The organism is Ochrobactrum sp. WV_118_8 (assembly GCF_039631535.1).
GTDB classification, from domain to species: Bacteria; Pseudomonadota; Alphaproteobacteria; order Rhizobiales; family Rhizobiaceae; genus Brucella; species Brucella anthropi.
Genome location: NZ_JBDIUZ010000001.1, coordinates 969,300 through 1,025,246 on the forward strand (window position 1 = coordinate 969,300; position 55,947 = coordinate 1,025,246).

Here is a 55,947-nt window from a genome sequence, read left to right on the forward strand (position 1 = left end):
GGCATCCCGGCGGGCCCGAACAGACCGTATGAAGCGGGAATGGCGATTGGATAACCCCGCTCTGCAAAACTGACGATGCCTTTCGGGCTCGCTTGCGGGTTCGGACTGGTTTCAGCCAGCAAACGTACAGATCCCGCCGCCAGATGCGGTCCGAAATCTGACGACACAACCATATCGATGTGCCCGCCAAGGAGTGCGGTTACAGCATCGGCGCCTCCGCGAAAGGGAACGAATGTCGCTTTCGCTTTCTCCTTGCGGAACGCGGCGTCTGTCGCGATATGGGCAAGTCCCCGCGGTGCGGCGGTGGCCCACTTCAACTTCGATGGGTTGTTACGGCAAAAATCCAGCAATTGATCCCAGGTCTGATGCGGACTGTCTTTTCGCACAAAACAGGGAACGGAAATCCCAGCATAGCTCGCAATATAGGTGAAGTCCTTTGTCGCGTCGTACGGAACTTTCTGCAGGTGGGGTGCGACCAATACCGGGCTGACTGAATATAACGACAGGACGGAGCCATCCGGCGATGCTCTTCGCACCTGGTCGGTTGCGATTGTTCCGCCTGCGCCGGGCCGAAAGTCCGGTGTCGCAACGAGACCGCGCTCCCGCTTCACATAACTGGTCACGACACGAGATGCGATATCGCCCGCGCCACCGGCTGCGAAGCCGACGATCAGCATCGGATTGTCCGCGGGATAAGGTTTGGTAGCCGACCATGCCAAACGATGGCCGGCTCCGATAAAGAAGGCTGTTGCAGCCAGAAATTCCCGTCGTCTCATTTTCCTTCCCCTTCAATTTGATTAGTGGAATTGCGGGCGTATCGGTATTTCTTTGCTAGATGTCGCAATGCCTGAGGGCGTCTTCGATATTGCTGAAGCGCGGGAGAGGCTTTTCCGAAATGGATTTGTCGATGTCCTTCAGACCAGAAGCCGTGACAACCGCGACAGCGCTTTCATCTCCGCGGATTATGTTTCGACGTCGTGCTGTCGCGATAGCAGCGAGCGGCATCACGGAAGAAAGCTCCAAAAATACGCCTTCGCTCGCGGCAATTCGCTCTTGAAAGGCGACCAGACCGTCATTGGCGACGGGAATGGCGGTGCCGTTGGAAGCGCGTAGCGCCTTGAGGGCCTGGTATGTGCTTCTTGTCGCTCCAACCGAAACGGCGAGCGCATTGAACGAAGCGGCCATGTCGGGTATCTGGTCGCTTCGAGTCTCAAGCGCTGTGGCGAGAGAGCCATGCGCTTCCGCCGCAAGCAGGCGCGGCATCCGGGCGATCAATCCGTCTACCATCAACTCGTGAAATCCGAGCCAGGCGCCCGCGATCGCGTCGCCATAGCAGACCGGAAACGCGCACCAGTCCGGCACTTTCCCATTGAACTGTTCGATTATTTCGTAGGCGAGGGTTTTGTACCCCTCGATGCCGATCGGATGGCTGCCGACAACTGGATGTCTGTAAGGCGACGTTGCAAACCAACCATAGCGTTCGACACCCTTGGCGAGAAACGGCCAGCGCTCCTGCTTGTTTTCGAAGGGTACGATTTTGGCGCCATATTTCTGGATTTGCGAGAGCATGGGCCCCGCAGAACCCGCAATGGTCGCAACGATGCACTCAAGTCCCGCGCGCGCTGCATAAGCGGCGAGCGATGCACCAGCGTTTCCGCTTGAACTCGTTGCGACGACTGATGCACCTGCCTCTACCGCGGCCGTTACCGCGACGGTTGAGAACCGATCCTTATGTGACCAAGTTGGATTGTAGCCCTCGTTCTTGATGAAAAGATTTGGCACGCCGATCACTGCACCGATCCGTTCCGATCGAAGGAGTGGTGTCAGACCTTCGCCCAGAGAGACAGCGGAGCTCTCATCAAAAGGGAGCCTTTCAGCATAACGCCAGAGCGAAGGCAGCCGGGCTATTCCCTTAACGGTCGAGGTTGCAGGAGTGGGAGCACGATAAAGCACTTTCAGATTTGAAGGAGCGATTTCCAGACATGACGGGCAACCGCGTGAATCGATCGGCATGTCGATCGGAAATTCGTTACCGCATCGATAGCAGGAATATGCTGCGATCCTGTTCATCATCACAGCACCATCAGGCTGTCGCCATTGTTGGTCAGCAATTCCGCGCCGCCCGAACGGACGACAAGCATATCCTCGACCTGAAGGCCAATATGTCCCAGTTCGTAATACGGCGTCTCGATACAGAGAACCATTCCCTCCTCAAGGATATCGGAGCTGCCTGCGGCAAGAAGCGGAAGATCATATCCATCCAGACCGATGCCATGGCCAACATGACTGCGTTGGTAATGAGGGATGCCCTCTGCGCGTACCGTATCGACAACGATTTCAAAGATCTTCGATACGGAAACGCCTGGGCGGATTTGCTCAATGCCTCGCTGAACGCCTCTGTTCAGCGCATTGTACTTGGTCCGAACTTCCTGCGATGGCTCTCCAAAGCTGACATTTCGCGCAATATCCGCACGATAGTGCCTGAAGTGGCCGCCGACATCGAAACGGATCATATCGCCAGCCTTGAGTGCACGATCTGAAGGCTGGACATTCATCAATGCGCTACGCTCGCCAAAACCGATACAACCCAAAACCGGAAAGCCATCTTCCTCGACCGTCTGGCCGTGAAATACTCTGGCGAGATCATGTTCTGTCGCGCCGACGGTCGCAACTTTAAGCGCAGAAGCAATGGATCTCTCGGTAATCGCGCCGACGGTCGTGAGTCTTTCAATCTCTTCAGAAGTCTTGACCGCCCGAACCCATCGGAACAGCGCAGCGGCGTTAATCCAGTTGACGTCGGGGAGCTCGCTACGCAGCTTCTCGATATCGCCAGGCAATAATCCGCTTTCATCAAGGCCAATGCGGGCCTTCAACAGCCTTTGTAAGCGGATTTCTGTTATAAGGGCATCAATTGCATTGCTGTCGTCAGGCAGATTGAAGAGTTCTTTCTGTCTAAAACTTACCGCGTCGAGTTCCGTTGAAGAGGCAGTATCGACAGTGAAGGAGCCGAATCTACGGACTTTCGTATCAACGTTTTGATCGGCGAGGAGATCGAGTGTGGAAGTTCCAGTGATGACAACCGAGGATTGAATGTCCGTTTTCGCTTGACGTAACACGAAGGCCTGCGGTCCGCGCCTGATCCATTGTGGCAGACACCAGAAACCACTTGTGTAAAGGACATTTTCTGGTGACGTAGCCACTATTGCCGCTAGATCATGTTTGATCATTGCTGTTTGAAGACGTTCTTCGTGTAGTAACATTGGCTATCCTTTCCTCCTCAAAATTTACGTTTCTTCAAAACCCAATCCTTTCGAGATACGATCCGCAGCCGTAACTATCTTATCCGCTACGTCGCTGATCTTGACCTTTGGGTAGACCGCACGCGGAAATGCGATACTTATTGCGGCTGCTACCGAGCCCGCCGCGTCATAAATTGGAGCTCCAACCGAAATGACTCCCTCTAGATTCTCCGACATGGCCGTGGCGTACCCGAGCGAGCGTCCAAGACGTAGTTGCTCAACCAATTTGTCTACTTCCACGACTGTTCGTTCTGTAAGGCGCCGGAGCGGTTCATGGCCAAGCAGATCTGCAATCAACCTATCGCTCATACCGAATAGCAAAGCCTTGCCGAGAGCGGTTGAGTGAAGCGCCATCGACTCACCAGGATGGGCGCGAATGACGACAGGACTGTCGGATTGTACGGCGAGTACATAAACGCCAGCAGATCCGCGTCTAACGCCAAGGAAGCCGTTGAAACATCCGCCAGCCGCCAGCTGTTTGAGTTCTATTTCCGCAAGTTTCAGAAGTCTGCTGCGTTGAAAAACATGCTGCGCAAGCCCAAGCACAGCGTAACCAATTTGGTAGCGGCGATTGTTTTCTTGTTCCACGTGACCTTGCGCGGCCAATGTATTCAGCAGCCTTTGGGCAACTGAGGGTGTCAATTCGAGCCGTCGTGCAATTTCCCGCACACCTAAGGGTTCACGTGCGTCTTTGAGCAAATTGAGGATCAGAAGGCCTTTTTCAAGCGAGAGATTGCTACTCATATTTTGTTCCGATTATAAGAACATTGTTCCATATAATGTACATTAAAGTCCTTACGTCGACTGCGTGTCAAGCGGAATGTTCATTATAGTGTGTCGTCATATAGTGTACGCCACTGCAACCGTCGTCAGATGGACATACGCTCGGTTGTTGGTCTCAATGTTCAGAGAATTCGGCGAGAACGCCGCCTGTCGCAGGAAGAATTGAGCTTCCGTGCGGCGAAGACACGTGCCTATATTAGTGGGCTGGAAGCGGGGAAGCGCAATCCGACCATTTTAACGCTCGCGATGCTGGCCGATGCCCTTGCGGTCGAGCCGAACGATCTACTCCGCCGACAGCAGAAGGTTGATAAATAAGGAAATAGCGGCCCAATCACCTTTATTTTTGTGGCGTTAGGAAGGGGCGCTCAATGAGGCGTTCCGCATTAATTTGCAGGGCAAGAGACAATGCCTCAATGGTCTCCAAGGTGGGAGAGCATTCTTCTCGTTCGAGTTTGCCAATGAAGTTTCGATCAAGGCCAGCGAACTCGGCCAAGCGTTCTTGAGTAAGGCCAGATTCTTGACGACAAAGCCGCAAATTTCTCGCAAAGATAGCTGTGAGTCTCATGCAATCTAGCAATCCAAATTTTCACGATCAAAGCCACCTACTATAATAATCAAACGCATGTGGTCGGTCTTGCGGCACCGTAGCTTAGAGCGATATTTCTTTGAACGAATTTAGCTGGCAGTGGATTTGTAGTTCAAAAGGATTTCTGCAGTCTTTTTCCTGGAAGATATGAGAGAATATTCAATGATCTCTAGGTCACGGGCTTCTGTTTCGCTCGACAGTTAGAGGTAAAACAGTTGCAAAAAGATGGGGTATTCAAGAAATCCAATCGGAAGCTGCTGACCTCACAGGAGAGAATTGTGTTGTATTGGACCGCGGAGGGAAAAACACGATGGGAAATCTCTATTATTCTGGGGGTTGCGGAAACCACAGTCGTAACTCATCTGCGAAATTCACGTATCAAGCTAGGTGCGACGAATAAAACGCATGCGGTTGTTGAAGCAATTCGTCACTCCGAAATATCGGTATTCAACAAGTCGCATGGGTTTGCGCCACAGGGCAGTGGGCCATTTCCATTAGCGACAAAACACGGAGCCAATACGAACGGTGGATCGCGCGCACCGCTTTTTAATGCCGCCCGTTTTCATAGGCTCAGCGAGTCGATTGCGAATGCGCAGTCTCCTGAACAATTTTTTGGGGCGATTGACAAGAGTTGTGCCGTCTTAGGTTTTGATGCTGTCATTCTTTCCTGCCACAAATCAACCAAGGAATCGCTGTTGCTCGACCCAACATACTGTACCATTCCGTTGGATGTCATGCGTGAATATAAGCGTCTGAACTGGATTGAGAGTGATGTCCTGCTTGCACAATTAATTGGTGGTAATCGCGCTTTCGTCTGGGATAGCACCTACGACCGCTACAGGGATATTCGAAGCCAGAGCTTTCTTAATTTTCTAAAGCGATTCCGTTTGGTGACTGGGATCTTGGTGCCTCTTGAAGATGAAGAAGGTTTCAGAAGTTTTGTGGCGTTTCACGCCTACCTCGAGCGCGACTTCGATATAAATACCGTTAAGGTAGTGCGCGAATTCGGAATGAAGGCGAAAAAGAAGGCAGCAGAACTCGGATTATAGTCGGCTTTGAAGCGCGATCCAGAATATGGAAAGGGTTTGCAATGCACGAATTGAGTATTGAGGGTTTCATTCGTTCGGTAGATGCTGTTGGTGTGTCGAGGGTAATAACAGACAAGATTAAACCATTTTGTCTCTCGGTATCGACTGAACGACACTCGACTTCATTTGTGTTTTCAAATGGAAAGGCCGTAATGAAGTATGAGAAAAATGGAATTTCTATTTTCATTTCGGCCAATGGCGTTGTTGAGTTTTATGGAATTCGATCAATTATCTATTGTTATATATTATCGTTAATTAAAGAAAATAGTATATACTGGTTTCCGTCCAGAAAAAATATTTAGAAGAGAATGAAATTCCGTTATGTGCAGGCTGACTTCAATTTTGAAGCTAGGTGTCGATAATATTAAACAAAAGTGCGTGTCAGTGGTGATCACAAATCAACCGTCGTTAAACTCACCGAACCGACCAAAATATTCAGCAGTTGTGTAAATGGAAGCTGTCGTGAATGCTGGTCAGTTCGACTTCCGTACCGTTTTTTCTATATTAATTTTATCAGTAAAAATGAGGGAGCCTAACCAACAGAACGAATTTGCGCAAAAACCTCAGGCGCAAACTCGAACTGTCGTGCTGTGCCTCTACCCATGGAATTCTTGCCCATTGTTTCGGTCAGAATGCCGCGTTGCACAAGGGATTCCATCGTTTCAATGACGCCGCCACGGGTCATTCCTGTAAAAACCATAACATTTGCAAGGGTTAAAGGCTCGTGAGCCTGATGCATCATGTAGAGAATGTTTACCATTCCAATCTGTTTGATGCGGGATTGAGGTGATTCATCCGCGAGCGGTTTTTCGAGAATTTCACGAACCGCGAAGACCGCCAATGCCTGACTTTGCCATCGATCACTTAAAAAGCTTGCCATTCTTTTAACTATGCATTATTTGATTAGTATGAGTGCTGGTGACCTTACTTCATCATAACGTCGAAAGACGGTCGATAACGGAGTTATGAGCATGAGAAGCTTTCTCTTAAAACTTGCGATAGGGGTTATGGGTTGCGGTTCACTATACCTCATTCAAGCTCCCGACGCTCGCGCCGAAAGCTGGGGATGCCAAGTTATCCTGTGTTTATCCAATCCTGGCGGCCCAATGCAATATTCCGAATGTCGACCGCCTATCCAGAAACTTTGGAGTTGGCTGGCCAGAGGCCATTCATTTCCCACTTGCAATGGTATTGGTTTCAAAAGCTCGCGGCCGCGCTATGAGCCGTATTATTGTCAATCCGGATATCGTCTATTTGCCGGACAAAGTGCAGGCGGACGTGCGGCGACATGTATCTCAACATCTCTTCAGGCTGTGGATGGCGCCTTTTGCCGGAACGAAAGAAGCATCGCCTCCACTGAAAAGACGGTCATCTCGCCGCGAATGCAGCGAAACAATAGCCGCAATCAATGCTTGGCATATGTAACCACCCGGCCATTCGTTCGCGAAAAACCGAGTTATATCGATGTGACCATCGACCGCTTAGGTAAACACAGAGTGTGGTACTAAGCCATGCCTGTTTCGTTTCTCGTTCTCGCTCAAACTTGCGCAGCTTTTGTTTCGCCCGAAACGCTTGCCGGTGTCGTCAGCCTGGAAAGTGGTTTTGCCCCTTTTAATATTCGCATTAACAGCGGTTTGCCGCTCAAGCAGCAACCGGCGACCAAAGCCGAAGCGATCGAGGTTGCAACTTCACTTGTCGCCGAGCAGCAGGACATTCAGCTTGGTCTGGGCGGTATCAGCCTTGAGGACTTGAGAAAATCAAATCTATCGATCGCTGACGCATTCGATCCCTGTTTGAATCTCAAAACAACTGCTCATCTTCTCGATGGCTATTATCGCCATGCAGTCGAGGAAAATTTCGACCCGATAAGGGCTGAAAAACGGATGCTGAGATCCTGGTATGGGCGTGGTGACGCCTTGATCGGTGAAATAGTCCGATACGACGAACAGGTCTTCCAGAAAATCAAACAACTGCGGCCAACCATGGCCAAGCTCGTCATCGAAAATGCCGTGGAGCAACGGGGCGGGGTGCATGAAACACCTGTTGGCGCTGTGACAAGCAAAAGCGGGCAGAGTGCGGCCAATAACGCCCCGGAGGAAGCAGCTTCCGTCCCATCTCTATCCTCGTGGGATGTCTTCAGGAGTCCACGCAATTTGTCGGTTCTCGTGTTTCAGAACAACCCAAAGGAGCAAAGCGAATGAATTTCTATTGCCGCCTCCGTCCAATTGTCGCCTCTTGTGTTATGGCTGCTGCCATTGTGCCGATAGTGAGCGAGCCTGCATTAGCACAAGCCGCTGGCATCGAGACCATTCTCCAAAACATCGTTGATCTTCTAACCGGCAACATATTCAGACTGCTGGCGACAATTGCGGTAATCGTGATCGCCATCGCCTGGATGTTTGGTTACATGGATTTGCGTCGGGCAGGGTACTGGATCATCGGGATTGGCATCATTGCTGGCTCATCCGAGCTCGTTGGCACCATCGTCGGAAGCTGAGCGATGACAAGTGTTGAGCCAATCTTGGAGGAAGACACGTTGTTTCTTGCCTGCACCCGACCCGCTATGGTTGCGGGCGTGACGATGGAGGCCATGGGCATCAACGTCATGGCAACGACGATATTCTATCTCCTTTCTGGCTCGATTTCCTATGCTCTTGTCGGCATCGTTTTCCATTTCGTTTTTCGAGCTCTCATCAGACACGACCATAACATGTTTCGCATTGTGCTCGCATGGGTGGATACGCGTGGTCGATCTCGCAATAGCGGATATTGGGGTGGGGCAACGCTATCTCCGCTTTGCCTGATACGTCGATATGATGAAAGGGATCTCAACCTTGCCTGACATCATGAAGCTAAAGGTCCGAGAACTTCGACCGGAAATCTACATTCCTTACGTCCGTCATGTCGATGAGACGACGATTGCTCTTAACGCCGGAACGCTGATGGTGATGATCGCACTGGAAGGAGTGTCATTCGAAACGGCAGATGTGCTCGATTTGAATGGATTACACCGTGACCTCAACACCCTTTATCGCAACATCGCCGATGAGCGGCTTGCCTTATGGACGCATGTTATCAGGCGGCGGAACGACAGTTATCCGGACGGAGAATTTTCGGCAGCGTTTTCGAACGTTCTTAACGAAAAATATCGCCTCAAGATGGCTGGCGAAAACCTTTTTTGTAACGACCTTTATCTCACATTGCTCTGGTCGCCGGCCCGTCACGGGGGAGATAAAACGACCCGATTTTTTTCAAAGCTAAGACGGACGCAAAATGTCGAACTTGAGGAGGAGGCATTAAAAGATCTCCAGGACAAGGTCATTGATGTGACTGCAGGCCTGGAGCGGTTTCAGCCGCGAGTGCTTTCGCTTTATGAGCGAGGCGGGCTTGTGTATTCACAACTGAGCGAAGTTTTGCACCAACTGGTTGGTGGTAGGCGCGAGCCCGTTCCGTTGACGGAGGGGCCGGTTTCTTCCGCAATTTACTCTGATCGCGTTATCATCGGGCGAGAAACTGTCGAGATCCGGCACGAGGCTGAAAATCGCTATGCCGGTATACTGAGTTTCAAAGAATATCCAGCTCGTACCAGAACAGGCATGCTCGATGGAGTGCTCTCGAGCCCATTTGAATTTATCCTCACACAATCCTTCGCATTCATCTCCAAATCAGATGCTCGACTGATCCTGGGCTGTAAGCAAAATCAAATGCTGAGCAGCGGCGACAAGGCAGCATCCCAGATTGGTGACCTCGACCAGGCGATGGACGACCTTGAATCAAACCGATTTGTTCTGGGCGAGCATCATCTTTCGATTGCCGTCTTTGCTTCCTCTCTCAAAAATCTCGCCGATAACCTCGCCAAGGCGCGGGCAAGTCTTACCAGTGGTGGGGCCGTCGTTGCACGAGAAGATCTGGGATTGGATGCCGCCTGGTGGGCGCAGCTTCCCGGAAATTTTCGCTACCGTGCACGGTCAGGGGCGATTACATCGCGCAATTTTGCAGCGCTTTCACCTTATCATTCCTATCCGGCCGGCCAGAAGGACAATAACGAATGGGGGCCAGCTGTCGCGCTGTTGAAGACGGCTTCCGGATCACCGTTCTATTTCAATTTTCATTACGGCGATCTCGGCAATACCTTCATGTGCGGGCCGTCGGGAACCGGCAAGACAGTCATCGTCAACTTCATGCTTTCTCAACTCGAAAAACACGATCCTCACGTTGTGTTCTTCGACAAGGATCGTGGAGCCGACCTTTATGTGCGAGCTGCCGGCGGAACATATCTTCCGCTTAAAAATGGTATTGCGACCGGATGTGCTCCTTTAAAGGCGCTCGAGCTTACACCTGAAAACAAAGTGTTCCTTGCTTTTTGGGTCGGCAAACTTGTTCGTTCCAATGTTCGAGATTTGACCGTAACCGAACTGCGTGACATCGCCGCTGCAATCGATGGCCTATCAGATCTGCCTAGAGAGCGCAGAACGATTGGTGCACTACGCACATTCTTGAACAATACCGATCCTGAAGGGATCGCTGCCAGGCTTCGCCGTTGGGAACGCGAAGGGCCGCTTGGCTGGGTGTTCGACAATGACGATGACGATATTGGCCTCAACGAATTTGCCCCGATGAGGGCAGGAAGAGGTGGGAAGTTCGTCGGCTACGACATGACGGAGTTTCTCGACCATGAAGAAATCCGCACGCCCCTAATGGCCTATCTGTTTCATCGTGTCGAACAGCTGATTGACGGAAGGCGCATACTCATCGTCATCGATGAATTCTGGAAAGCGCTGCAGGACGATGGCTTTCGCGATCTGGCGCAAAACAAGCTCAAAACCATCCGCAAGCAAAATGGTCTGATGCTGTTTGCAACACAAAGCCCGCGGGATGCGATTGTCTCTCCAATTGCTCATACGATCATCGAGCAATGTCCCACGCAGATTTTCCTCCCGAATTCGCGCGGTAATCACGCTGACTATGTCGATGGGTTCAAGCTTACCGAACGTGAATACGAACTGATTGCGCGCGAATTATCAGTCGAAAGCCGGCAATTCTTGTTGAAACAGGGTCACAACAGCGTCGTTGCAGAGCTCGACCTGAACGGCCTTGATGATGAACTGGCTGTTCTTTCCGGCCGTACCGGAAATGTCGAGCTTGTCGATACGATCCGCGCTGAAATCGGAAACGATCCTGCGGACTGGCTTCCAGTTTTCCAGAAGAGAAGGAGTGCAAGTTGATGGCTTCTTATAGATGTTCTTGCGCAATGATGGCTGCAGTGCTGACCTTGTCGACAGGAGCTGCGATGGGGCAGGGCATCCCTGTCATTGATCAAACAGCGATCGCCAAACATATGGAAAGTATCGCGCAGTTGAAATCGCAGCTCAATGCTCTTCATCAGCAGATTGAGAAGGCCGAAGAGCTTTATACCTCTTTCAACAAGCTGACAGATATGGCGGATGTCGCAAAGGTTCTCAATGATCCAGCGATCCGAAAAGCCCTTCCGCCGGAATTTTCTGCCCTGGAAGGATTATTTGAAGGCAATGGCAGTGGGGCGTTGAACGATGCTGCAACAAAATTCCTCAACAAAAATACGACCTACAAAACTTCCGCTGACGATTTTTACGCAAAAGAACTGTCCCGTGTGCAGAACAAAAATGCCGGCCAGATGGGGATCGGCCAGAAAATTTACGACACAGCAACAAAACGCATCGAAGGAATTGATGAACTACGTCAGAAAATTTCCACGGCAAGTGAAGCCAAGGAAATTGCCGATTTGCAAGCAAGGCTTCTGGCCGAGCAAGCCTTTGTGCAAACCGATGTGCTGCGCATGGAAGGCTTGCGCATGGTTCAGCAGGCGCAAACGCAGGTTGATGATCAGCGCAAGGCAGAAGATTGGCGCCGTCGCATGGATGCAATGAAGGGGGCGCTGAAATGAAAAATGTCCTGATCCTGACAGCGTCCGTCCTTCTGTCTGCATGCACAGAGAAAGCTGAAGCGACCTATACGGTCGAAGAATTGTTGACCGATCACGGAATGCTGTCACGCATTCTCGACAAGTGTCGCAATAATCCAGGTGAGTTGCGCAATACGGTTAACTGCATGAATGCCGAAGCGGCCAATAGCAAGTTGCGTTTCCAGAATATGCGCAAGGCGCTTGGAGGCTAGCACCGTGTATCACGTGTTCGAGTTTATTGATGGACAATTCAAGCGGCCGTTGGAGATGTTCATATCCGATGGGACGTCGAACATTGCCGAATGGGTTTCCGGCCCGCTTACTGTTGCCGTGACCCTTTACGTTATCCTGTTTGGTTATCTTATCTTGCGGGGGTCGGTGCATGAACCCATCCTGGATTTTGCTTTTCGCGCGATCAAGCTTGCGATCATCATGACGCTGGTCAAGAACGCCAGCGAATACCAGACCTATGTCACCAATATTTTTTTCGAACAGCTGCCGCGCGAGATTTCGCAAGCTTTAAATTCCGGTGCGGCGCCGAGCGCATCGACCTTCGATAGTCTGCTGGATAAAGGACAGAACTCAGCGACCGACATCTGGTCACGATCCTCCTGGCCCATCGATATTGTAACTGGTGTTGGCGGATTATTGGTAATTGGCGTGAGCTTTCTTGTCGCGGGAATAGGCTATGTCGTTTCACTTTATGCGCGATTGGCACTAGCCATCGTGCTGGCGATCGGCCCAATCTTCATTGCATTTGCCATGTTCCAGTCGACGCGACGCTTCACAGAGGCCTGGATCGGACAAGTGGCAAATTTTGTCATTCTTCAGGTTCTTGTCGTCGCTGTTGGAGCGCTGCTGATTGCATGCCTCGACACAACTTTTACAGCAATCGAGGGCTATTCCGACGTCTTGATGCGTCCCATCGCGCTTTGTGCCATCGGCATTGCCGCTCTTTATGTCTTTTATCAGCTTCCAGGCATCGCTTCGGCTCTAGCTTCCGGCGGCGCGTCTCTGGCTTATGGCTACACAGCTTCACGCGATGCGCATGAAGGATTGCTTGCCAAGGCAACGTCGCGGAGCGCGGGGTTTGTGGCTCGCGGCACACGCATGATGAGAAGAGCATTGTGAGCGAAGGAGACCTGCTTATGACCTCGTCTGCGGCGATGAAAAACAGGTATTTGTCAGTAATCAAACCGACCTTGTTTCTCGGGATCGCGCTCGCACTTGTCAGTTGTGCGTCGCTGACAAATCCCTTGCCGAAATGCGATGGAAATGCGCGAAGACCTCTGAACCGCGCAATGTGGCAATGGGAAAGATCGAGTGCATCGCCGAAGCCCGATGCGCAAGCCATCACGCGCTTTGTCCATGAGAACAAACAATCGAGCGCTTTTGATCATTTCGATATTGATGCCTCTTTCGGCGATTGCGAGGATTGATGGTCACGACAGACAATCTCAAAAGCTATTTCGAAAAAGCGCGTCGCTTTGATCAAGACCGCATGATCGAGGTTGAGCGTTCAAATCGCTTGGCCTGGTCGATCGCAATTGCGGCCGGAATTGTTGCTGGCATATCAATCCTTGCAGTTGCAAGCCTTGCGCCGCTGAAAACTGTCGAACCTTTCGTGGTTCGCGTCGACAATTCCACCGGGATCGTTGATGTCGTTTCCGCGCTGTCGGCGACTGCTGGTACTTACGACGAAGCCGTGACCAAATATTTTGCAGCAAAATATGTTCGTGGACGCGAAGGCTACGTCTGGAGCGAAGCCCAGGAAAATTTTCGAACAATTGCGCTTCTATCCACACAGGCAGAACAGGCGCGGTTTGCGGCCACTTATCGCGGCAGCAACCCGCAATCACCACAAAATGTCTATGGCCGCTCTGCCACGGTGCGGATTAACATCGTCTCCATCGCGCTCATCAATCAAAACGTGGTGTCGGTACGCTACATACGTAGCCTAACGCGCGGTGAAGAAGTCCGGACAACTCATTTTGTTGCGACCCTTACCTATTCCTACGCCAACGCTCCCATGTCATCGACAGACCGACTGGTGAACCCGCTTGGTTTCGCGGTTAGTGAATATCGTGCAGATCCGGAGGCAATCGATTGATGCGTTTTCCAATCATTGTCACATTTTTTCTGGCTTCATCCGCTTCCAGTGTCCTCGCGTTGGAGATACCAACAACAGCATCGCAGGACAGTCGTGTCCGTTTTGTCAGTTATCAGCCCTACAATATCACAAGGATCATCGGATCCTTGCGCTCCTCGGTTCAAGTCGAGTTTGCCCGGGATGAGGAAATTGCACATGTGGCGCTTGGCAACAGCGTCGCCTGGGAAGTCGCACCAGCCGGTAATATCCTGTTTTTAAAACCACGAGAAAACCAGCCGGTTACCAATATCTCCGTTGTAACGACACGTCGGGACGGGTCTACGCGCAGTTACCAGATGGAACTTAAGGTGCGGGAGGGTTCGGTAGAAGTCGGAGAGAATACTTACTTTTACGTGAAATTCCGATATCCACACGACGAAGCTGAACTGCGTCGCCAGCAAGCTGCGGCTCAGGCGCGCACAGCCCAAGCCAGAGATGCTGATAATGTGCTGTCGCTTCACGAGGCATATGGTCCGCGCAATTGGCGCTACTCCGCACAAGGGGCACAGGCACTGGAGCCGCAAAGCGTCTACGACAACGGTAAAATCACAACATTCTCCTTTGCGGGTAATCAGGAAATGCCTGCAATCTATATGGAAAATTCTGACGGTTCGGAGAGCCTCGTGCCCAAAACTGTCGATGGCAATCTGGTCATGGTCCATACGTTAAGCCGCAAATTCATTCTGCGACGGGGCAAAGATGTGCTGTGCGTATTCAATGAAGCCTATGACCGGGTTGGCATCAACCCTGCCACAAACACGACGTCTCCGTCCGTTGAACGCATCGTGAAACCGGTTCTGGCGGGACAGGGGAAGTGAGTAAGATGGCCGAGAATGAGGAAGACAAGATCCCTGGTGAGCGCGCCGAAACGGTTACGGCTACACGCATCGACAATAATCCTGTTCTCAAGCGCGGGGCTGTTGCACTCGCCATTGTGTTGTTCATTGGCTTTGCTCTTTGGTCGACATCTGGAAGCAAAACAAAGGATAACAATAGCCAGACCGAGCGCGTCGTGATCCGCCAAACAACACCCTTTGAGGCGGCAAGAGAAAAGACAGAACCGGTTGAAGAAAAGCCGGAGGTAAAACTGCCAACACCGGTCCTTGAAGAACCTATGCCCGAAGTGGACGAATTGCTTGATGCCGCCCGTCGTGCGCCCGTCATGGCTTATAGCGGAGGGCAGAAAAATTCGCCCTCACGAGGCGGAGGGGGGAACGGTAATAATGCGGTAGAAGATAGGAATTTTATACCGATCGACGGCAATTTTATTGGCCAGAACCAGCAGAATGCCGATGAACAACGGTTCGAAAATCTGCTGCGGCCGACCCGACTTGAGGGTTCGCGCGCCGGTACGCTCGCAAATCGTGATTTCATCATCGCCATGGGGACTTCCATCCCTTGTGTGCTCGAAACGGCACTTGCCTCGGATCAGCCGGGCTTTGCAAGCTGTGTGATCAACCGCGACGTTTTATCCGATAACGGCCGCGTGGTGCTGATGGAAAAAGGAACCCAGTTTGTCGGGGAATATCGTGGTGGTCTCCAACGGGGTCAAAAACGTCTGTTCGTTCTTTGGAACAGGGCGAAAACGCCTCAAGGTGTGATCGTCACGCTTGCCTCGCCAGCAACCGATACGCTTGGCCGCGCTGGCGTTGGTGGGCAGGTCGATACGCATTGGTGGGAGCGCTTTGGTAGTGCGCTTCTCCTTTCCGTCGTCGGCGATGCGACAAGTTACGCGAGCAGTCGTCTGCAAGACGGCAATTTTGATGCACAAAATACCGCGGATGCCGGCAAACAGGCTGCTGCCATTGCAGTAGAGCAATCAATTAATATTGCCCCGACACTCCACAAGCATCAGGGGGAATTGGTCTCCATCTTTGTCGCTCGCGATCTCGATTTTGCAGGCGTTTACCAGCTCCGTGTAACCGAACCTAGAAATCGCATTCTCGATCGGGCAGCTTTGGGTGATTTCCACCCGCCATCGACGCTTGTGACAAAATAGGTAGACAAATGGCTGAAGCCCAGGACAGCGCCGTCGTTCGTGAACTTCTAAAGCCTCTCGCGGTCTTCCTGAATGATTGCTCGTTATATGAGATCATTGTCAATCATCCGGGTCAGGTGCTGACGGAAGGGCCGGGTGGTTGGCAGATACACAATCTTTCTGGGCTTTCCTTTGAAAAACTCATGCGCCTTTCCCGGGCGGTGGCAAGCTTTTCCCATCAAACCATCAATGAAACGCGACCGATACTTTCGGCAACACTTCCAAATGGCGAGCGAATTCAAATTGTCATTCCACCGGCCACCACGAAGGGAACGGTCAGCATCACAATTCGGAAGCCATCATCGCTTGATTTTACGCTTGATGATCTGGACGCCAATGGCTTTTTCTCTCAGACGCAAACAAGCTTCCGTACCCTTTCAAAAGAGCAAGAACGTTTACAAGAACTCTACAAAAAAGGGCAATTCAAGGAGTTTCTTCGTCAAGCTGTTATCGCGCGGAAAAATATTATTATCTCTGGCGCGACGGGATCTGCAAAAACCACTCTTTCAAAAGCTCTTATCAAGCATATTCCACAACACGAGCGTGTCATTTCGATTGAAGACAGCCCGGAACTTATAATTTCCCAACCAAATCAGGTGCGTCTGTTTTATTCGAAGGGTTCGCAGGGACTATCAAATGCAGGTCCGAAGGAATTGCTCGAATCGTGCCTGCGAATGCGTCCCGATCGTATATTGCTGCAGGAACTGAGAGACGGAAGCGCGTTTTATTATATTCGCAATATCAACTCGGGCCATCCAGGATCCATCACAACAGTTCATGCAGATTCTGCCAGACTAGCCTTCGAGCAACTGACTTTGCTGGTCAAGGAATCGGAAGGGGGAAGCGCACTCGAACGCGCTGACATCCGACGTATGCTGGAGATTTCGGTTGATGTTATTGTGCAATGTAAACGATCGAATGGAACGTTCCGCGCTGCTGAAATTTACTTCTCCGGCTGTGCGAACGATTGAGCACAATTGGCGGCGTAATAATGATTTTTCCTACTTTCTCGTCGTCCCAATTGGAACCTTTGCCACGCTGATCTCGCGTTTAATCGATTCTATTGTCGCGGTTGGTTTTTTTGGGTTGGCAGCAGCCTTACCGATCGCATAAGCAACGAGGAGCAGGTTCTAGGAGTGCTTGTAATTGTTGCAAGCCTTTCATGAACCTATTCTGCATCAAGGGAGGCCATGATGGCGAAGTGGGTGTACACGTTCGGCGACGGCAAGGCAGAAGGCGCGGCAAGCGACCGCAATCTTCTCGGTGGCAAGGGAGCGAACCTGGCTGAGATGAGCAGCCTTGGTCTTCCGGTGCCTCCAGGCTTTACCATCACGACCGAAGTCTGCACCTATTATTACGATCATGAGCGTACCTATCCGACTGAACTGAACGATCAGGTTCAGGCGGCTCTGGCCCATATCGCAAAAGTGACGGAGCGTAATTTTGGCGATGCCGAAAAGCCGCTTCTGGTGTCGGTGCGTTCCGGTGCCCGTGCTTCCATGCCGGGCATGATGGATACGGTGCTCAATCTCGGCCTCAATGACGAGACGGTGCAGGCTATCGCCCGCGAAGCGGGTGACGAGCGTTTTGCCTATGACAGCTACCGTCGCTTCATCCAGATGTATTCGGATGTCGTGCTGGGTGTTGATCATGGCTTCTTTGAAGAAATTCTCGAAGACAAGAAGGCCGATCTCGGCATTGAGGTCGATACGGCGCTGACGGCCGAAGACTGGAAGGGGGTCATCGCCTCTTACAAGGCTAAGGTCGAGGAAGAACTCGGCCAGCCTTTCCCGCAAGACCCACGCGAACAGCTCTGGGGCGCTATAGGCGCCGTTTTCTCAAGCTGGATGAATGCGCGCGCCATCACCTATCGTCGTTTGCACAATATCCCGGCGGCCTGGGGCACGGCGGTTAATGTGCAGGCGATGGTGTTCGGCAATATGGGTGAAACCTCTGCGACTGGCGTTGCCTTCACACGCAATCCTTCGACAGGCGAGAAGAGACTTTATGGTGAGTTCCTCGTCAATGCGCAGGGTGAAGATGTCGTTGCCGGTATTCGCACGCCGCAGAACATCACGGAAGAAGCGCGCATTGCGGCCGGTTCCGACAAACCGTCGCTTGAAAAGGTAATGCCGGAAGCATTCGCTGAATTCCTCAAGGTCGCTGACCGGCTGGAACAGCATTATCGCGACATGCAGGACCTCGAATTCACCATCGAACGTGGCAAATTGTGGATGCTCCAGACCCGCTCAGGCAAGCGCACTGCAAAGGCAGCGTTGAAGATGGCCGTCGAAATGGCAGGCGAAGGCCTCATTTCCGAGGAAGAAGCGGTACTGCGCGTCGATCCGGCCGCGCTTGACCAGCTTCTGCACCCGACCATTGACCCGCGTGCGGAGCGTCAGATCATTGGTCAGGGCCTCCCAGCGTCGCCGGGCGCTGCAACGGGCGAAATCGTCTTCTCTTCGGAAGAAGCCGAACAGGCAAAGTCGGAGGGCCGCAAGGTCATTCTCGTTCGCATCGAGACCAGCCCGGAAGATATTCACGGCATGCACGCGGCAGAAGGCATTCTGACGACGCGCGGCGGCATGACCAGTCACGCAGCTGTCGTCGCACGCGGCATGGGCAAGCCATGCGTTTCCGGTGCGGGGTCGCTTCGCGTTGACTATCGCAATGGCGTCATGCTTGCAGCAGGCCAGACTTTCAAGAAGGGCGATGTCGTCACCGTCGATGGTGGCACCGGGCAGGTCCTGAAAGGCGCTGTCGCCATGTTGCAGCCCGAGCTTTCCGGCGATTTCGGCAGGCTGATGGAATGGGCTGACCGGACCCGCCGGATGAAGGTTCGCGCCAATGCAGAAACCCCGGCGGATGCCCGCACGGCGCGTTCGTTTGGTGCGGAAGGCATAGGCCTCTGCCGGACTGAACACATGTTCTTCGATGGAAGCCGCATTGTCGCCATGCGCGAAATGATCCTTTCCGACAATGAAGAAGGCCGCCGCACGGCTCTCGCAAAGCTTTTGCCGATGCAGCGTTCGGATTTCGTCGAACTTTTCGAGATCATGAAGGGGCTCCCGGTTACGATCCGTCTGCTTGATCCGCCATTGCACGAGTTCCTGCCGCATACGGACGAGGAAGTCGCAGAGGTTGCCCGGTCGATGGGTGTCGATGCGACAAAGCTGCGCGAACGCGCGGATGCCCTGCATGAATTCAACCCGATGCTGGGCCATCGCGGCTGCCGTCTGGCTGTATCCTATCCGGAAATTGCGGAAATGCAGGCGCGGGCGATTTTTGAAGCTGCCGTTGAAGCAGGTAAGAAAACCGGCGAGCACGTGGTGCCGGAAGTGATGGTGCCGCTGGTCGGTCTGAAAGCCGAACTCGATTTCGTCAAGGCGCGCATCGATGCCGTTGCCAAGGAAGTCATGGCCGAGGCAGGCGTCAAGATCGACTATATGGTCGGCACGATGATCGAACTGCCGCGTGCGGCCTTGCGCGCTGCGGAAATCGCCGAAACGGCTGAGTTCTTCTCGTTTGGCACCAATGATTTGACGCAAACGACATTCGGCATTTCACGCGACGATGCGTCGTCGTTCCTGACCTCCTATCAGCAGCGTGGCGTGATCGAACAGGACCCGTTCGTGTCGCTCGATCTCGAAGGCGTTGGTGAACTGGTGGAAATTGCCGCTGAACGCGGACGAAAGACCCGCGAAAAACTGAAGCTCGGCATCTGCGGCGAGCATGGTGGTGATCCGGCGTCGATCGCCTTCTGCGAAAAGACAGGTCTCGACTATGTTTCCTGTTCGCCGTTCCGTGTGCCGATTGCCCGTCTTGCCGCTGCGCAGTCGGCCATACGCAAGGTTTGACAGCACGCCACAATTTGGCTTAGCTGCCGGAATAATCTCCGGTGGTTAAGCCATTTTCAGAAGATATTGTCATGCTTCGTTTTATTGCTTCGGCAGGAGCCGTCATTCTCGCCACGACTGGCATTGCCAGCGCATACGATATCTCGCCGCAGGAGCGCGCGGAGAATAAGGCTGCGCACGACACGATCAAAATCGTTGAGCCGCAACTGCGTATCGCGCGCGGTGGCGATACAGCGCCACAGGTAGCGCTGACGCTTGATGCCTGCATGGGCAAGACTGACCATCGCATTCTGGACATTCTGGTGCAGAACCGTATTCCAGCGACGATCTTCGTGACGGGGCGATGGATAAAGCAGAACCTGGCAGCCATGGCGGTTTTGAAGGCCAATTCCGATCTGTTCGATATCGAGAACCATGGCGCAATGCATGTTCCGGCCATTACCAACGAGCCGAAAATGTATGGCATCAAGACAGCAGGATCACTTGAGGCGGTTTATCTGGAAATTGATGCCGGCGCGACGGCGATTACTGATGCCGGAGTGTCGAAGCCTGTCTGGTATCGCGATGCGACTGCCCGTTATTCGACCGATGCCATCAAGCTGGCAACAAGCATGGGCTACAAGATCGGTGGCTATTCGCTGAATGGCGATCAGGGCGCCTCGTTGCTGGCGCCGACGGTTGAGCGCCGCATCGCTGCTGCGCGTGACGGCGACGTCATCATCTCGCATATCAATCAACCAACGCGGTCGGCGGGTGAAGGGGTGGCCAAAGGCGTTCTGGCCTTGAAAGCGAAGGGGATGAAATTCGTGCGACTCAAGGATGTCGAGACGATGATGACACTCAACCCGGTTGCTCCGCACAATCTTCATGCGGGCGTTCCAAAGCCTGTAGCGCCGAAATAACCCCGTTCAGGCGCCGTTGACTTTCTCCTTCGGGGAAAGACTTTTCATGACGGCGGCGTAGTTGCGGCCAAGGCTTTCAAAAACGGCATTTTCGCCCGTGGGCGGTTCAACGGACAACGTCGTGCCGTCGTTGCGCAATGTGACGAAGATAACCTGATCTTCCGGTTGCCCGGCAATGGCAATTGCACCTATGCGTTGTGCTTCGCTGGTGTCGAGAGCAGGCATATTGAACAGAACTTCGCCGCCCACACGTTCTGCGGCCTTGGCGAGCGCGGAATCAAAACCTTCGATAAGGACGTCGATGGCTCCAAGCGCAAACTCCAGTTCGACGGCTTCGAGCGTCATCGCATCCTCGGCGGTTGTGCCGTCCGATGACTGGTTGCCATTTTGAAGGGCACGATCCATTCCGTCCTCTCCGACGATTGCAATATAAGCCCCCACATACGCAATCATGCCTTCTGTTAGCGGTTGCTGCAATGCCTTTTTATTTGATTTACCTAGCTTTTTCTCACTTATTCTTAAAGCTGGTGATCTTTGCAGGCTAAGAACGCATCCCGAAAAGTGCAAAACGGTTTTCGGATCAGATGCGTGCTGAACAAACAATTGGAGCGCCAATCTGCCGTAATCAGATTGAATTGCGCCCCTGGAGGGTGCTGCCTCTAATGCGATTTGCCTAATCTATCAAGCACGCCAAACGTGCATTAGTTATTGCTTTTGTAGATCGCTAAATATTCCCCCGACAGGTTTTGATCGCGGTCAATGCTCTTTCATCCCGAATCTTCGACGTTCTCCTCATCACAAGGGAATTGGTGTCGGAGGGCACATGAAACTGATCTGGAAAGCGGCGGTCGGCGGCGCGGGTGCGCTAGCCGCAGCTTGGCTCTTTGCGCTTTCAACACCCCATTGGCTGACGGCGAAACACGAAGCCGCCGTCGATGTCACCGACAAGGCTTTGATCGAAAAAGGCGAGTATGTCGCCCATGCGGGAGACTGCGCTGCGTGCCATACGGCTCCGGGAGGCAAGGCGTTTGCGGGCGGGCTTGGCATGCAGACGCCGCTTGGCACGATTTATTCCACGAACATCACGCCAGACAGCAAAACCGGTATCGGTGGCTACAGCTATGCCGACTTCGAGCGCGCCGTACGGCAGGGGGTGCGTCAGGATAATGTCCATCTTTATCCGGCAATGCCCTTTGTTTCCTATACGGTCGTGAATGACGAGGAGATGAAGGCGCTTTATGCGTTCTTCATGTCGAAGGTGGAGCCGGTATAACAGGATAACCAGCCCAGCACTTTGCCGTGGCCAACCAACATGCGCTGGCCACTCGCCTACTGGCAGCTTTTCTTTCGAAATTCGCGTTCGTTTGAGATTGCAGCCGACACCGATCCGGTGATCGCACGCGGCGCTTATCTGGTCGAGGGGCTCGGTCATTGCGGCGCGTGCCATACGCCACGTGGTCTCGCCTATGAAGAAAAAGCGGTGAAGAACGATCCGAAGGGCAAGTTCCTGTCCGGTTCGGTTCTGGAAGGCTGGTATGCGAAAAACCTGCGCGATCAGGATACAGGCCTTTCGAGCTGGGCCGAAGACGAGATCGTCACCTTCCTCAAGACCGGGCGTACCGATCGCACAGCGGCGTTCGGCTCGATGGCCGATGTCGTGCAGCATTCGACCCAATATCTTGCGGAAGATGATTTGCGCGCAATTGCCCGTTATTTGAAGTCGCTGCCACCAAGCGAAGGACGCGAACGTGAATGGCAACAGAAGGAAGATGTGACGACGGCGGCCCTCAAGGTGGGAGATTTCAGTGCACCGGGCGCTCTGTCCTATGTCGAGCAATGTTCGGTCTGCCATCGTATGGACGGCAAGGGTGCACCGCGCATCTATCCGGCGCTTGCTGGCAATTCGATTGTCTTTGCCGATGATCCAAGCTCGCTCATTCAGGTCACTCTGACCGGGGGCAGGACGCCTGACACGCCAGCGGACAAGATGGCTTTCACCATGCCGGGCTTTGCCGATCTTCCAAACTGGCAGGTCGCCGAAATCCTGAACTTCATTCGCAACGGCTGGGGCAACCACGGCGCTGCCATAACGGAGCAGGATATCGCGCGTATGCGGCGTGAAATCGCTCACAAGCCCGTCCATTACGTTCCGGAGAACAAGCAATGAAAACCAGTACGATTGTCGTTCTTGGTGGCAGTTTTGCCGTGGCAGTAACGGGCGGCGCATTCCTCTTCAATCACCTGCGGCCTTCGCTGGATGCCCCGGCTCCCAAAGCCTATGCGGTTCTGGACAAGGATAAAAATCAGGTCGGAACCTATGTCATCCCGCCGGACCGTGACATTCTCAAGCAACCGAACGCGCCTGAAATCATGCACGGCAAGCGGTTGCTCAACGAAACCGCGCGGCTTCTGCCCGACAATGTCGGCAACGGTCTGAATTGCAACTCCTGCCACATGGGGCAGGGCAAGATGGATAATGTCGCTTCCTATATCAACAGCAGCAACTTCTATCCCGCCGTCATGCCCCGTGCAGGCAAGGAAGTCGATCTGGTGATGCGCATCAATGGCTGCTTCCAGCGTTCGATGAACGGCAAACCGCTACCGCCTGAGGGGGCCGACATGAAGGCGATGGTCGCCTATATGGACTGGCTTCGGCAGGATGTGAAAAAGGGCACCAAAGTGGCGATCCGCAATGCCGGTCCCATCGATGAAAGCCTTGTTCCCGATCCAGTCAATGGCGCCAGAATCTATGCCGCACAATGCTCGACCAGTCATGGCGCGGGTGGCGAAGGCATGAAGGACCAGGCCGGTGACTATATCTTCCCGCCGCTCTGGGGGGATGAAAGCTTCAACATCGGAGCCGGACTGGCCCGGACTTACAAGGCGGCGCAGTTCGTCAAATATGCGATGCCGCCAGCCCAGAACTACAATCTGCCCATCGGGCAGGGCGATGTCCTGACCGATCAGGAAGCCATTGATGTGTCGGAATATTTCACCCACATGCCGCGTCCCGACTTCGCAGGCAAGGTGAAGGACTGGCCCAACATGAAGAAGCCGAAAGATGCGCGTTACTAGAGCATTTCCAGCAAAAGTGCGAAGCGGTTTTGCGTGGGACAATGCGACGAAACAAATAGTTAGGGCGGTTCCGGCAACTCAGTTTTGACCGGAGCTGCTCTAAATGACATCGCCAGGAAAAGTGCCCCGCCATGTCCAAGCCAGGTGGGGCATTTGAATTTCTACGCCGAAGTTTTGCCGATCGAAAATCTCTCTGCTATTCATACTGTGTGAAAACAGAGAGACAGAGCGGCTCCAATGATTCAGTATAAGCTGGAAATGTTCTCGGAGACTGCATGAGAAAACTTCGCTACCAGCGGCGTCAGTCGCGCTCTGCAGTATGGGCGCTTCGGCTTGGTGTTTTTGCGCTCGTGCTTGTTGCGATGGCGTTTCTTCTGCATCGCTTCTGGACACTGGAGACACCGGATTTGGTGCTGCTTGCCGGATTGAGCACTGGTCTTGCCGCTCTGGCCCTTCTGTGCTCGGCTAAAGGTTTTCGCAATCTCTGGGTCAATGGCGACAAGGGTGGCGCACGCTCCTTCTGGGGCGGCATATTCGCTTTTGCCGTGCTGCTTCCAGTCGGACTGGTCACGGCACTGTGGTATCTCTCTCCACCCCTCTACGACATCTCCACGGATTTCGGGACGCCGCCGCAATTCCCGTCCAATATGCCACCACGCCTGCAATGGATGAATCCGCTGACCGTGGCCGTGAGTGGCGATGCGCTGACCCAGTTCACCGCCTATCCCGATGTGGTCGGACGCCGCTATGAAGCCGCACCGGACCGCGTTGCGCAGGGGGTCGAGACGGTTCTGAGGACTTTCGGGTGGCAGGAGATCGCGCGCAATGTGTCTTCGCCGGAACAGAACGCGACGCGATTTGCCGTGACCGCGCATAGTTTCATACTGGGTCTGAAAAGCGATATCGTCATCCGCCTGCTCGACGAAGGCGAAACTACCTATGTCGATGTGCGCTCGCTGTCACGCTATGGCAAGCGCGATATGGGGCAGAATGCCGGTTTCATTACCGATTTTCTGGGGGCGCTGGAAGGCGAGGTCAACAAGGCTCCAGCCGACGTGGAATAATCAGCCGGGAAGATAGATGCTACCCAGCGACGGATGGCCATCTGTCGTGACTTCCCCACGCCCGACCAGATCTTCCAGATGTGCGAGCACGGACAGCGCTGCCGCACCGTGCAATCGCGGATCAGTCTCGCGATAAATCACTTTCACCATGTCGCCGATTGTCCGGTCCCCCTGTAGAACACGCTCTAAAATGGCACGTTCACGCATCTTGCGATGGGCACGCAGGCCACGAACGAAGGCGGCAGGCTTGGTCACGGCGCCGCCATGCCCCGGCAGATAGACCTTGTCGTCGCGTGCCAGCAGTTTTTCGAGCGAGACCATGTAGTCATTCATCGAGCCGTCCGGCGGTGCGACGATGGACGTCGCCCAGGCCATGACATGGTCTGCGGAGAAAAGAATGCCGGTTCCTTTCAGGCCGAACGCCATGTGATTGGCGGCATGTCCGGGAGTATGAATTCCTTCCAGAGCCCAGCCATCACCTTCGATCGTGCTTCCGTCGGTCAGTGCAATATCCGGAACGAACTCCGTATCGGCGCTTGCCTCAAGCATGTTTGTTTCGCCCGCATAATAGGGGCGGGCAGGGCGATGCGGTCCCTCGGCAACGGTGCGAGCGCCAAGGCCTTCCTTCAGACGCTGGGCCAAAGGTGAATGATCTCGATGGGTGTGGCTGACGAAGATATGGCTGACCGGACGACCGGCAATGGCTGCGATCAAGGCGTTGTAATGCGTCTCATCTTCAGGGCCGGGATCGATGATCGCCAGTGTATCCGTGCCGATAAGATAGCTGTTGGTGCCGTGAAAGGTGAAAGCGCTCGGATTATTGACGGTGAGGCGCAAGATGCCTTTACTCAGTTCAACCGGCTTCCCATATTGGGGCGTGAAACTGCTGTCGAAAACAAGCGCCATTGAAGCGGCTTCCATTCTTCTTTGGTTTGATTGATGAAACGGCATAGGCCTTATATAGTCGGGTTGCAAACGTGAACGGTCACGCGGGCTGACAATCGCGTCAGCGGACAGGTTCCCGAGAATTTCAGATCCCGGTGTCTGTCGCCGCGTCAAAAGTGGAGTTGGATATGCCTCATAGAGCAAAATCTCGCGTCGCCACCGCCTCTCTCGCAGCAGAATATCTGCCGACAAAACAACTGGCCCGTGCTTTCTGGTTTGTCGGGCTTGCGCTGATCGGAACGGCTGTTCTCACCATTTCTGCCAAGATCAAAGTCGATCTGGTATATGTCAATGCGACGATGCAGACCTTTGCTCTCTTTGCAATTTCAGCGCTTTACGGTTCGCGGCTCGCCGTGGCGACTGTCGCTCTTTATCTGCTCGAAGGTGCGCTTGGCATGCCGGTTTTCACCGGAACGCCGGAGAAGGGCATCGGTCTTGCCTATATGGTTGGTCCGACAGGTGGCTATCTGCTCTCCTACCTTGCCGCTGCCTGGATCGTCGGACGTGCTGCCGACAAGGGACTGGCGCGTAACCCTCTCGCTCTCGGCGGTGCAATGCTACTCGCAGAAGCGGTCATTCTTTTGATGGGTGCAAGCTGGATGGCTTATCTTTTCGGTCTGGAAAAGGCGATTGCCTTCGGGTTCGGCGTCTTTATCGTCGGCGATCTCGTGAAACTCGCACTTGCCGCATGCGGTGTCCCTGCGGTGATGTCACTTTTGAAGCGCTGAATTTTTATCGGTTCTGCATGTTGAAAGCCGGGTCGTTGGCCCGGCTTTTTCTTGTTTCGGTTGAAACTGCTTCGCAATTGACAGAGACCTCTTCAACAAGCTTTGTCGTTATAAGAAATCTGCTTTTACGGGGAGGATGATTTGCACGTCGAAACTCTGGTGGTCGAGCCGCTGACAAAAGACGCTTTTGCGCCATTTGGTGATGTCATCGAGACAGAAGGAGCTGAGCTTCGTCTGATCAACAACGGAACGACCGAGCGATACCACGATCTCGCGCGTGTCGAAGCTACTGGTACCGAAGCAAGGGTTCTTGTCAATATTTTCCGCGGACAATCGTTTGAAGCGCCAATCGACATCGTCATGATGGAACGTCATCCTTTCGGCTCGCAGGCATTCGTTCCATTGAACGGCAGGCCGTTCCTTGTGATCGTCGCCGAGGATGACGGAGGCAAGCCTGCACGTCCGCGTGTTTTCCTTGCGCGCGGTGATCAGGGCGTCAATTATCTGCGCAATGTGTGGCACCACCCGCTACTGGCGCTTGAGCAGAAATCCGATTTTCTGATTGTCGACCGGGCAGGCAAGGAAGACAATCTGGAGGAGTTTTTCTTCTCCAATGCCGCCTACCGCATTGAAACGACGAAACCTGCCTGAGCTTTATCGAGGGATATTATGGGTAAACTTTCCACACATGTTCTCGACACTGCCCACGGCAGTCCAGCGGCGGCGATGCGAATCGAGCTTTATCGTATTGCCACAAACGGCGCTTCTGAACTCATCAAGCGGACGGTGACCAATCTCGACGGACGCACGGACGCGCCTCTGCTTTCCGGTGATGAATTGCGCACCGGCACTTACGAGTTGCAGTTCCATGTTGCCGAATATTTTGAGGGACGCGGTGCAGAACAAGCCAATCCGCCGTTTCTTGACCTAATTCCGATCCGCTTCGCAATCGCCGATGTTGATGGAAACTACCATGTGCCGCTGCTTGTCAGCCCGTGGTCCTATTCCACCTATCGCGGAAGCTGATCCGGACTTATCCTCTTTTCGGGCAGACGAACTAGGCTCTTCGCATTATCCATTGCGAGGAGCTGTTCATGGACCAAACCCCAAATCTGAAAATGCCCTATATTCTGCCCAGTCAGGTGCACAAACACGTCACCCATAATGAGGCATGGCGGCAACTCGATGCCGTCGAGCATCTGAGCGTCAAGTCGCGGAATCGAGCCGAAGCGCTGGAACACCTGTCAGTGGAGATTGCTATCTCCTGGCTGCGGCTGCTGCCGGGGCATGGGCAGGAAAAGGCGGTGCAATAGCATCTTTCATTTATGGCGGATGGTTATTCGTGAGGCCTGCTATCGGCTGGCAGGCTTATGTCGAGGACGAAGCGCACCTGATGGTTTTTGATGGCCCTCTCTGGAAGGGGTTTCATCGGTTCCGGAAAACCTGTCCCTGTCGATGCTGGGTGTTCATGCCACTGCCGATGCGGTCAACCGGCTTGCGGATCTCGTCGGATACCGGCTTATCCAACAATGCCGGTGCAGGCCATCAGGTGAAGGTGAACAAGCAGGCGGTTAGCGATACCGCAAGCCTTCTGTATCAGACCAACTGGACCGGCTTTGCCGAGATGGGGTTGAACGGCAGTAATGATTTCAGCGCGAAAGTAAGCTGCGATACCGGGCAATGGCGTGAGGCGATAAAGATCGATCACGCGACCGGCAATGTCGCCATCGGTTCGGTCTGGCCGCAGACGAAACTTCATGTTGATGGCCCCATCCTTCCCGCGTCCTATACTTCCGCGGCGCTGCCCTCTGCTGGTGGCAATGGCGCCGGTGCGCTGGTCTTTGTGACGAAGGTCCCGTCTGGCACGGAAATGGCCTATTCGGATGGTACGAACTGGCGAAGCATTCGCAGCGGCACGATAATTGCCTAGGGCATTTTGCTGTCAGCTGGAATCGGCTGGCGTCGTACAAATGCAGTAAATCAAAGCGATGGAGCGGAAGCGCGAACCAGTGTGAGCGCGTCCGCTCTGGCAGGTCTTCCGAAAGCGGCAACCGGTTTGGGACCAGGACATGCGGGAACCCACGAGACGGAACGCAGCCCCAATTTGGCCAAAAGATGTTTGTTAAGCGCCTGAAACGGCAATTGATATAGTCCTGCCGGAGGACTCATGATAACGGTGGCGAGAAATTTGAATGCTTCGCAGCTACGACGTGCGGCAAGCCGCGAAGGGATTGACTAATTTTTAGTCCCCAATAGTAGTATAAATAGCCTTATGGCGCTGGAATCGTTCTGGTATTTCTCTCCGGCGGAGAGCGGGATAACACGCGTATGAGTTTGAAATATCCATGGCAGAGATTGGCGCTTTTGCCCCGCGCCAGCAAACAGATCATTCTGATGCTGAGCGACTGTGTCCTGCTGTTGTTGAGTGCTTATCTGGCCTTTGTCATCCGTCTCGGCTTCGTTTTCGTGCCGAACGAAGGGCAGACGTTTCTTATTTTCATCGCACCCGTTCTGGCAATTCCGGTTTTCATTCGCTTCGGACTCTACCGCGCCATCATCCGTTATCTGGCTGAACGCGCGATCTGGCCGATCTTTCAGGCTACTGCTATCGCCTCGTTGTTCTGGGTTGCTCTGGTGTTCTTGATGGAGCTCTACGGTAGTGCCGGTCTGCCGCGCTCGGTTCCGCTGCTCTATTGGCTTTTGAGCACCGTTTTCATCTCGGCCAGCCGGTTCGGTGCGAAGTGGCTTTTGCGAAGCGCTGAATCCGACAAACGTTATACGAGTTCCGCATTGATCATTGGCGTGGGCGAACCCGCCCGCCAGCTCGCAACCGCGCTTCGCAGCCATAGCGACACATTGGTTGTCGGCTTTGTCGATCCCGACGGCCAGCTCAACGGCATGGATATCGTGGGACTGCGTGTCTATGGTGTTGAAGACATTCCCGTCCTGATCGAAAACTACGGTATCAAGCAGGTGGTGGTATCGGAACCGGCGCTGGAACAGAAACAGCGTCAGGATTTCGCGCGGCTTTTGGGGCGCCTTCCGGTCAATACGCGTATTCTTCCGCCGATCGCAGATCTGACGGCTGGGAAATATCTGGTCAGCTCGCTACGCAATGTCGAGATCGATGATCTGCTCGGGCGTTCGCCCGTGCCGCCTGATGCGGCCTTGTTGCGAGAAGTGGTCGAAGGTCGGCGCATTATGGTGACGGGAGCGGGCGGCTCGATTGGCAGCCAGCTTTGCCGTACCATTTCACAATGGAACCCGGCCTGCATCGTTTTGTTCGAGTCGAGTGAATTCGCACTTTACAATATTGAGAGGCAGCTCAGGCAGATCGCCAGTTGCGAGATTGTGCCGATCCTTGGGACGGTCAGCAACCGGGACTGCGTCGAGAAAGCCATTCGCGACAACAATGTCGATACGGTCTATCATTGTGCAGCATACAAGCATGTGCCGCTTGTCGAGAAAAACCCGCTGGTCGGTATATTCAACAATGTGTTCGGCACGCTGGAAGTGGCGCAGGCCGCTCTCAATACCGATGTTGAACGCATGGTCCTCATCTCGTCCGACAAGGCGGTGCGACCGACGAATGTGATGGGCGCAACCAAACGCTGGGCTGAACTGGTCGTCTATTATTGCGGTTTGCTGGCCGAGCAATCGGGAAAGAAGAAGGCGTTCTATTCTGTCCGTTTTGGCAATGTGCTGGGGTCGAACGGTTCTGTCGTCCCGCTTTTTCGTGAGCAGATTGCCGGTGGTGGTCCGATTACGCTGACGCATGAGGACATGACCCGCTACTTCATGTCGATCAAGGAAGCTGCCGAGCTTATCGTGCAATCTGGTGGTATCGCCGCGTCGGGCGATACGGTTCTGCTCGAAATGGGCGAACCGGTGAAGATCCGCGATCTGGCCGAGAACATGATCCTGCTGGCAGGGCTGACCGTTCGAAATAACGAGAATCCGCACGGCGATATTGCAATTGAGACGACAGGGATTCGTGAAGGCGAGAAGATGTATGAAGAGCTCTTCTACGATCCTTCACAGGCGAAGCCGACCCGCCATCCCAAGATCATGCGCGCCCCGCAGGGCAAAAAGGCTGCGGTGGATGTTCCGGCAAGCCTTACGGCTCTCCGTGTTGCCATGGAAAGCGGCGATATTGATGCCGTTCGCAAGGTGCTGTTCGACGTTATAGCTTCCTGAAGCGCCCGCGAAAATCCAGCAGCAGAACCAGCGTCGCGACAATGGCTACAAGCAGGAACGCGATCTGGGTAATTGTGTGATCGAGAGCGAGCAACGCTATGGCACAGGCAATGAGGATCATGTTCAGAAGCGCCACGTGGCCGACGACCTTGAGCACGCTCCAGCCTGAGCGCTTCGCCGTCTGATAGGCATGTTTGGAATGCGCTTTCAGGATGTTCTCGCCTTGGCTTAACCGCATCACGATAGTCGTGCCTGCGTCGAGAATATAATAGAGCGGCAGGATCAGCGCGACGGCGATATGCGTTTCCCGTGCGAGCAGGATTAGCGCTGTTCCTGTGATCAGGCCAAGTGGCAGACTTCCAGAGTCACCCAGAAAGATCGTTGCTGGTGGACGGTTGAACAGGGCAAAGCCCAGCACTCCACCTGCCGCGATGATGCCGATACCGCCACTTTCGAGCCCGGCAAGGCCAAGGGCGGCCAGACTGCCGATCCCCGCCAGCGGAATCCCTACGCCTGCGGCAGTCATGAGATCGAGACCGTCCATGAAGTTAGTTACATTGATGGCCACCACCAGCGCGAAGACTATGAGAGTTGCCTCCAGCCAGTAGGGCAGGAGGTCCGGCAGCAACCGGAAATCCGGGCCCAGGCCGTAGACAACCAGTCCGGCGGCAATGAACTGCGATCCCAGTCTGATGATCTCTGAAAGCTCATAGTGGTCATCCAGTCCGCCGACGATCCAGAGCAGCAGCGAGGCCCCGGAAAGGCAAAGCGCCAGAAATGCGTTGATTTCCAGATCCGGCGCAAAGATCAACAGCGTTGCGATAATTGCGGGAGTAAGTGCCAATCCGCCGATTTGCCGCGCTACCGTCGTATGGTTGGAGCGAGAACTCATGCGCGCCGCGAGAAAGCGCTCGGGCAAGAGCCGGTTCAGCAGATATAGACCGACGCTGCACAAGACAGCGCTGACGAGAAACGAAATCAGCAAAAACAGCATAGTGAATACCGAAAATACACCTGTCCTTTAGGAAGTAGCAGCTTTGAAGCCGGACGCAAATCGGCGGTTTCGTTTTAGGGAACAAGTGGCGACGATATGCGGTTGAAAACGTTCTTCACAGGGCTTGTAAGCTTATGCGGGATTTCGTGATTAGGCGATTGCGCTCGGGTTTCGAAGCGGTTATAAGGCCGCGCAACCGATTGCTTCGGTTTGATTTGTTGGGGCGTAGCCAAGCGGTAAGGCAGCGGTTTTTGGTACCGCCATTCCCTGGTTCGAATCCAGGCGCCCCAGCCATGAATCATGCGTAAAATCAATAACTTATTGATTTACTTAATGTTTCCCCCGGTGGGAATCCTTAATTTTTTCTCCATTTCGCCGAATGTGCACGAAACTGTGACACAGAGCTATGACACATGCTGATTCGCCTTGGTCGGTTTGTCTCGTGGCTCCAAACGGCGAGCTTCCTATGGCAGTCAGACATCAGGTCCAAAATCTTCAGCGGCGCGGAAATATTTTTTACTGGCGTCCGCGTCTTCCAGCACGGATGAGCGAGCATATCGGCGCGCGTCATCTTGCATTCAGCCTTAAACAATCAGATCATCGCCAGGCAGGTCGTATGGCCCGCAAGCTTAATCTGATGCTGTTTGAAATAGCAGAAAATCCGCGAAGTGCATTGATGTCGAAAGAAGCCCTCGAACGATTGTTTCAGTCCGAAATCGCGCGGATGAATGATCATATGGAGAACCTGCAATTTGCAGGCCAGCGCACCCCGACAGGTTTCCATCAGATCGATAATCTGGCTGCCGATCTGGAAGTTGGCTGGGCTTACAGGCTTCTGGAAAAATTTGGCACCCGTCGTGTCTTGTTTGAAGAAGAAAGTTGCCAGGGTTGGCGCTTTCTGGAGCAATCGAAGGTACCGCAGAGCCTCCATCACGGCATCGCGATATCTTATCGTGCTGAACGCCAGGATGCAGAATCTTCGCGTTTTGTCGACGAAATGCGTGCTCTCATGCAAGAGCATGGTCTGTCTTATTCGATCCTTAATTTCGAGAAGGCCAAGGCTGAATATTTCAAAGCGCGTGCAGACGTTCTTCTCGATGCCGATGATCGCTATCTCATTGATTATCCTGACGAGCAGGCTGAACCAGAACCTGCCCGGCCAGCACCAATTGTTCCGGTTGTAAATGTGGAACCAGTGCCGGATATCATTCCACAGCCACAGCCACAGCCACAGCCACAGCCACAGCCACAGCCACAGCCACAGCCACAGCCACAGCCACAGCCACAGCCACAGCCACAGCCACAGCCACAGCCGGTAGTGGAAAATCCTGTTCTTGCATCAGCATCTGACATGCTGGGGCTTGCTGGGGAGGACCTGCCAGTGAAGCAATTCATGAAGCAGTGCGACCTTCTGATTGCCAACAACCGTGAGAACTGGAACGAAGGCACGGCAAAGGACGTCAAGACAGTCGTTCGCATTTTCTGCGGTATTCTGGGCGAGCACAATGTTCTCACGAGCAGTGCCATTAATCAGACCCACTTGGCGGCGTTGCGCCAGCATTTCAATAACATCCTTGCCAGATGGGGAAGCAGTTCGCGTTACGTGGCAATGACAACTGTGCAATTGCGCGAGGCGACAGAACGGGAAGTAATCCGCGCGCAAAAGCTCAATCTGCCAGCACCCAAGGTTGGTTTGTCGAGTGGAACAATCAGGCGTCACCTTGGTAATCTCGAACAGTTCCTGAACCATCTTGTCGCCTCAGGTTTCATGCTGCGAGCATTTACGTTCAAAGGGATCAAGCCGAAGAAACGCAGCCTCGCATCCGTTCGGGCGCTGACCGCTAAACCCGGTCCTGAGCAGGTTGAACCGATCTTCCAGATTCCGGTGTTCACCGGTTGTGCCGGGCCCATATCGCAGGAAATGCGGGAGTTCGGCCAGGCCGTATATCATTCGTCCCTTTATTATGTGCCAATGCTTTACGCATATCTGGGCGCAAGACGCGCCGAATTTACGGGCCTCATGGTCGATGATGTGGTTTACGCAAAGGATGAAGGTATCTGGTCCATCAAAATTCGGAAAAATGAGCTCCGAGGACTGAAGAACCTCCAATCAGTCCGCGACCTGCCCGTACCTGATGAGCTTATCCGACTGGGTTTTATCGACTATGCAAAGCGTCTGAAGGAACTCGGACACAGATATTTATTTCCAGAATTGGTCGCTCCAAAGCGCAAAAACGATACTGGTGATCGTTTCTATAAGAGCTTTGTCCCTTTGCTGAAGGCGGAAACGGGGCTTGGTGATCAGCTTTGGGGTAGCGCAATCCATGCGTTGCGGCATGGTTTCAGCAACACGCTGAAACAGAAGGGGATAGAAATGTCGATTATGGAAGACATTACCGGGCATCTTGGCCGAACGGAGGGAGAGACACGTTATACGAATATTGCCAGCTTGCAGGTGATGAAAAAAGCAATCTCCGTGTATCCGGTCATTACGGGCCATCTGCAACCACAGCCTTTACGCTTACTGCCGTATGTCGAGGCAAAAGAACCTGCGCCCTGGTTTAAAAAAGAAAAAGAGAAGCCGAGACTGCGGGTGCGATCTTAAAGGGGACTCACTCATATCCGTTCGGATTCTTTGATTGCCAGTTCCACATATCCTGACACATCTCGCGCAGGTTCTTTTCAGCCGACCAGCCCAAGAAATTGCGCGCGAAACTTGGATCAGCATAGTATGCGGCTATGTCACCCGGGCGGCGAGGGGCTATCTCATATTTGATTTCACGATTTGAGGCATGTTCGAACGCCTTAATGACTTCCAGAACACTATGGCCTTGCCCGGTACCCAGATTAACTGAAAAACATTGTGGTTCATCAAGTTTTTCAAGCGCCTTGAGATGGCCCGCCGCCAGATCGATCACATGAATATAGTCGCGAATCCCGGTACCATCAGGGGTAGGATAATCGTTGCCCCATATGCTGAGCTTTTCGCGATGTCCGGTCGCGACCTGCGCGATGATGGGCATAAGATTGTTGGTAAGCCCTTTGGGGTCTTCCCCAATCAGGCCACTTTCATGTGCGCCGACGGGGTTGAAATAGCGCAGAATGCCAATCTTCCAGCTATTGTCGCTGTTATAAAGGTCGCGCAGGATGTCTTCAATGACCCGCTTAGTACGGCCATAAGGATTGGCCGCATTGAGAGGCTCGTTTTCGACAATCGGCAATTTTTGCGGCTCGCCATATACGGTTGCCGAGGAGCTGAACACCAATGTCTTGATGCCAGTCGCTTCCATAGCCTGCAACAGGCGCAAGGTGCCCACGACATTGCAGTCATAGTAAAACAAGGGCTTCTCCGTCGATTCACCAACCGCCTTGAGGCCCGCAAAGTGAATAACTGCGGTGCATTTATTCTGTCGTATAACCTGTTCCAGAAAAGCGCGGTCACGAATATCGCCTGCCTCGCAGCGTGGTGCGCGTCCGGTGATTTTTTCTATGCGATGCAAGGCTTCCAGATGGCTGTTGGCAAAATTATCAACGATCACGACGTCATAGCCAGCTTCAATCAGCTGAACACAAGTATGCGAGCCGATATAGCCAGCTCCGCCTGTCACGAGAATTGTCGTTCTTCTGGTATCCACGAATTCAACATTCCACATTAAACGGTATTTGCACTAAGCAAAATCACAGGAAGACTGCAAGCTAATCTGGATCGTGTAATGCAAACGTTGTTTGCCTCAGTGGACCCAGTAAGTTATATGGATTGCAATAATTTCTTGGCACTTCATTTGAAGTTGCGGGCAGGGCATTGCAAGGTGTCGGCAACGCGTTTTGAATTTTCCACAACGCATTTCAAATTGAGATGATTTGCAGTAATTCGATTCAAATCTTGTGACGAGCGTTGCAAAGTTCAGGGCGTACGTTACTGGGTTCGAGATTTCCGATTCAGCTGCAAACGCCGTTTGCGGACAGGGCGGGGGAAAACGCTTTATGTCGACAGGTCTTGAGTTCATGCTTTAACCATTAGTGCGAAATTGGGAGGGGGAATGGCGTCGAATCGGCAGCATGCAGAACGCTTGCGCAAGCAGCGTGAGCGGCAGAAAGAATATCGGGATCGTCTGAGAGCAGAGCGCAAACCGACACGAGACGACGTTGCTCGGGTGTTCCTGCATTTCATGATTGCCAAAGCGATGAAGTCTGGCAATCAGGATGGGATGGAGAAGCTGATTGATATGCTGCTTGACGGGCTGGCAGATCAGGGCTTCGATAAAGATGCTTCATTGGATGTCATTGATGATCTGATTGACAGATACACCAAAAGGGGGTGGGATTTCCGGCGCAAGGTGCATTTGATGCCTCATGAAGGCGCTGACGACCCGGGGCAATGAAGATGACTTCCGAAGCTGTGGCCGCCTGATTTCACTGATTCGTTTCACAAACGGCGTTTGTTTCTTTTGTCTGTTCTCCCCCCATTACTTCGTAAAACGCCGTTTGCAGCTGAATCGGAAATCTCGGGTTTGAACTGGCGGGCCGGTCGGGGCGCGTAATGTGCAGGCACGTCTTTTTGATTTGTCGGCAACGTGTTTCAAATCGCAATAATTTGCAGTCATCCGATTCAGAACTCGAGAAGAGCGTTACCCAAGGCAATTTTTCGGATTCATCCACAAACGCCATTTGCAGTAAGACATGGAATGGGCTCGACCGTGGAACTTTTCAAATCCATGCTTTGTTTCAGGCCGGATATCCGGAGAGGGGTGCTTCGCTCAATGAGCATTATGGCCTACTGTTAAAATGATGCCTGAGACCCCGCCTGTGGATAACTTTCACCTTGTTTTAATCGTGCTGATCTGCCGTTTACAGTAAGCGGGTAAGCCACCCCACGTATCTTTTGTCGGTTTGATGGGGGATTTTCCGTATGAATCATGCGGAGAGTCCTATGAATGACGATATGAATCATTCCCAGATATTTGAGATTTTGACGGCGGAACCCGTGCGAAGCCGACGACGGCCGCGTGACTGGTCGGATGACGAGAAGGCGCGGATTGTTGCCGCGTCATTGCAGCCCGGGGCTAACGTCTCGGCGATTGCACGGTCTGAAGGTCTGGATCCCTCGCAGCTTTATGAATGGCGTCGTAAGGCGTTTGCGTCTGGTGTTGTTTCGCCAGTAGCGGCGGGAACGGACAGTCCGGCCAGATTTGCACGTGTTGAAACGACGTGTAGCGCTTCGATCGATATTGTTGTCGCCGACATGGTGGTGCGCGTCGGCTCAGCCTTCGATCCGGATCATCTGGTGAAGGTTCTACGGGCGGTTCGCAAGGTATGATCTCCAGCTCAGTGGTGGTTTATGTATCCTGTCAGCCCGTCGACTTCCGCAAGGGAGCCGCTTCCCTGATGGCAGTTGTCCGTGATGGCGGTCTCGACCCGTTCAATGGCGCGCTTTACGTCTTCCGGTCAAAGCGTGCCGACCGGGTCCGGATTGTGTGGTGGGATGGAAGTGGCGTTTGCCTTTATTCGAAAACGCTTGAGGACCATGGCTTTTGCTGGCCCGGCCTGTCGGCAGCGAGGATCCGTCTGGACTATTCCCAACTCATGGCTTTGTTGGCCGGAATGGACTGGAGAAAGATCCGCCCGAACAGGACAAGACGCCCCTTGCTGACGGGGTGACAGTGCCTGCGGCAAGATGATTCATGATGCAGTTCAGGTTGGGAAAATGGCCGCTTTTATGCTCTACTCAGCCTCATGGATTTACTCCCTCATGATCTGCCGGATGACGTTGACGCACTGAAAGCCATGGTGCTCGCAATGGCTCATGAGCAGGCTGCGAAAGAAGCTCGGTTGAAGGCTGCTGAAGCTGAGATTGCCCGGCTGGAGGCAGTGGAGAAGAGCGCCAACGAACGGATTACCAATCTGACATCCATCATGAAGGTTTTGCAGCGCACCCAGCACGGCCGGCGCTCCGAACGATTACGCCCTGGTGTTGGCGATGAACAGGTATCGTTTGCTTTCGAGGAAGTGGAAACCGGTCTTGCGGCGATCCAGAGCGAACTTGACGATGCGGCCAGAGACAAGCCGAAACGGGCATCACGTCCGCGCAAGGGTTTTGCGGCTCATCTCGAACGCATCGAGGAAGTTATCGAACCGGAGATTCCGGCTGATTGCGAGGGGCTGGAAAAGGTCCTGATCGGCGAGGATCGCTCCGAGCGCCTGGACGTCGTGCCCCCGAAGTTCCGGGTTATCGTGACACGCCGCCCCAAATATGCATTCCGGAACCATGATGGTGTGGTTCAGGCGCTCGCGCCTGCACATATCATCGAGAGTGGCCTGCCGACAGAGCGCCTGCTCGCCTATATAGCCGTTTCCAAGTACGCCGATGGCCTTCCACTTTACCGTCAGGAGGCAATCTATTTGCGCGATGGCGTCGAGATCAGCCGGAGTTTGATGGCGCAATGGATGGGGCATCTGGGCTTCGAGCTTCAGATATGCGCCGATTATATCCTGGAACGGGTCAAGGAAGGTGAAAGGGTCTTCGCCGATGAGACGACCTTGCCCACTCTGGCTCCCGGTTCTGGAAAAGCCACCAAGGCATGGCTTTGGGCTTATGCACGCGATGATCGCCCCTATGGTGGGAACAGTCCACCAATGGTGGCCTATCGCTTTGAAGACAGTCGGGGCGCAGAATGCGTGGCGCGGCATCTTGCCGGGTTCAACGGAATCCTGCAGGTGGATGGATATGGTGCCTATACGAGCATGATCAAGGCGCACGCCAGGGCTGGGCGCAATGAACAGATACAGCTCGCAGGCTGCTGGGCACATCTGCGCCGCAAATTTTATGATCTGCACGTCGGCGGGATCTCGCAGGCTGCGACGGATACGGTCATCGCCATGACCCAATTGTGGAAGATCGAGGATGAGGTTCGCGGCAAGAATGCCGACATCCGTGCCAGGTTCCGTCAGGAGCAGTCCGCAACCATTGTCGCCCGCCTCTTCGACCTGTGGGAACAGGAACTGGGTAAAGTCTCGGGCAAGTCCAAAACCGCCGAGGCGATCCGCTACGCGCTCACCCGGCGCGAGGCCCTGGAACGCTTCCTCACCGATGGCCGGGCCGAAATCGATAGCAACATTGTCGAGCGTGCGATCAGGCCACAGACAATCACGAGGAAAAACAGTCTATTTGCCGGAAGCGAGGGCGGCGGACGGACCTGGGCCACACTGGCCACGCTTCTCCAGACATGCAAAATGAACAGCGTCGATCCGCTCGACTGGCTATCACAAACACTGAGCCGCATCGCTAAAGCCTGGCCTGTAACCGAAATCGAAGCCCTTATGCCTTGGAACTTCAAGTCTAGCGCCATCGGCTGACCGCTTACTTTACAGATACAAAAGCCTTACGGCCACTGGCTTTTGAAGCCGTAGACACAAAAACGAAAAAGCCGGTGATATCCGGGACTTAGATAAAAATGCTGTCTTGGGATCTTTTTTCGTTTTGGATCCTTGCGGCGCGTTTGAGATCCTGCAATAGTCACTTTGTCTGATTGATCAGACGCCTCCATTCCGGTGCTGGAACACCAGAATGGAGACTAACTTAGCCTGCCAACACAGGAGCCAAGCTATGCTGGTTATTAGCGACATTCGTCCCGGATTAAAAGATCTGCGCCCTGAATTCGATGTCAGCATGGCGGCTCGACAGCGGAAATAATTTCCGCTCCTAACGCGTTCGGCGCTCTTTAAAGCCCGAACTCCCAATTTCCGTTCTGGCGCTCTGGTCGTGTGCGTTCGCGCGCAACGTCACGGTCTTTGCTGTCTTCAAAATCTGACGCTGCTTGCACAGGCAAGCGCGACCGATCTTTCACACCCATTTTGCTCCGGCGATTGCATCGTTCCAGGAAGGAGAACTTATGTTTGCAGAAACCGTTATTGGCTACATCGACCTGATTGAGCACACGATTCCCGTGCGGAGTTTCAAGCAGGAACTCAATGCCTCTCTCCATTTGTCATGGCTTTTTCACCGGATTGACCAGGCCCATGACCGGCAAAGCCAGAAGCTTGCGGCTCGCGATACACTGCTGCGCTGGGCAATTTGGAATGAAGGCGAAAAGATTTTTGGGCTTATCGAAGAAGCATCAGCGCGGGTAAAGATTTCTGGTTATACGGCACCGACACGGTCTATGCCGATTACACGCGATACGCTTAATCATGTGACCGAGTCTGTTGCGTCAAAATCAGCTCCGGCTAAAACCGACATCGAGATTGCCGCTTCAGCGCTTCCGGCAAGGCCGTATGTTTTTGATTTGCTACATTATGATGCGGAACAGAAACAACTCCGCGTATTGAGCATGGTCTACGGCGTCAGTGTGCACAAAGACACCTTGTGTCAGTGGCGCACTGCAGCATCGAACACACCATCCATGTGGGGACGTCTGGCGTCACAATATTATGGCATCGACATCGAACAATATGAATTCGCGCTGATCGATCCGCTGCTTGATGAAAGCCAGACCGAGGAGGGGATTTGGGCACTGGCTGATCTTGATCGTCTGATCGGAAAGGTTGGAATTGGGGAGAAAGTTTTACGTGTTCAGGAAGCGCTCAGAGAAGAACTCATCGTAGGGCTTGGCGACACATTTGCAAAAACGGAAGCAGAGCAAGCACGGCTGATCAATAAAGAGATTGCGAGAATTGCAGTTGAAGCCATCGATAGTGCGTCTTTACCGCAAGCTCAAATCCTGACGCCCGATACCCTGCCGTGTGATTGACGAAACATTACAGCGCATCGTTATGGAAGCCGCTGAATGCTGGGCGGCTAGGCTCTTCGCATCCTGACGCCTGATGCGGGTGGGTAAGCCGGAAGGTTTTGTGCGTTATGCGCTGATAGCTGTTCATAATCAATAATTCGGAGGTATCTCGATGGTCATTGACCAACCCGGCGCAAGCCGGCTTGGGCGGCATCTGCTTGCTCGCCTGAAACATGCTTTGTATCGCGACGTGCGACAGGTGTTTTGCGAGCTTGATCTATTGTCTCACACTGAAGTCGACATTGATGGATTTTTCGCGATGCGCTTCGATATGCCGGAACAGTCATCTGATCCGGGTGATACAGATCGACCAGTATTACATCTGACCGGTCATCCGGTTCATGATCTGCGTGTCTTGAACGCTTATCTCGGTGGGGGCTTCAATCTGAGTGCTTCCAGCGTGCAGGATCAGTTTGCCCTTTCGCTGTCATTTCCAATGTTCCTGACCGACATGCTCTGTTATCCGGTAGAGCGAACATATCTTTTGAAACTCCTGCGCTGCTTTCGTGTCGAGCCCGATATTGCTGAAATTGCAGTGTGCCATCTGCTGGCACGGGCTCTGGAAGAGGGGAGTTTCGGGCAAAACCACTTGATGGAGCTTTCGCGCAGACGATCCGGGCTTGTCATTATACGCACCAATATCGAAGGCTTCGAAGATATTCTGCTCCGGATGTTGAGTGAACAGCGGCTTTATCACGGGTACGTTGTGGTGCGGCCCCTTGAGCATTGGGGAACGACGACGATCCGGCAGTTAAAGCGGACAAGGGGCCGCCTCCGTCCGGCAGATGTCATTATCAATACTATCGATGCTGATGGGTTTGAGAAACTCGCATTGATCGACGAAGACAGCATTGGAGATGCACTGTCACGCGGCGAATGGCTTCTCGGTATCGTTGATATGCAATACGAGATTCCGGTCGGGCTGAAAGTAGCGGCAGATATTGTCCTCGACACCGGCGTACTTGATGGCGCACTTCTCAACAGGCTGCTCGATACAGTGACTGCACACGATGCCGACACCGTTTTTCCCGAGGAATTCACGCTCGATTCATTACGAGAGTTGAGACACTCGTTCCGGGAAGCAAGCACACGCCAGGAAACCTTCGCCTATCTGCTGGCCCAATGGGAATTGGAGGGGAGAAAGCAGGCACGCCCGGTGGAGGAGCAGAAGCAAAAGCAGAAAGAAGCAGATAAAAAGACGGATAGGACCGATGACAAAAACCCGTTCTCGACAGGAGAACGCGGTCGGCATGGCAGAAAGATTGTTTCCGACAGTCGATTGATTGAACCTGAAGCGCTCGATGATGACTTCAGTGACGTCGGTTCCGCAGAGAGCGCCATACGTCGAACATCAACTCTATGCGTGGAAAACCTGTCAGGCTATGGCGAGGCGGTGGATTGGGCGCTGGCGCTCAAGGAAGACCTTGCATTGTGGACGTCAGGATCGCTCGTCTGGTCTGACATCAGCACACGGCTGCTTCTGTCTGGCCCGCCTGGCACCGGCAAGACCACTTTTGCACGGGCGCTGTGTAACAGCCTGCGCATTCCTGTCCTTGCAACGTCTATCGCAACATGGCTGCGGATGGGCCATCTTGGTGATGTGTTGCTACGCATGAAGAGTGCTTTTGAAGAAGCGGCGTCTCATGCCCCGGTCATTCTGTTTATTGATGAGATCGACAGCATCGGGCGACGTCAGGATTCGTCCCGCGATTATGCGGATTACTGGAATGCTGTCGTCAATCAGTTCCTGGAGTTGATGGACGGCGCGGTTAAACAGGAAGGCATCGTCATCGTGGGCGCCACCAACCGGCCCGACGATATTGATGAGGCATTGTTACGGTCAGGACGGATGGAAACCCATGTCCGGATACCAAAACCCGGCACGGATGCACTGGTCGGCATTCTCGCGCATCATCTGGGTGCTGATCTTGAAGCTGTGCTGGAAACACGACAGGCGGAGCAACAGCGATGACAGCTTGCAAATCAGATGAACGTCTCAGCAGTTTGTGCGATCTGCGTTCTCTGGCGTTAAAGGCACAGGGCATGACCGGAGCCGATATCGAGCGGATTGTCCGTCAGGCTCGCCAGCAGGCACGCCGCAAGAAGCGCCAGCTTACCTGGACGGATATTGAAAAGGGCATTGCCGGCAATCGCAGACTGTTCCTGCCGGAAGAACGCTGGCGCATGGCAGTGCATGAGGCAGGCCATGCACTCATCCGTCATGTGCTACAAGTCGGCCATCCGCTGACGCTCAGCATTGAAGAACAGGTGGGGCTCGGTTTGGCAATGGAGCGTCGCAAGCTTATTCCGCTGGAAAAGGATTGCGAAGACAATCTTGCCGTGATGCTGGCGGGAAGGGCAGCGGAAGAGCTTGTTCTTGGAGATGTCTCTGTCGGCTCCGGGATGTGGCCGGGAAGTGATCTCGCCAATGCAACTGATCTGGCGCTGGCAATGGAAACCACATACGGCTTTGCCAGAAAACGGCCATTGCTGTTTTGCGACGGCGTGGCACGAGGGGAACTGCTCCATGCGGACCATCCTGTAACGAACCGTGTCAATGAGCGGCTGCAAAAAGCCTATGACGCCGCCCGTCATGAACTTGTCCGTTACGAGGCAGCGCACAGGATGCTTGCCGAGACATTGCTCGAACATGGCGTTCTGGAAGGCGAAACTGTCACTGCCATTCTCAACGATGCCGTCCAGCGACAGGATCAGCAAAGTGGTCAAGCATGGTGAGCGCAGTGGATAGCAGGCCTTACGAGACGAGATCACCCGGTCCAGCCTGAGTGGTCTCCCCGACCGACGCCCAGCCCAACCAACAATCCGAATTTACCAGAAACGCGCTTGGCTGCTCGAACGCGAACGATCCCGCATATTCAATGAAAGGAATATCTCATGGCAATTATCGCACACGATGGCGCGTTCAACCGAGAAAGACTCGCGACAGAGATCAAGACCCTCAAGGCGCTTGTTCATGATCTCGAACGCCTGCTCAATGGTGAGGATCCAGATCCCAAGGAGCTGGCGGATGCGCCATTGATCGACAACTGGGATTTTGATCGTCGGGACGCCGTATGCCTTGTCGGCACATTCCTGGGTCATCCGCGTCTGGGGCGTATCGTTCCTAACGGCATAACCTCCGAACTCTGGTACATAAACCCGGACGAAGGATATGCGCGTACATTCAGCCGCTTCTACAGGCTCGGTAAACCGGCCCGTTTTCGAGGCGACAAGCGGTGAAACGGGCCTGTAAGAACAGAGCGGAAGCGTATTGGGAGAGTAAATAAGGGTAAGAGCGCTTTGATAACAGGTGAATATTTGACACTGTTAGTTTTTCAATACATGGAGAGAGGTGGTTCGGGAAATCTGGACAGCGGAGATAAGTGGAATTTCTGCCTGACTTCGGCTTAGATGCCGAGAACAGGAGATACCATGACGAGACGACCACGCCGGAACCACAGCCCGGCTTTCAAGGCAAAGGTGGCGCTTGCCGCCATTCGAGGCGAGCAGACACTGGTGGAATTGTCCCAGCAGTTCGACGTGCATGCCAACCAGATTAAGCAGTGGAAAGACCAGCTCCTTGAGGGGGCGACCGGCGTTTTCGGTGATGAGAACAAGGCGGAACCGACAGGGCCAACCGTTGATGTCAAAACGCTTCATGCCAAAATCGGCGAACTGACGCTGGAGAACGATGCTTCGCTTGGGGCTTACGCGGCCCCACTGGGGCCACGGTCCCCGCTACGATATCCGGTGCGCTCGGCAAGGCGGGATTGCTGGGCGGAAAAAAATGATTGACCGCGCGCACAAGCTGTCGGTTGCAAGGCAGGCCCGGCTTCTCGGCTTCAGCCGTAGCAGCGTCTACTATTCTCCACGATCAGTGTCGGACAGCGATCTGGCTTTGATGCGGCGGATCGACGAACTGCATCTCGACTACCCTTTTGCCGGAAGTCGGATGTTGCAAGGGCTTTTGAGAGGAGAAGGGCTGGAAACTGGGCGGCTTCATATCGCAACGCTGATGAAAAAGATGGGCATTGAGGCAATCTATCGCCGCCCGAACACCTCGAAGCCAGCGCCAGGGCACAAAATCTATCCCTATCTCCTGCGCAAGCTGGCGGTCACCCGGCCCAACCAGGTGTGGGCAATGGATCTGACCTATATCCCCATGGCGCGTGGTTTTGTCTATCTCTGCGCCGTCGTGGACTGGTTCAGCCGCAAGGTTTTATCGTGGCGACTGTCGATCACGATGGAAGCGGCCTTCTGCATCGAAGCGGTTGAGGAAGCGCTGGCCCGCTATGGCAAGCCGGATATCTTCAACACAGATAGTCAGAAGATGATAGCCAGTTCCCGGGCGGTTTGTCTCAAACACCGATCGATCGCTTGGTAGGCTGGCGCTGCAAGGCGTCCAGGTGTGGCTTGACCCACACTCCGATCGACCAGCGTGTCTTTCCCTGGACCTGTCAGCCGCCCGGGAGCGCCTTGCGGTGAGGCTTTGCCTCGGCGTTTGCTTGTGACCCAAGAAGGGCCTGACCGCGTTGGTCACATGACTGTCCTGTCCATGCATATGCCCGTGGTTGAGCCGTGCGATAGCGGTCAAACTCCAGAGGTTACGGCATGGAACAGAAGAACAAGCCAGCGCGTCATGTTGTCGGCGGCGTCGATACCCATAAGGATTTACATGTCGCAGCGGTCGTCGATGATTACGACCGCGTTCTTGAGACGCGCAGTTTCCCGACGACCCGTAACGGCTATCGGTTGATGCTTGCCTGGATGCGGACATTCGGAGAGTTGCAGCGCGTCGGTGTCGAGTGCACAGGCAGTTATGGTGCTGGGCTGCTGCGATATATGCAGGCCGCGGGCGTGGAGGTCCTTGAAGTTACCACACCAGATCGTCACGACCGTCGAAGACGGGGTAAGAATGATGATCTCGATGCCCAGGCTGCGGCACATGCCGCCTTTGCCGAACGGCGAACCGTCACACCTCGAAGCCGGGACGGCATGGTGGAATCTCTCAGAGTTTTAAAGGCTTGCCGAAAGACGGCAGTCAACGCTCGGCGCATAGCCTTGCAATTAATCCAGAATACGATCATCGCAGCGCCCGACGTGTTGCGGGATCAGCTGCGTCGCATGACCCGCATGCAACTGGTTCGATTGCTTGCCGCCTGGCGTCCGGACTTGACAGCCTATCGCGATGTGGAAGCGGCGTATCGGATTACCCTTGACTTTAGCAGGCCGAATAGAGAAACCACCTCTGTCCGGACGTCTCCAGTCTATTCCTTCCCATAGCATCGCCAGTTGTGCTGCTGTCAGTCGAGCCGTCCCATCGGCCGCTGAAGGCCAGGGGAAACGGCCTTTCTGCAGAATTTTATAGTAAAGGCAAAATCCCTGGCCATCAAAATACAGCAGCTTCACCCGATCACCACGCCGCCCACGAAAGGCGAAGACAGCTCCACCTGTGGAGTGCTCCCCATTTCACCGGACAGGTCGGCTAGTTTGATTTAGCCCTGATGAACTGCCGAGGGGAAGCCATCTTGAGCGCGGAATGAGGATGTATTTCGTTGTAATCTTCGATCCATCCGTGGATGAGCCGGAGCGCAGTTTCGGCGTCCGGTAGGGCTGATATGCGGATATAATCCCGCTTCAGGGTTTTGACGAATGCTTCTGACATGCCGTTCGACTGGGGGCTGGCGACCGGCGTGAAGCAGGGCGTCAGATTGAGCGCTTGGGCAAACAACCTCGTGTCCCGCGCTGTATAGGCTGAGCCATTGTCGGAGAGATGCTCGATAGCATGCGGAGCTCGCGTTGCTCCGAAGCGTGTCTCGACCGCCTCCAGCATCATGTCGCGCACGTCGGAGCCGGAGATCCCCGCATTGGCGACTACCGTCCAGGCAATGATCTCCCGGTCGAAGGCGTCGATGATGAAAGCGAGACGAATGACCTCGCCATTCCAGCAGCTGAACTCCAGCCCATCTGAGCACCAGCGCAGGTTCGAGCGCATGACCATGACCTTGCCGTCGTGAATGCGGCCTTTGCGAACGGCCGTATGCTTCTCCAGCAACATGCCGTGGTTGCCCATGATGCGATGGACCCGTTTGGCGTTAACGACAGGCTTATCGGCGGCTCGCCTCTCGCGATTGAGGAGCGCGGCGATCCGCCGATAGCCATAGGTTGGCCTCTCATCTACCAGCCTGCGGATGACGGGCAGGAGCTCCGCATCCTCGGCCTTATGATAGGACCCGCGCGGCTTTGATCTACCTTTCAACCGCTCGATGAGGTTGGAACGGGAGACGCCCAAAGTTTCGGCGACAGTCTTCATCGGGAACCGTCCTTCGGCAACAAGAGGTGCTGATTGACACCAGGAATTCATCACGCCGCATTGCCCGCAGCAAAACGGCATGGTGGAACGTGTCATCCGAACGTTGAAAGAGCAATGTGCCCATCGGCACCGATTTGAATCTCTGCAGCATGCCAGTCGCGTCATTGGCGACTGGATCCGCTTTTACAATCATCGGCGCCCACACCAGGCGCTGAACATGAAAACCCCGGCTGAGGCCTTCGCATTAGCCGCCTGACCTGTGCAGGTTCCGCTGGGTCATTACATCCGGTCATTACCTACGCCTTCTTCCTGGTCTTTGCCGTGGTGAAGGTCTCGGCTTTGGCCACTTTGCTGCAAACCGACGGGATCACTCTGGCGGCAGCCCTGCAGACCACATGGGATGAAGAAACCCAGGCGTTGTTTGCCGCCGTAATGTCCTTCTGGTTCGGCAGCCGTCAGATCAGCAAGATGCGCCGGGGTGGCTGATGCGTCATGTCACCGAAGAAGGGTTGAGCCTGATCAAACGCTTTGAAGGCTTCAGTCCCACCATTTACATTTGCCCGGCCGGCTACCCGACCATCGGCTACGGGCATGTGGTGCTGGCGCATGAGCGGGAGTTGTTCGCAGCGGGGATTACGCCCGCACAGGCCACCGAACTTCTGCGAAAAGACGCGGGGATCGCCGAACGAGCGGTGCTGAGGCTGATCTCGGTGCCATTGACGGACGGACAGTTCGATGCGCTGGTGTCTTTCACCTTCAACCTCGGTGCTGGGGCGCTACAGCGCTCGACACTGAGGCGGAAGGTGAACCGTGGCGAGCACGAAGGTGTCCCCGCAGAGTTGATGAAGTGGGTGTGGGCGGCGGGGAAGAGGTTGCCGGGACTGATTCGTCGAAGAAGAGCAGAGGGCTCGGCCTACTCCTTGGGGAAGCATGTGGGCGCAGAGGTTCGCAAAGAAAATGGCTATGTCCCAATAGCGTGTTGCATCGTGCGTCCATTTGCCCCCAGGATGCAGCGAGCCCGCTGAATGCGCTGCTGGTAGCCCTCAAGCATACGGCGTCAGCCCAGATGGTTCGGGCGGTAGCGAATGGCAACGCCGTGAAGTGGGTCATCCTGCTTTTCAGGCGGCTGTGGAAGGCATTAACGCTCTGGATATGAATGCGCCTTGGCGTACGCGCTGACCAGTGCGGGAGTGGACAACATGGTGATTGATACTCTGGAGGCGGGCAAAATTGGCGTAGACCGCAGCGCCATCGTTGCAAAGTACAGCCTCTCCGTCGATCAGAATTTTTCCAGCTTCGACCAAAGTCCATCACTGAGTATCAATCGGGACATTGCAAGCCTGCAGGGTTACTGGTGTAAGAACCCCAATTCTGCGGATTTGCACTTTTCCATCAATACCCAACCGCAAAACGTCAACAGATCCTAGCTTGCGGGGGTGAATGCCCAGATCTTCATCACCATGTAGTTGAGCACTGGGACCACAAAAATCACCATCAGCAAGCCAAATGCGTAATGCCCTCCCAGGTATTCAACCAGCGAGGTGAAGATCAGGGTAAGCCCCAACGACACCAGGGAGATCAGCAGAAAGCGCCGGTAACCACGAAAGCTTAAGGGAGTGCGGAAGGTGAAACGGCTGTTAAGGATATACGACATCACGTTGGCAAACATGAATGCCACACCATTGGCAACGAAGGCCGGCGGGGCTAGCAACTCCATGAGCGCGACCACAATCGCGGCATGTACTGCAGTATTGCTCACGCCCACCAGACCGAAGCGGATGAATTCGTGGTAACGCTGGGGGACTAAGTTGATCACTTGATCACATTACGCACGATGTACACTGGCCGCCTTTTCGACTCGGCAAATATTCGCCCAACGTATTCCCCCAACACACCAATGCCGATCAACTGAACGCCACTGGCGAACAAAAGAGTGATCATAATAGAAGCGAAACCCGGCGTGTCTGCACCGAAGAAGATGGTTTTAATTAGCAAATAGACGGCATACAAGAGCGACAACGACGACAATGCAAAGCCGAGGTACGTCCAAATGCGCAGCGGGGCACTGCTGAAACTGGTGATGCCCTCGATGGCAAAGTTCCACAGTTTCCAGGTATTGAAGCTGGAATTGCCGTGCTCACGTGGCGCTACTTTGTACTCCACGGTTGCGGTACGGAAACCCACCCAGGCAAACAGGCCTTTCATGAAGCGTCTGGTTTCAGGCAGGGTTTTCAAGGCTTCGACGACCTTGCGGTCCATCAAGCGGAAATCACCGACATCAGCAGGGATTTCGATGTCGGAAATCTTGTTGTGCACACGGTAGAACCAGTTTGCCGTAAGCTTTTGTACGGTATGGTCGGTGTCACGATCAACCCGCTTGGCTAACACCACCTCGATGCCCTCCTCCCACTTCTGGATCAGTTCGAGGATGACCTCTGGAGGGTGCTGCAGATCAGAATCAATGGGTACTACCGCGTCACCGGTGGCAAAATCGAGGCCAGCGGAGATAGCCGCTTCCTTACCGAAGTTGCGCGACAGGTCGATAACGGTGATGTAGTGGTTTGCCGCTTTGGCCTTGACCAGTTCATCATATGTACCGTCACGGCTACCGTCATTGATGCAGACAACTTCGAGTTCGTAGCGGTCTGCAAGTGGTGCGAACACTTCATTGATCCGGGCAAAGAACGCTTGCACACCCTTTTCTTCATTATAGAACGGCGAGACCAGGGAAACTTTACGCTTGGGAGAATTGTTCATAGAGCTTCACTCCCCTATTTGCTGGAGGCTGCAGACATGGGCGAAATCTATTTCTGTACATGCAGGTTGCCGGTCCGTCGGGAACAACGCTTTTACCTGTGTCATTTGAGGGAAGTCACCTCGGTTGAACACATACAGCGAATTAGCCATTTTGGAGCCAGCAATTTCTGTTTGGATGCTTTCAGCAGCGCAGTTAGAGGCTGCCCGAGCTACATATCCAGTATTGATTTTCAGGTTATGCAAGGACGCATAGCGCATGGTCGGCATCAGCGTGTTAAGTACCTGGTCTCCCCGACCGCAACGGAACTTGGGGAAAAAGTACAGATACTCGATATTGGCGGTCAGTTGCTGGTCCCAGGCTGGCCGGGTCAGCACGGCGGTAGCGGGGCGCTTGGCCGTTTCGACCAAGCGGTGGCGCAAATTGGACAGGTCGTTCAGTTGTAGAACAATTAGCACTAGCATGCTGGCAGCGAACACTTTGCTTCCCAAGTGCCTATAAAGGCTCGCAATGGCAAATACCACTACGCAATAGCCCACAGGCCAGAAGAAGCGACCCGATGCACGGAACTGGGAGGTGATGATGTCCATGAACGACGGGTAGTGAAGCGAGACAATTTCATGCACACCCAAGTAGATGGTGTCTGACAGTGCGTAGGCAGTGAACAGGAACATCAGCCAAGTCAGTGCCCGGTGCCTGGCAAAGCTGCTCTGGGGCGCGCTGCGGTTCAGTACCCAGGCAAGCGTGAACGCCAGCAGCACGCCAAGGCCCAGATAGTTGAAACCTTCGTATTGCCCGGGCATTTCAGGGTTGGGAAACTTTATGTACTTACCGCCATTGAACGGCGACAGTAAGTTCATCGAATAGAAGCCGAAACCAGTCTCCCGTGCCACCTCTACCTGTTCCATGGGTAAGATGGTCAGGAACAGGCTTGCACCGATCAATACGAAGGGGATGGCAGCACGTGCCAGTTCACGCGGGGCGCGCCACGACGGCTGGTGAAACTGCCCGGCAACATAGATGGCGCTGGCCATTACACACAGGTAAATATTGATGTAGAACGACGACATCAGAAGCAACGTCCAGCCCAGACGCACTGGCGTTATGGTGCGACGGCTGCGGACATACAAGGCAAGTGCGGAAAGGATGATCCAGTGCGTCATCAGCGAGATATGCCCCAAGCGGGTAGTCAGCGCCGGGAAGGTCACTAGGCACAGCACCAACGCCAGCAGAGCTAACCAGGAACGCACCTGCAATTCACGCAAGATCCACCAGCCGCATACGGCCTGGCCGATGAAAGAGAGAGCCACCCACACCCCGAACGGGTTGAACGGCGCGAAGCTGGAGGGTACGAACACCTTTAACAAAAACGCGTACAGCGGGATCGCGTCGACAAAGGTGGCACGGGTGCCTTGCGGATAGTTGATGCTGTCGAATGCCAGCAATGGGTAGCTAAATGGCGCATTGAAGAAGGCGTTGAACCCAGCGAAGTACTGGGTGACATCTTCGACCTCGGTCAACCAGTACGAAGATGTCCCCGTAATGAAGCCCGCAGGAAAATAGCGCAGAACAAAAAAAACGCCAATTGACAATGCGAACGCAAAGCCGACTCTACCGTTTGCCTCTAATTTTAAATGCATTTCGATTGCTATCTTGTTATTACTCAGAAAACATCAACATTTTCACTTAAGTAGTTGATTCTACATTTTTGCGCTCATTCATGCTACTGTCGGTGGCGGGCGAGTGTCCCACCACCAAATTCTCACCTGATAATAATATCAAGGGGTTAGTGGCTTTCTCCGACAACGAGCATGCCATTTCGACAAGCTGTTCCGACAAGGTTTATAGCTGCTTCACTATTGATCCGCAACGGCCACCTTGCGAGTGTTCCCGCGATCCCGCCTAGAAATTCTGGAATAATTATCTGCGCGACCCATCTGATATAAGGAAATCGCGCAATTCCCCCCTTAGCCCCCGCCCGTTTCCTTTAACGTCGCCTTTTGCGCAATCTGAATGAGCATCCAAACGGGACCGGATGCAAGCCGGTGGGTTCGCAGGACTGGACAGGATCGCTTGTCCTTGATGCGAGCAACGCAGGCAGGGGCGGGTTTCAATCTGTGGTGCGGGAGAGTTTTGATGATGAGGCTGCGGGTAGGTAATGATCGCGATCAGGAAGGCGGTATAGGCCGCGACCGACACGGATGAACAGGGCGCTGTCTACGGGTTGATTGTCGTCGCAGTGGTCGGCAAGGAATGCGAAGTACCTTGGATAAGCCCAGCCGGGACACACGCGGCGCACGTCAAGAGACGTGAAGGGTTCTTTGAGTGTGCCAGTCGTTCTTACCGCATGATACACGGCTTCATAGACCAGTTTCCCGCTGTACTTCATTCTAGCGCCCCCTACTGTTCCATTTTGGAACACTACTTTAGTTGTAGTGGGCGTGCAACCTTGAACTGGGCGTACAGTAGGGGGGTGTCCAATGGGGTGTAGCCTAACGTACATACATGGAAGTGTCCTTTAAGGTGTACGTAAGGGTTAACAATGATCTACGGTCATGCAATCCAATGGACATAAGTCAAACGTACACCCAAGAGGCACCATATGCAGACTGTTCTATATGCTCGCGTATCGACGGAAGATCAGAACCTTTCGCATCAGAAGACACAGGCGGAGGCCGCAGGCTTTGTCATTGATCAGGTGATTGCCGATCATGGTGTCTCAGGTGTGCATACGGCGCTGAGGGACAGGCCGGAAGGCAGGCGCTTGTTTGATATGCTGCGCCGGGGCGACACGCTTGTTGTCCGGTGGGTGGATCGACTGGGGCGCAACTATCAGGACGTTACGGACACGATCAGGCACTTTATGCGGCAAGGCGTCATCATTCGCACGGTCATCAACAGCATGACATTCGATGGTGCCACCACGGACCCCGTTCAGATGGCCGTACGTGACGCGCTGATTGCTTTCATGGCGGCAACTGCACAGGCACAGGCGGAAGCCACCAAAGCGGCGCAGAGGGCCGGTATCGAAGCCGCCAAGCAGGATGAGCGAAAGTATCTTGGTCGGAAGCCTAGCTATGATCGGGCGATGCTCGCGACGGTGCAGGACATGTTGTCAAACGGTGCCGGTGCATCGGCTATAGCGGCGGCTACCGGGCTGACACGCCAGACTGTGATCAGGATCAGGAAGGACCCCGCAGCGGCTGAGAAGGTGCTGGCCTTATGGGAACCGGAAGGGGCCTGAGGGGTGGCTTGATCAAACTTTAGCGTCTCCAATAAGGCACACAGTAGGGGGAATGGGACAATATCCGGCTCTTATTCGCGTATCGGTGATCTTTGAGTGTGTCGATATTGAGGACCCGTAAGGATTATTGGGGACTTGTAAGTGAACGCGCCGCGTTGTAACCATGCTGTCAGGTAGGATCAGAACGGGAATGATGGTGGTGTGAAGGACGCTGGCGCTGAATGGCAGTTTGACGAAGATGCGGGTGCTGACACCGGCGCTGACGCTGATGCTGATATTGACGCTGATGATGAGCATGGCGGTGCTGAGCAAGGCCGTGACAGAATGTTCAATCCTTGGCGGGTGGCGGCGTCTGACGATGCGAGAGACATTATCAGCGAAGCCATACGGATGGTCGAGCATTTTGAGGCGTACAAGAGGCTGCGTACAAGGAAGCGCAAAGCCGACGATCAGGAAACCTTCGAGCGCACCATAGAGGCCGTTCTGTGCGACCTGATGCATCATCGGCTGTTCAAGCGGGATCACGGTATCCATGTGAGCCGATCAAACCGTAAGCTTGGCAAGAGCCGTTATCGCAATCCGGTCTATTCCAAGGCATTCCCCAGTATTCTGGATAGTCTGTCATCGGTTGAATTGGGCTGGATCGAGCAGGGTTATGTCGCAAAATTTTGAACAGGATATAAACGTGCTTATCTGCAGGCACAGTTATGCTGCGAGTTCGGCAAAGACTTTGAATGATGAACTATTGTCATTTACGAATTGGTTTTTGCGGATCATGTGAGCCACTTCGATGCCTGCGATTGTCGCTGAGGCTGAATGAAAAGCTTTGAAGCCTAACATATGCTTGGTAAGCCTCTTGATGAAACGATGATCTTGCTCAAGGATATTGTTCAGATACTTAACCTGCAGGATTTCAATCGCCTTAGCTGTACCAGTGATTTTCAGGATGTTGTTTATAGCCTGAGCTCCAGCCAAATTGGCTCCGCTTTTATCAATGACTATTTTGTGTGGAACACCATTGTTTACGATGGCCTTCTTGAAGAAACGCCTTGCGGCACTGAGATTTCGGCGCTCAGAGAGCATGAAATCAAGGGTTTGACCGTTACGATCAACCGCCCGATAGAGATAAGTCCATTTGCCTTTGACCTTGATATATGTCTCGTCAACACGCCAGGAACTGGCTGTTGGCTTTTTACGTTTTTGTGCCTGAGCAGCAATCTGCGGTGAGTAGCGAACAACGTAACGGCCTCTGTGGTTGCCGCCCGTTTTGCAAGAGGTTTTTGACCTTTCTGGTGAGTGATCGAGTGCGCACCTCTGTCAGGCCTTTGTTTGCGGTTCAGAGGCCGCTGGCCGGTATGGTGATCTGCGGACTGGACCCAATCCCGATTCCGAGCTGGTGAGCTCTGGCGGTTACGCTGGTTTCTCCGGTCCAGATCTATTCGATCATTTGCCCATTCTGGTCGCTGACTTCTTACACCCCACCTCAGCGTCAGGTTGCTAACTGCATGACGTTTATACAGCCGCCGCCTGCGCCGGATCCCGATAGTCCTCGTTCTTTGTCAGCATGGCCCATATCTGCCGCGCCATCCTGTTAGCCAATGCGATCGCAACCAGCATCCGCGGCTTCCTCGCCATCATACGCGCGAGCCACGAGCCTTCGGGTACAGATCTGCGTCCCAACCAGTTCAGTCGCGACATGGCGCCGATGATCAGGAGATTGCGGATATCGGCTTGACCAGCCTTCGACACTCGCCCGTACCGTTCCTTGCCGCCGGACGAGTGTTGACGTGGAACGAGCCCTAGCCATGCAGCAAAATCACGACCCCGGCGGAAGTTTGTCATTTCTGGAGCGAAAGCTTCGACAGCAAGTGCTGTAATCGGCCCGATGCCGGGCATCGTCTGCAGCCGGCGGGCTTTGTCGGTTTCTTCCGCCAGACATTTCACCGTCTTCGTGTGGGTATCGATACGTGCCGATATTTCGGCGATCTGCGTCAGCATATCTTGGCATTCCTCGCGAACCAAGGCAGGTAGATCGCTGTTCGGTTCATCAAGGATGGTCTTGATCCGCTTGAGATGGCCGATTCCCTGCGGAACACAATACCCAAATTCGTAGAGTACTCCACGCAATGCGTTCACCAGTTCTGTCCGCTGGTGTACCAGCCTCTCGCGGGCTCGAAACAGTACTGCGCGGGCTTGCTGTTCTTCGGATTTTGGCTCAACGAAACGCATCTCTGGACGCTGCGCTGCGATCACGATCGCTTCTGCGTCCGCTGCATCATTCTTCTGGCGCTTCACGAAGGGGCGCACATACTGCGGAGCAATCAGCATGACTTCGTGACCGAGCTTCACCATTTCCCGAGCCCAGTAGTTGGCACCACCGCAAGCTTCCATCACGACTACAGCCGGAGCTTGTTCAGCCATAAACTTCAAAAATCCGGGTCGCGAAAGCTACTTGCGAAACATCTGCTTCCCCGACATTGACGCACCGTGAAGCACGAAAACGCTCTTTGCCAGGTCCACTCCAATCATAGTATCCTTCATCTTGCCGTCCTCTCCGTATGGTGGCCATCAACATCATCACCTTGGCACACTGCGATGCCGTCTGGGGAGGGCGGCAACCACACCATCCCGATTGCTACCGCCTGCCTGAGTTCGTAATTTTGGCATAAGACACGTGTTTAACGACGTCGTTAGCGACGTGTCTTATGCGAGGATTGGATGCGAGTTGAAGTTCTTGGCGCGGAACGGCGTCGTCGCTGGGGAGATCAGAAGAAACTGGACATCGTGATGTCGATTGGGATCGACGGCGCGACAGTGACGGATGTGGCGCAGAAGTACGATGTGACCCGCCAGCAGATTTACTCCTGGCGACGGGAACTGAAGAAGAAGGGGCTTCTGCTCTCCTCACAGGAAGCCGTATTTCTTCCTATTGAGATGAGTAGCGAGCAGATCGGTGGCGCGGTGAACGATGCCCTTGATGCTTCGCCCTCCATGATTGAATTGCACTTGCGCTGCGGCCGCCGTCTTTGTTTTGGCAGCCGAGTGGAAGGTGCGGTTCTGACGCGGCTGATCCGGGCGGTGGAACAGGCATGATTGGACCGGGCACCGGCGTTCGGGTTTACTTGGCCTGCGGCGTCACAGATATGAGGAAGGGCATTGAGGGCCTTTCGATGTTGGCGCAGGATGTCTTGCGCCAGAAGCCG

Annotated in this window: 56 protein-coding genes, 1 tRNA gene and 7 pseudogenes (2 of these 64 running past the window's edge); 46 read left to right on the top strand and 18 right to left on the bottom strand. The window is 53.9% G+C overall.

The annotated features are described in order from the left end of the window. The 4 genes in view from ABDF71_RS04595 to ABDF71_RS04610 are tightly spaced (at most 55 nt apart) and all read right to left on the bottom strand, a layout consistent with a single transcriptional unit that may run on beyond the window. Window positions 1-776: the 5' portion of a tripartite tricarboxylate transporter substrate binding protein gene (locus tag ABDF71_RS04595; RefSeq protein ID WP_040129699.1), read on the bottom strand. The gene continues 187 nt to the left of window position 1, outside the view; only the first 776 of its 963 coding nucleotides appear in the window; the start codon lies at window positions 774-776; the stop codon falls past the left edge of the window. 55 nt (window positions 777-831) lie between these two features. Beyond that, on the bottom strand, window positions 832-2,073 hold the full coding sequence (locus ABDF71_RS04600; protein ID WP_012090920.1) for a pyridoxal-phosphate dependent enzyme: 1,242 nt from the start codon (window positions 2,071-2,073) through the stop codon (window positions 832-834). Then, the gene (locus ABDF71_RS04605) at window positions 2,073-3,260 is read right to left on the bottom strand and encodes a M24 family metallopeptidase (RefSeq protein WP_151662753.1); all 1,188 of its coding nucleotides are present in this window, start codon (window positions 3,258-3,260) and stop codon (window positions 2,073-2,075) included. The genes ABDF71_RS04600 and ABDF71_RS04605 overlap by 1 nt, the downstream gene beginning before the upstream one ends. 24 nt (window positions 3,261-3,284) lie before the next feature. Further along, complete coding sequence (locus ABDF71_RS04610; protein WP_012090922.1) at window positions 3,285-4,043, bottom strand: IclR family transcriptional regulator; 759 nt, start codon at window positions 4,041-4,043, stop codon at window positions 3,285-3,287. 129 nt (window positions 4,044-4,172) lie between these two features. Here ABDF71_RS04610 and ABDF71_RS04615 point away from each other — a divergent pair, with 129 nt between their 5' ends. Then, entirely contained in the window at window positions 4,173-4,397 is a 225-nt protein-coding gene (locus ABDF71_RS04615) for a helix-turn-helix domain-containing protein (protein WP_040129697.1), read from the top strand. A gap of 22 nt (window positions 4,398-4,419) precedes the next feature. On the opposite strand, the gene ABDF71_RS04620 is transcribed toward ABDF71_RS04615, so the two are convergent. Continuing rightward, window positions 4,420-4,647: a helix-turn-helix domain-containing protein gene (locus tag ABDF71_RS04620; RefSeq protein ID WP_012090924.1), complete on the bottom strand. Its 228-nt coding sequence runs from the start codon at window positions 4,645-4,647 to the stop codon at window positions 4,420-4,422. 236 nt (window positions 4,648-4,883) lie between these two features. On the opposite strand from ABDF71_RS04620, the gene ABDF71_RS04625 reads away from it, so the two are divergent. Further along, window positions 4,884-5,717 (top strand): LuxR C-terminal-related transcriptional regulator, encoded by an 834-nt coding sequence (locus ABDF71_RS04625; RefSeq protein ID WP_012090925.1) that lies wholly within the window; start codon window positions 4,884-4,886, stop codon window positions 5,715-5,717. 571 nt (window positions 5,718-6,288) lie between these two features. Here ABDF71_RS04625 and ABDF71_RS04630 read toward each other — a convergent pair. Beyond that, window positions 6,289-6,636 (bottom strand): hypothetical protein, encoded by a 348-nt coding sequence (locus ABDF71_RS04630; RefSeq protein ID WP_012090927.1) that lies wholly within the window; start codon window positions 6,634-6,636, stop codon window positions 6,289-6,291. A gap of 91 nt (window positions 6,637-6,727) precedes the next feature. Here ABDF71_RS04630 and ABDF71_RS04635 point away from each other — a divergent pair, with 91 nt between their 5' ends. The 15 genes from ABDF71_RS04635 (at window position 6,728) to ABDF71_RS04705 (ending at window position 20,643) form a co-directional block, all read left to right on the top strand. Next, window positions 6,728-7,264 (top strand): hypothetical protein, encoded by a 537-nt coding sequence (locus ABDF71_RS04635; RefSeq protein ID WP_012090928.1) that lies wholly within the window; start codon window positions 6,728-6,730, stop codon window positions 7,262-7,264. 3 nt (window positions 7,265-7,267) lie between these two features. Further along, complete coding sequence (locus ABDF71_RS04640; protein ID WP_151662755.1) at window positions 7,268-7,957, top strand: lysozyme family protein; 690 nt, start codon at window positions 7,268-7,270, stop codon at window positions 7,955-7,957. Continuing rightward, window positions 7,954-8,253, top strand: a complete 300-nt coding sequence (locus ABDF71_RS04645; RefSeq protein ID WP_012090930.1) for a TrbC/VirB2 family protein — start codon at window positions 7,954-7,956, stop codon at window positions 8,251-8,253. Before ABDF71_RS04640 ends, ABDF71_RS04645 begins: the two co-directional genes overlap by 4 nt. 3 nt (window positions 8,254-8,256) lie before the next feature. Further along, the gene (locus ABDF71_RS04650; RefSeq protein WP_500061145.1) at window positions 8,257-8,598 is read left to right on the top strand and encodes a VirB3 family type IV secretion system protein; all 342 of its coding nucleotides are present in this window, start codon (window positions 8,257-8,259) and stop codon (window positions 8,596-8,598) included. Next, window positions 8,573-10,981, top strand: a complete 2,409-nt coding sequence (locus ABDF71_RS04655; protein WP_192800207.1) for a VirB4 family type IV secretion/conjugal transfer ATPase — start codon at window positions 8,573-8,575, stop codon at window positions 10,979-10,981. Before ABDF71_RS04650 ends, ABDF71_RS04655 begins: the two co-directional genes overlap by 26 nt. Next, window positions 10,981-11,679: a P-type DNA transfer protein VirB5 gene (gene virB5, locus ABDF71_RS04660; RefSeq protein ID WP_151662756.1), complete on the top strand. Its 699-nt coding sequence runs from the start codon at window positions 10,981-10,983 to the stop codon at window positions 11,677-11,679. Before ABDF71_RS04655 ends, virB5 begins: the two co-directional genes overlap by 1 nt. After that, window positions 11,676-11,909, top strand: coding sequence for an EexN family lipoprotein (locus ABDF71_RS04665; RefSeq protein WP_012090934.1), 234 nt, complete (start codon window positions 11,676-11,678; stop codon window positions 11,907-11,909). The genes virB5 and ABDF71_RS04665 overlap by 4 nt, the downstream gene beginning before the upstream one ends. A gap of 4 nt (window positions 11,910-11,913) precedes the next feature. Next, window positions 11,914-12,828: a TrbL/VirB6 family protein gene (locus ABDF71_RS04670; RefSeq protein WP_040129683.1), complete on the top strand. Its 915-nt coding sequence runs from the start codon at window positions 11,914-11,916 to the stop codon at window positions 12,826-12,828. A 35-nt stretch (window positions 12,829-12,863) separates the two neighbouring features. Next, window positions 12,864-13,136, top strand: a complete 273-nt coding sequence (locus ABDF71_RS04675; RefSeq protein ID WP_080728170.1) for a hypothetical protein — start codon at window positions 12,864-12,866, stop codon at window positions 13,134-13,136. After that, window positions 13,136-13,807, top strand: coding sequence for a VirB8 family type IV secretion system protein (locus tag ABDF71_RS04680; protein WP_094513449.1), 672 nt, complete (start codon window positions 13,136-13,138; stop codon window positions 13,805-13,807). The genes ABDF71_RS04675 and ABDF71_RS04680 overlap by 1 nt, the downstream gene beginning before the upstream one ends. Next, window positions 13,807-14,664: a P-type conjugative transfer protein VirB9 gene (gene virB9, locus ABDF71_RS04685; protein ID WP_500061148.1), complete on the top strand. Its 858-nt coding sequence runs from the start codon at window positions 13,807-13,809 to the stop codon at window positions 14,662-14,664. The genes ABDF71_RS04680 and virB9 overlap by 1 nt, the downstream gene beginning before the upstream one ends. A gap of 5 nt (window positions 14,665-14,669) precedes the next feature. Next, on the top strand, window positions 14,670-15,845 hold the full coding sequence (gene virB10 / locus ABDF71_RS04690; protein WP_151662758.1) for a type IV secretion system protein VirB10: 1,176 nt from the start codon (window positions 14,670-14,672) through the stop codon (window positions 15,843-15,845). 8 nt (window positions 15,846-15,853) lie between these two features. After that, on the top strand, window positions 15,854-16,855 hold the full coding sequence (virB11, locus tag ABDF71_RS04695; RefSeq protein WP_151662759.1) for a P-type DNA transfer ATPase VirB11: 1,002 nt from the start codon (window positions 15,854-15,856) through the stop codon (window positions 16,853-16,855). Window positions 16,856-17,077: 222 nt separating this feature from the next. Then, the gene (gene ppdK / locus ABDF71_RS04700; RefSeq protein WP_012090941.1) at window positions 17,078-19,741 is read left to right on the top strand and encodes a pyruvate, phosphate dikinase; all 2,664 of its coding nucleotides are present in this window, start codon (window positions 17,078-17,080) and stop codon (window positions 19,739-19,741) included. A gap of 71 nt (window positions 19,742-19,812) precedes the next feature. Next, a complete protein-coding gene (locus tag ABDF71_RS04705; protein ID WP_151615777.1) occupies window positions 19,813-20,643 on the top strand; it encodes a polysaccharide deacetylase family protein in 831 nt (276 codons plus the stop codon). A 6-nt stretch (window positions 20,644-20,649) separates the two neighbouring features. Here the strand turns inward: ABDF71_RS04705 and ABDF71_RS04710 are convergent, their stop codons facing one another. After that, window positions 20,650-21,048, bottom strand: coding sequence for a hypothetical protein (locus ABDF71_RS04710; RefSeq protein WP_094513442.1), 399 nt, complete (start codon window positions 21,046-21,048; stop codon window positions 20,650-20,652). Window positions 21,049-21,466: 418 nt separating this feature from the next. Between ABDF71_RS04710 and ABDF71_RS04715 the strand changes: the two genes are divergently transcribed. From ABDF71_RS04715 to ABDF71_RS04730, 4 genes are all read left to right on the top strand, one after another. Beyond that, window positions 21,467-21,916, top strand: a complete 450-nt coding sequence (locus ABDF71_RS04715) for a c-type cytochrome (protein ID WP_235918364.1) — start codon at window positions 21,467-21,469, stop codon at window positions 21,914-21,916. Between the two features lie 39 nt (window positions 21,917-21,955). Further along, complete coding sequence (locus ABDF71_RS04720) at window positions 21,956-22,810, top strand: c-type cytochrome (RefSeq protein WP_235918365.1); 855 nt, start codon at window positions 21,956-21,958, stop codon at window positions 22,808-22,810. Beyond that, a complete protein-coding gene (locus ABDF71_RS04725) occupies window positions 22,807-23,718 on the top strand; it encodes a c-type cytochrome (protein ID WP_151662760.1) in 912 nt (303 codons plus the stop codon). Before ABDF71_RS04720 ends, ABDF71_RS04725 begins: the two co-directional genes overlap by 4 nt. Window positions 23,719-23,993: 275 nt before the next feature. Then, window positions 23,994-24,782, top strand: coding sequence for a DUF1499 domain-containing protein (locus ABDF71_RS04730; protein WP_151662761.1), 789 nt, complete (start codon window positions 23,994-23,996; stop codon window positions 24,780-24,782). On the opposite strand, the gene ABDF71_RS04735 is transcribed toward ABDF71_RS04730, so the two are convergent. Next, window positions 24,783-25,688: an MBL fold metallo-hydrolase gene (locus ABDF71_RS04735; protein WP_151662762.1), complete on the bottom strand. Its 906-nt coding sequence runs from the start codon at window positions 25,686-25,688 to the stop codon at window positions 24,783-24,785. A 167-nt stretch (window positions 25,689-25,855) separates the two neighbouring features. On the opposite strand from ABDF71_RS04735, the gene ABDF71_RS04740 reads away from it, so the two are divergent. The 5 genes and pseudogenes from ABDF71_RS04740 to ABDF71_RS04760 all read left to right on the top strand — a co-directional run bounded on the left by ABDF71_RS04740 (window position 25,856) and on the right by ABDF71_RS04760 (window position 30,652). Continuing rightward, window positions 25,856-26,455 carry a biotin transporter BioY gene (locus ABDF71_RS04740; protein WP_279675719.1) on the top strand — a complete coding sequence of 200 codons (600 nt, stop codon included), beginning with the start codon at window positions 25,856-25,858 and terminating at the stop codon, window positions 26,453-26,455. A 141-nt stretch (window positions 26,456-26,596) separates the two neighbouring features. Beyond that, window positions 26,597-27,106, top strand: coding sequence for an ureidoglycolate lyase (locus ABDF71_RS04745; protein WP_151662764.1), 510 nt, complete (start codon window positions 26,597-26,599; stop codon window positions 27,104-27,106). 18 nt (window positions 27,107-27,124) lie between these two features. Beyond that, entirely contained in the window at window positions 27,125-27,481 is a 357-nt protein-coding gene (gene uraH, locus ABDF71_RS04750) for a hydroxyisourate hydrolase (RefSeq protein ID WP_151662765.1), read from the top strand. A 68-nt stretch (window positions 27,482-27,549) separates the two neighbouring features. Next, a pseudogene (locus tag ABDF71_RS04755) lies at window positions 27,550-28,385 on the top strand (DUF2793 domain-containing protein). Window positions 28,386-28,783: 398 nt separating this feature from the next. Next, entirely contained in the window at window positions 28,784-30,652 is a 1,869-nt protein-coding gene (locus ABDF71_RS04760; RefSeq protein ID WP_151662766.1) for a polysaccharide biosynthesis protein, read from the top strand. Here the strand turns inward: ABDF71_RS04760 and ABDF71_RS04765 are convergent. Continuing rightward, window positions 30,639-31,646 carry an MraY family glycosyltransferase gene (locus tag ABDF71_RS04765; protein ID WP_151662767.1) on the bottom strand — a complete coding sequence of 336 codons (1,008 nt, stop codon included), beginning with the start codon at window positions 31,644-31,646 and terminating at the stop codon, window positions 30,639-30,641. The two genes, ABDF71_RS04760 and ABDF71_RS04765, sit on opposite strands and share 14 nt — an antisense overlap. Before the next feature lie 219 nt (window positions 31,647-31,865). Here ABDF71_RS04765 and ABDF71_RS04770 point away from each other — a divergent pair. Together ABDF71_RS04770 and ABDF71_RS04775 are read left to right on the top strand one after the other, a co-directional pair. Continuing rightward, window positions 31,866-31,940, top strand: a tRNA-Gln gene (locus ABDF71_RS04770). A 172-nt stretch (window positions 31,941-32,112) separates the two neighbouring features. Then, complete coding sequence (locus ABDF71_RS04775; protein ID WP_500061154.1) at window positions 32,113-34,251, top strand: DUF6538 domain-containing protein; 2,139 nt, start codon at window positions 32,113-32,115, stop codon at window positions 34,249-34,251. 7 nt (window positions 34,252-34,258) lie between these two features. Here the strand turns inward: ABDF71_RS04775 and galE are convergent, their stop codons facing one another. Continuing rightward, the gene (gene galE / locus ABDF71_RS04780; RefSeq protein ID WP_500061156.1) at window positions 34,259-35,281 is read right to left on the bottom strand and encodes a UDP-glucose 4-epimerase GalE; all 1,023 of its coding nucleotides are present in this window, start codon (window positions 35,279-35,281) and stop codon (window positions 34,259-34,261) included. Window positions 35,282-35,716: 435 nt separating this feature from the next. Between galE and ABDF71_RS04785 the strand changes: the two genes are divergently transcribed. The 10 genes and pseudogenes from ABDF71_RS04785 to ABDF71_RS04830 all read left to right on the top strand — a co-directional run. Next, a complete protein-coding gene (locus ABDF71_RS04785) occupies window positions 35,717-36,028 on the top strand; it encodes a hypothetical protein (protein WP_500061158.1) in 312 nt (103 codons plus the stop codon). Between the two features lie 548 nt (window positions 36,029-36,576). Then, a complete protein-coding gene (locus ABDF71_RS04790; RefSeq protein WP_500061160.1) occupies window positions 36,577-36,963 on the top strand; it encodes a transposase in 387 nt (128 codons plus the stop codon). After that, the gene (gene tnpB, locus ABDF71_RS04795; RefSeq protein WP_500061164.1) at window positions 36,960-37,304 is read left to right on the top strand and encodes an IS66 family insertion sequence element accessory protein TnpB; all 345 of its coding nucleotides are present in this window, start codon (window positions 36,960-36,962) and stop codon (window positions 37,302-37,304) included. The genes ABDF71_RS04790 and tnpB (ABDF71_RS04795) overlap by 4 nt, the downstream gene beginning before the upstream one ends. A gap of 75 nt (window positions 37,305-37,379) precedes the next feature. Beyond that, a complete protein-coding gene (gene tnpC / locus ABDF71_RS04800) occupies window positions 37,380-38,999 on the top strand; it encodes an IS66 family transposase (RefSeq protein WP_500061165.1) in 1,620 nt (539 codons plus the stop codon). 536 nt (window positions 39,000-39,535) lie between these two features. Then, the gene (locus ABDF71_RS04805) at window positions 39,536-40,393 is read left to right on the top strand and encodes a hypothetical protein (RefSeq protein ID WP_500061167.1); all 858 of its coding nucleotides are present in this window, start codon (window positions 39,536-39,538) and stop codon (window positions 40,391-40,393) included. Window positions 40,394-40,544: 151 nt separating this feature from the next. Next, a complete protein-coding gene (locus ABDF71_RS04810) occupies window positions 40,545-42,404 on the top strand; it encodes an AAA family ATPase (RefSeq protein ID WP_500061169.1) in 1,860 nt (619 codons plus the stop codon). After that, complete coding sequence (locus tag ABDF71_RS04815; protein WP_500061171.1) at window positions 42,401-43,168, top strand: ATP-dependent metallopeptidase FtsH/Yme1/Tma family protein; 768 nt, start codon at window positions 42,401-42,403, stop codon at window positions 43,166-43,168. The genes ABDF71_RS04810 and ABDF71_RS04815 overlap by 4 nt, the downstream gene beginning before the upstream one ends. A 159-nt stretch (window positions 43,169-43,327) precedes the next feature. Further along, window positions 43,328-43,672, top strand: coding sequence for a DUF6634 family protein (locus ABDF71_RS04820; protein ID WP_500061173.1), 345 nt, complete (start codon window positions 43,328-43,330; stop codon window positions 43,670-43,672). A gap of 192 nt (window positions 43,673-43,864) precedes the next feature. Further along, a pseudogene (locus tag ABDF71_RS04825) lies at window positions 43,865-44,774 on the top strand (IS3 family transposase); the annotation flags it as partial. Window positions 44,775-45,043: 269 nt separating this feature from the next. Further along, window positions 45,044-45,649 (top strand): annotated as a pseudogene (locus tag ABDF71_RS04830) (IS110 family transposase); the annotation flags it as partial. Window positions 45,650-45,742: 93 nt separating this feature from the next. Here ABDF71_RS04830 and tnpB (ABDF71_RS04835) read toward each other — a convergent pair. Both tnpB (ABDF71_RS04835) and ABDF71_RS04840 read right to left on the bottom strand, forming a co-directional pair. Continuing rightward, a pseudogene (gene tnpB, locus ABDF71_RS04835) lies at window positions 45,743-45,841 on the bottom strand (IS66 family insertion sequence element accessory protein TnpB); the annotation flags it as partial. A gap of 76 nt (window positions 45,842-45,917) precedes the next feature. After that, window positions 45,918-46,769: pseudogene (locus tag ABDF71_RS04840) on the bottom strand (IS3 family transposase); the annotation flags it as partial. Between the two features lie 25 nt (window positions 46,770-46,794). Here ABDF71_RS04840 and ABDF71_RS04845 point away from each other — a divergent pair. The 4 genes from ABDF71_RS04845 (at window position 46,795) to ABDF71_RS04860 (ending at window position 48,172) form a co-directional block, all read left to right on the top strand. Beyond that, on the top strand, window positions 46,795-47,001 hold the full coding sequence (locus ABDF71_RS04845; RefSeq protein WP_500061652.1) for an integrase core domain-containing protein: 207 nt from the start codon (window positions 46,795-46,797) through the stop codon (window positions 46,999-47,001). 65 nt (window positions 47,002-47,066) lie between these two features. Continuing rightward, window positions 47,067-47,231, top strand: a complete 165-nt coding sequence (locus ABDF71_RS04850; RefSeq protein WP_500061175.1) for a hypothetical protein — start codon at window positions 47,067-47,069, stop codon at window positions 47,229-47,231. Further along, on the top strand, window positions 47,231-47,770 hold the full coding sequence (locus ABDF71_RS04855) for a lysozyme (RefSeq protein ID WP_500061177.1): 540 nt from the start codon (window positions 47,231-47,233) through the stop codon (window positions 47,768-47,770). Before ABDF71_RS04850 ends, ABDF71_RS04855 begins: the two co-directional genes overlap by 1 nt. A gap of 174 nt (window positions 47,771-47,944) precedes the next feature. Next, on the top strand, window positions 47,945-48,172 hold the full coding sequence (locus tag ABDF71_RS04860) for a hypothetical protein (RefSeq protein ID WP_500061179.1): 228 nt from the start codon (window positions 47,945-47,947) through the stop codon (window positions 48,170-48,172). Here ABDF71_RS04860 and ABDF71_RS04865 read toward each other — a convergent pair. From ABDF71_RS04865 to ABDF71_RS04880, 4 genes are all read right to left on the bottom strand, one after another. Next, the gene (locus ABDF71_RS04865) at window positions 48,169-48,561 is read right to left on the bottom strand and encodes a GtrA family protein (RefSeq protein ID WP_500061181.1); all 393 of its coding nucleotides are present in this window, start codon (window positions 48,559-48,561) and stop codon (window positions 48,169-48,171) included. The genes ABDF71_RS04860 and ABDF71_RS04865 overlap by 4 nt on opposite strands. Continuing rightward, on the bottom strand, window positions 48,558-49,502 hold the full coding sequence (locus tag ABDF71_RS04870; RefSeq protein WP_500061183.1) for a glycosyltransferase family 2 protein: 945 nt from the start codon (window positions 49,500-49,502) through the stop codon (window positions 48,558-48,560). The genes ABDF71_RS04865 and ABDF71_RS04870 overlap by 4 nt, the downstream gene beginning before the upstream one ends. 6 nt (window positions 49,503-49,508) lie before the next feature. Continuing rightward, window positions 49,509-51,140, bottom strand: coding sequence for a DUF6311 domain-containing protein (locus ABDF71_RS04875; RefSeq protein ID WP_500061185.1), 1,632 nt, complete (start codon window positions 51,138-51,140; stop codon window positions 49,509-49,511). Between the two features lie 470 nt (window positions 51,141-51,610). Continuing rightward, window positions 51,611-51,889: a hypothetical protein gene (locus tag ABDF71_RS04880; protein ID WP_500061187.1), complete on the bottom strand. Its 279-nt coding sequence runs from the start codon at window positions 51,887-51,889 to the stop codon at window positions 51,611-51,613. 213 nt (window positions 51,890-52,102) lie between these two features. On the opposite strand from ABDF71_RS04880, the gene ABDF71_RS04885 reads away from it, so the two are divergent. Beyond that, window positions 52,103-52,744: a recombinase family protein gene (locus tag ABDF71_RS04885; RefSeq protein ID WP_500061189.1), complete on the top strand. Its 642-nt coding sequence runs from the start codon at window positions 52,103-52,105 to the stop codon at window positions 52,742-52,744. Window positions 52,745-52,945: 201 nt separating this feature from the next. Then, entirely contained in the window at window positions 52,946-53,416 is a 471-nt protein-coding gene (locus ABDF71_RS04890) for a hypothetical protein (RefSeq protein WP_500061191.1), read from the top strand. A gap of 33 nt (window positions 53,417-53,449) precedes the next feature. Here ABDF71_RS04890 and ABDF71_RS04895 read toward each other — a convergent pair. Beyond that, a pseudogene (locus ABDF71_RS04895) lies at window positions 53,450-53,989 on the bottom strand (IS6 family transposase); the annotation flags it as partial. 267 nt (window positions 53,990-54,256) lie between these two features. Further along, window positions 54,257-55,285: pseudogene (locus ABDF71_RS04900) on the bottom strand (IS110 family RNA-guided transposase). 177 nt (window positions 55,286-55,462) lie between these two features. On the opposite strand from ABDF71_RS04900, the gene tnpA reads away from it, so the two are divergent. Both tnpA and tnpB (ABDF71_RS04910) read left to right on the top strand, forming a co-directional pair. Then, window positions 55,463-55,837 (top strand): IS66-like element accessory protein TnpA, encoded by a 375-nt coding sequence (tnpA, locus tag ABDF71_RS04905; protein WP_199224860.1) that lies wholly within the window; start codon window positions 55,463-55,465, stop codon window positions 55,835-55,837. Then, window positions 55,834-55,947, top strand: partial view of an IS66 family insertion sequence element accessory protein TnpB gene (gene tnpB, locus ABDF71_RS04910; RefSeq protein WP_011982990.1) — the 5' end (the start) only. Its footprint extends 234 nt past the window's final position; the window shows 114 of its 348 coding nt (coding positions 1-114); the start codon lies at window positions 55,834-55,836; its stop codon lies beyond the right edge, outside the window. The genes tnpA and tnpB (ABDF71_RS04910) overlap by 4 nt, the downstream gene beginning before the upstream one ends.

What these genes read in the sequence shown, in the direction of transcription:
- ABDF71_RS04735 (WP_151662762.1), bottom strand. Translation starts at nt 25,688, where the DNA reads ATGGCGCTTGTTTTCGACAGCAGTTTCACGCCCCAATATGGGAAGCCG.
- uraH (WP_151662765.1), top strand. Translation starts at nt 27,125, where the DNA reads ATGGGTAAACTTTCCACACATGTTCTCGACACTGCCCACGGCAGTCCA.
- ABDF71_RS04805 (WP_500061167.1), top strand. Translation starts at nt 39,536, where the DNA reads ATGTTTGCAGAAACCGTTATTGGCTACATCGACCTGATTGAGCACACG.
- ABDF71_RS04680 (WP_094513449.1), top strand. Translation starts at nt 13,136, where the DNA reads ATGGTCACGACAGACAATCTCAAAAGCTATTTCGAAAAAGCGCGTCGC.
- ABDF71_RS04820 (WP_500061173.1), top strand. Translation starts at nt 43,328, where the DNA reads ATGGCAATTATCGCACACGATGGCGCGTTCAACCGAGAAAGACTCGCG.
- ABDF71_RS04885 (WP_500061189.1), top strand. Translation starts at nt 52,103, where the DNA reads ATGCAGACTGTTCTATATGCTCGCGTATCGACGGAAGATCAGAACCTT.
- ABDF71_RS04790 (WP_500061160.1), top strand. Translation starts at nt 36,577, where the DNA reads ATGAATGACGATATGAATCATTCCCAGATATTTGAGATTTTGACGGCG.
- ABDF71_RS04870 (WP_500061183.1), bottom strand. Translation starts at nt 49,502, where the DNA reads ATGAACAATTCTCCCAAGCGTAAAGTTTCCCTGGTCTCGCCGTTCTAT.
- ABDF71_RS04605 (WP_151662753.1), bottom strand. Translation starts at nt 3,260, where the DNA reads ATGTTACTACACGAAGAACGTCTTCAAACAGCAATGATCAAACATGAT.
- ABDF71_RS04740 (WP_279675719.1), top strand. Translation starts at nt 25,856, where the DNA reads ATGCCTCATAGAGCAAAATCTCGCGTCGCCACCGCCTCTCTCGCAGCA.
- ABDF71_RS04810 (WP_500061169.1), top strand. Translation starts at nt 40,545, where the DNA reads ATGGTCATTGACCAACCCGGCGCAAGCCGGCTTGGGCGGCATCTGCTT.
- virB11 (WP_151662759.1), top strand. Translation starts at nt 15,854, where the DNA reads ATGGCTGAAGCCCAGGACAGCGCCGTCGTTCGTGAACTTCTAAAGCCT.
- ABDF71_RS04620 (WP_012090924.1), bottom strand. Translation starts at nt 4,647, where the DNA reads ATGAGACTCACAGCTATCTTTGCGAGAAATTTGCGGCTTTGTCGTCAA.
- ABDF71_RS04655 (WP_192800207.1), top strand. Translation starts at nt 8,573, where the DNA reads ATGAAAGGGATCTCAACCTTGCCTGACATCATGAAGCTAAAGGTCCGA.
- ABDF71_RS04765 (WP_151662767.1), bottom strand. Translation starts at nt 31,646, where the DNA reads ATGCTGTTTTTGCTGATTTCGTTTCTCGTCAGCGCTGTCTTGTGCAGC.
- ABDF71_RS04720 (WP_235918365.1), top strand. Translation starts at nt 21,956, where the DNA reads ATGCGCTGGCCACTCGCCTACTGGCAGCTTTTCTTTCGAAATTCGCGT.
- tnpC (WP_500061165.1), top strand. Translation starts at nt 37,380, where the DNA reads ATGGATTTACTCCCTCATGATCTGCCGGATGACGTTGACGCACTGAAA.
- ABDF71_RS04860 (WP_500061179.1), top strand. Translation starts at nt 47,945, where the DNA reads ATGGTGATTGATACTCTGGAGGCGGGCAAAATTGGCGTAGACCGCAGC.
- ABDF71_RS04715 (WP_235918364.1), top strand. Translation starts at nt 21,467, where the DNA reads ATGAAACTGATCTGGAAAGCGGCGGTCGGCGGCGCGGGTGCGCTAGCC.
- ABDF71_RS04650 (WP_500061145.1), top strand. Translation starts at nt 8,257, where the DNA reads ATGACAAGTGTTGAGCCAATCTTGGAGGAAGACACGTTGTTTCTTGCC.
- ABDF71_RS04875 (WP_500061185.1), bottom strand. Translation starts at nt 51,140, where the DNA reads ATGCATTTAAAATTAGAGGCAAACGGTAGAGTCGGCTTTGCGTTCGCA.
- ABDF71_RS04635 (WP_012090928.1), top strand. Translation starts at nt 6,728, where the DNA reads ATGAGAAGCTTTCTCTTAAAACTTGCGATAGGGGTTATGGGTTGCGGT.
- ppdK (WP_012090941.1), top strand. Translation starts at nt 17,078, where the DNA reads ATGGCGAAGTGGGTGTACACGTTCGGCGACGGCAAGGCAGAAGGCGCG.
- ABDF71_RS04710 (WP_094513442.1), bottom strand. Translation starts at nt 21,048, where the DNA reads ATGGATCGTGCCCTTCAAAATGGCAACCAGTCATCGGACGGCACAACC.
- ABDF71_RS04630 (WP_012090927.1), bottom strand. Translation starts at nt 6,636, where the DNA reads ATGGCAAGCTTTTTAAGTGATCGATGGCAAAGTCAGGCATTGGCGGTC.
- ABDF71_RS04610 (WP_012090922.1), bottom strand. Translation starts at nt 4,043, where the DNA reads ATGAGTAGCAATCTCTCGCTTGAAAAAGGCCTTCTGATCCTCAATTTG.
- ABDF71_RS04815 (WP_500061171.1), top strand. Translation starts at nt 42,401, where the DNA reads ATGACAGCTTGCAAATCAGATGAACGTCTCAGCAGTTTGTGCGATCTG.
- ABDF71_RS04760 (WP_151662766.1), top strand. Translation starts at nt 28,784, where the DNA reads ATGAGTTTGAAATATCCATGGCAGAGATTGGCGCTTTTGCCCCGCGCC.
- virB9 (WP_500061148.1), top strand. Translation starts at nt 13,807, where the DNA reads ATGCGTTTTCCAATCATTGTCACATTTTTTCTGGCTTCATCCGCTTCC.
- virB10 (WP_151662758.1), top strand. Translation starts at nt 14,670, where the DNA reads ATGGCCGAGAATGAGGAAGACAAGATCCCTGGTGAGCGCGCCGAAACG.
- ABDF71_RS04730 (WP_151662761.1), top strand. Translation starts at nt 23,994, where the DNA reads ATGAGAAAACTTCGCTACCAGCGGCGTCAGTCGCGCTCTGCAGTATGG.
- ABDF71_RS04880 (WP_500061187.1), bottom strand. Translation starts at nt 51,889, where the DNA reads ATGAAGTACAGCGGGAAACTGGTCTATGAAGCCGTGTATCATGCGGTA.
- ABDF71_RS04645 (WP_012090930.1), top strand. Translation starts at nt 7,954, where the DNA reads ATGAATTTCTATTGCCGCCTCCGTCCAATTGTCGCCTCTTGTGTTATG.
- virB5 (WP_151662756.1), top strand. Translation starts at nt 10,981, where the DNA reads ATGGCTTCTTATAGATGTTCTTGCGCAATGATGGCTGCAGTGCTGACC.
- ABDF71_RS04705 (WP_151615777.1), top strand. Translation starts at nt 19,813, where the DNA reads ATGCTTCGTTTTATTGCTTCGGCAGGAGCCGTCATTCTCGCCACGACT.
- ABDF71_RS04640 (WP_151662755.1), top strand. Translation starts at nt 7,268, where the DNA reads ATGCCTGTTTCGTTTCTCGTTCTCGCTCAAACTTGCGCAGCTTTTGTT.
- ABDF71_RS04615 (WP_040129697.1), top strand. Translation starts at nt 4,173, where the DNA reads ATGGACATACGCTCGGTTGTTGGTCTCAATGTTCAGAGAATTCGGCGA.
- ABDF71_RS04675 (WP_080728170.1), top strand. Translation starts at nt 12,864, where the DNA reads ATGAAAAACAGGTATTTGTCAGTAATCAAACCGACCTTGTTTCTCGGG.
- tnpA (WP_199224860.1), top strand. Translation starts at nt 55,463, where the DNA reads ATGCGAGTTGAAGTTCTTGGCGCGGAACGGCGTCGTCGCTGGGGAGAT.
- ABDF71_RS04855 (WP_500061177.1), top strand. Translation starts at nt 47,231, where the DNA reads ATGCGTCATGTCACCGAAGAAGGGTTGAGCCTGATCAAACGCTTTGAA.
- ABDF71_RS04665 (WP_012090934.1), top strand. Translation starts at nt 11,676, where the DNA reads ATGAAAAATGTCCTGATCCTGACAGCGTCCGTCCTTCTGTCTGCATGC.
- ABDF71_RS04600 (WP_012090920.1), bottom strand. Translation starts at nt 2,073, where the DNA reads ATGATGAACAGGATCGCAGCATATTCCTGCTATCGATGCGGTAACGAA.
- ABDF71_RS04775 (WP_500061154.1), top strand. Translation starts at nt 32,113, where the DNA reads ATGGCAGTCAGACATCAGGTCCAAAATCTTCAGCGGCGCGGAAATATT.
- tnpB (WP_500061164.1), top strand. Translation starts at nt 36,960, where the DNA reads ATGATCTCCAGCTCAGTGGTGGTTTATGTATCCTGTCAGCCCGTCGAC.
- ABDF71_RS04725 (WP_151662760.1), top strand. Translation starts at nt 22,807, where the DNA reads ATGAAAACCAGTACGATTGTCGTTCTTGGTGGCAGTTTTGCCGTGGCA.